This window comes from Ottowia sp., assembly GCF_016703145.1.
Lineage (GTDB): Bacteria > Pseudomonadota > Gammaproteobacteria > Burkholderiales > Burkholderiaceae_C > Ottowia.
Map to the genome: position 1 here is coordinate 1,124,250 of NZ_JADJCO010000005.1, position 57,097 is coordinate 1,181,346.

The 57,097-nt window shown below is 69.0% G+C and carries 46 protein-coding genes, 3 pseudogenes and 1 CRISPR repeat array (2 of these 50 only partly in view); of the genes and pseudogenes, 32 read left to right on the forward strand and 17 right to left on the reverse strand.

Annotated elements, in window-relative coordinates; translation table 11 throughout:
• Nucleotides 1-542, reverse strand: partial view of a pitrilysin family protein gene (locus IPG65_RS18350; RefSeq protein WP_293192594.1) — the beginning only. The gene continues 808 nt to the left of window position 1, outside the view; the window shows 542 of its 1,350 coding nt (coding positions 1-542); the start codon lies at nt 540-542; its stop codon lies off the left edge, out of view.
• Between the two features lie 13 nt (nt 543-555).
• The gene (locus tag IPG65_RS18355; RefSeq protein WP_293192596.1) at nt 556-1,965 is read right to left on the reverse strand and encodes a pitrilysin family protein; all 1,410 of its coding nucleotides are present in this window, start codon (nt 1,963-1,965) and stop codon (nt 556-558) included.
• Between the two features lie 177 nt (nt 1,966-2,142).
• Between IPG65_RS18355 and selD the strand changes: the two genes are divergently transcribed.
• The 22 genes and pseudogenes from selD to IPG65_RS18465 all read left to right on the forward strand — a co-directional run bounded on the left by selD (nt 2,143) and on the right by IPG65_RS18465 (nt 28,638).
• Nucleotides 2,143-3,222, forward strand: coding sequence for a selenide, water dikinase SelD (gene selD, locus IPG65_RS18360; protein WP_293192598.1), 1,080 nt, complete (start codon nt 2,143-2,145; stop codon nt 3,220-3,222).
• A gap of 57 nt (nt 3,223-3,279) precedes the next feature.
• The gene (locus IPG65_RS18365) at nt 3,280-6,750 is read left to right on the forward strand and encodes a CRISPR-associated endonuclease Cas3'' (RefSeq protein ID WP_293192600.1); all 3,471 of its coding nucleotides are present in this window, start codon (nt 3,280-3,282) and stop codon (nt 6,748-6,750) included.
• A 9-nt stretch (nt 6,751-6,759) separates the two neighbouring features.
• On the forward strand, nt 6,760-7,416 hold the full coding sequence (cas5c, locus tag IPG65_RS18370; RefSeq protein WP_293192602.1) for a type I-C CRISPR-associated protein Cas5c: 657 nt from the start codon (nt 6,760-6,762) through the stop codon (nt 7,414-7,416).
• Nucleotides 7,413-9,206 carry a type I-C CRISPR-associated protein Cas8c/Csd1 gene (gene cas8c / locus IPG65_RS18375; RefSeq protein ID WP_293192604.1) on the forward strand — a complete coding sequence of 598 codons (1,794 nt, stop codon included), beginning with the start codon at nt 7,413-7,415 and terminating at the stop codon, nt 9,204-9,206. The genes cas5c and cas8c overlap by 4 nt, the downstream gene beginning before the upstream one ends.
• Complete coding sequence (cas7c, locus tag IPG65_RS18380) at nt 9,203-10,189, forward strand: type I-C CRISPR-associated protein Cas7/Csd2 (RefSeq protein WP_293192606.1); 987 nt, start codon at nt 9,203-9,205, stop codon at nt 10,187-10,189. Before cas8c ends, cas7c begins: the two co-directional genes overlap by 4 nt.
• 22 nt (nt 10,190-10,211) lie before the next feature.
• On the forward strand, nt 10,212-10,508 hold the full coding sequence (locus IPG65_RS18385) for a hypothetical protein (protein WP_293192608.1): 297 nt from the start codon (nt 10,212-10,214) through the stop codon (nt 10,506-10,508).
• Nucleotides 10,505-10,771 (forward strand): hypothetical protein, encoded by a 267-nt coding sequence (locus tag IPG65_RS18390; RefSeq protein ID WP_293192610.1) that lies wholly within the window; start codon nt 10,505-10,507, stop codon nt 10,769-10,771. Before IPG65_RS18385 ends, IPG65_RS18390 begins: the two co-directional genes overlap by 4 nt.
• Nucleotides 10,772-10,775: 4 nt before the next feature.
• The gene (gene cas4, locus IPG65_RS18395) at nt 10,776-11,414 is read left to right on the forward strand and encodes a CRISPR-associated protein Cas4 (protein ID WP_293192611.1); all 639 of its coding nucleotides are present in this window, start codon (nt 10,776-10,778) and stop codon (nt 11,412-11,414) included.
• Between the two features lie 28 nt (nt 11,415-11,442).
• The gene (gene cas1c / locus IPG65_RS18400; RefSeq protein ID WP_293192613.1) at nt 11,443-12,471 is read left to right on the forward strand and encodes a type I-C CRISPR-associated endonuclease Cas1c; all 1,029 of its coding nucleotides are present in this window, start codon (nt 11,443-11,445) and stop codon (nt 12,469-12,471) included.
• Nucleotides 12,472-12,481: 10 nt separating this feature from the next.
• Nucleotides 12,482-12,772 carry a CRISPR-associated endonuclease Cas2 gene (cas2, locus tag IPG65_RS18405; RefSeq protein WP_293192615.1) on the forward strand — a complete coding sequence of 97 codons (291 nt, stop codon included), beginning with the start codon at nt 12,482-12,484 and terminating at the stop codon, nt 12,770-12,772.
• 241 nt (nt 12,773-13,013) lie between these two features.
• A CRISPR array of direct repeats spans nt 13,014-17,980; the repeat unit is 37 nt; unit sequence GCACCGCTCGCCAGCGATGGCGGGCGTGGATTGAAAC.
• A gap of 165 nt (nt 17,981-18,145) precedes the next feature.
• Nucleotides 18,146-19,299 (forward strand): annotated as a pseudogene (ftsY, locus tag IPG65_RS18410) (signal recognition particle-docking protein FtsY).
• Between the two features lie 73 nt (nt 19,300-19,372).
• Complete coding sequence (locus IPG65_RS18415; protein ID WP_293192617.1) at nt 19,373-20,464, forward strand: FAD-dependent oxidoreductase; 1,092 nt, start codon at nt 19,373-19,375, stop codon at nt 20,462-20,464.
• 179 nt (nt 20,465-20,643) lie between these two features.
• Complete coding sequence (locus IPG65_RS18420) at nt 20,644-21,855, forward strand: ABC transporter substrate-binding protein (protein WP_293192619.1); 1,212 nt, start codon at nt 20,644-20,646, stop codon at nt 21,853-21,855.
• Nucleotides 21,856-22,003: 148 nt separating this feature from the next.
• Nucleotides 22,004-22,867, forward strand: coding sequence for a branched-chain amino acid ABC transporter permease (locus IPG65_RS18425; RefSeq protein WP_293192621.1), 864 nt, complete (start codon nt 22,004-22,006; stop codon nt 22,865-22,867).
• Nucleotides 22,864-23,870, forward strand: a pseudogene (locus IPG65_RS18430) (branched-chain amino acid ABC transporter permease). Before IPG65_RS18425 ends, IPG65_RS18430 begins: the two are co-directional and overlap by 4 nt.
• The gene (locus tag IPG65_RS18435; protein ID WP_293192623.1) at nt 23,863-24,621 is read left to right on the forward strand and encodes an ABC transporter ATP-binding protein; all 759 of its coding nucleotides are present in this window, start codon (nt 23,863-23,865) and stop codon (nt 24,619-24,621) included. The pseudogene IPG65_RS18430 and the gene IPG65_RS18435 overlap by 8 nt, the downstream one beginning before the upstream one ends.
• A gap of 1 nt (nt 24,622) precedes the next feature.
• Nucleotides 24,623-25,435, forward strand: a complete 813-nt coding sequence (locus IPG65_RS18440) for an ABC transporter ATP-binding protein (protein ID WP_293192625.1) — start codon at nt 24,623-24,625, stop codon at nt 25,433-25,435.
• Nucleotides 25,436-25,677: 242 nt separating this feature from the next.
• Nucleotides 25,678-25,977 carry a DUF1010 domain-containing protein gene (locus IPG65_RS18445; RefSeq protein WP_293192627.1) on the forward strand — a complete coding sequence of 100 codons (300 nt, stop codon included), beginning with the start codon at nt 25,678-25,680 and terminating at the stop codon, nt 25,975-25,977.
• 19 nt (nt 25,978-25,996) lie between these two features.
• The gene (locus IPG65_RS18450) at nt 25,997-26,296 is read left to right on the forward strand and encodes a DUF1010 domain-containing protein (RefSeq protein WP_293193070.1); all 300 of its coding nucleotides are present in this window, start codon (nt 25,997-25,999) and stop codon (nt 26,294-26,296) included.
• 19 nt (nt 26,297-26,315) lie between these two features.
• Complete coding sequence (locus IPG65_RS18455) at nt 26,316-26,615, forward strand: DUF1010 domain-containing protein (RefSeq protein ID WP_293192629.1); 300 nt, start codon at nt 26,316-26,318, stop codon at nt 26,613-26,615.
• A gap of 26 nt (nt 26,616-26,641) precedes the next feature.
• Complete coding sequence (locus IPG65_RS18460) at nt 26,642-27,163, forward strand: GNAT family N-acetyltransferase (protein WP_293192631.1); 522 nt, start codon at nt 26,642-26,644, stop codon at nt 27,161-27,163.
• A gap of 512 nt (nt 27,164-27,675) precedes the next feature.
• Nucleotides 27,676-28,638 (forward strand): tripartite tricarboxylate transporter substrate binding protein, encoded by a 963-nt coding sequence (locus IPG65_RS18465; RefSeq protein ID WP_293192633.1) that lies wholly within the window; start codon nt 27,676-27,678, stop codon nt 28,636-28,638.
• A gap of 140 nt (nt 28,639-28,778) precedes the next feature.
• On the opposite strand, the gene IPG65_RS18470 is transcribed toward IPG65_RS18465, so the two are convergent.
• Nucleotides 28,779-29,222, reverse strand: coding sequence for a universal stress protein (locus IPG65_RS18470; RefSeq protein ID WP_293192635.1), 444 nt, complete (start codon nt 29,220-29,222; stop codon nt 28,779-28,781).
• Between the two features lie 68 nt (nt 29,223-29,290).
• Nucleotides 29,291-30,022: a 2OG-Fe dioxygenase family protein gene (locus IPG65_RS18475; protein ID WP_293192637.1), complete on the reverse strand. Its 732-nt coding sequence runs from the start codon at nt 30,020-30,022 to the stop codon at nt 29,291-29,293.
• Nucleotides 30,023-30,145: 123 nt separating this feature from the next.
• Here IPG65_RS18475 and IPG65_RS18480 point away from each other — a divergent pair, with 123 nt between their 5' ends.
• A complete protein-coding gene (locus IPG65_RS18480; RefSeq protein WP_293192639.1) occupies nt 30,146-30,778 on the forward strand; it encodes a hypothetical protein in 633 nt (210 codons plus the stop codon).
• Between the two features lie 27 nt (nt 30,779-30,805).
• Complete coding sequence (locus tag IPG65_RS18485; RefSeq protein ID WP_293192641.1) at nt 30,806-31,498, forward strand: DUF502 domain-containing protein; 693 nt, start codon at nt 30,806-30,808, stop codon at nt 31,496-31,498.
• 81 nt (nt 31,499-31,579) lie between these two features.
• On the opposite strand, the gene IPG65_RS18490 is transcribed toward IPG65_RS18485, so the two are convergent.
• The 5 genes from IPG65_RS18490 to IPG65_RS18510 are packed head-to-tail and all read right to left on the reverse strand — an operon-like array spanning nt 31,580 to nt 36,698.
• Nucleotides 31,580-33,265: a long-chain fatty acid--CoA ligase gene (locus tag IPG65_RS18490; RefSeq protein ID WP_293192644.1), complete on the reverse strand. Its 1,686-nt coding sequence runs from the start codon at nt 33,263-33,265 to the stop codon at nt 31,580-31,582.
• The gene (locus IPG65_RS18495; RefSeq protein WP_293192647.1) at nt 33,262-33,816 is read right to left on the reverse strand and encodes an OsmC family protein; all 555 of its coding nucleotides are present in this window, start codon (nt 33,814-33,816) and stop codon (nt 33,262-33,264) included. Before IPG65_RS18495 ends, IPG65_RS18490 begins: the two co-directional genes overlap by 4 nt.
• Nucleotides 33,817-33,849: 33 nt before the next feature.
• The gene (locus tag IPG65_RS18500; RefSeq protein WP_293192649.1) at nt 33,850-34,635 is read right to left on the reverse strand and encodes an SDR family NAD(P)-dependent oxidoreductase; all 786 of its coding nucleotides are present in this window, start codon (nt 34,633-34,635) and stop codon (nt 33,850-33,852) included.
• A 13-nt stretch (nt 34,636-34,648) separates the two neighbouring features.
• Nucleotides 34,649-35,674, reverse strand: a complete 1,026-nt coding sequence (locus IPG65_RS18505; protein WP_293192651.1) for a cyclase family protein — start codon at nt 35,672-35,674, stop codon at nt 34,649-34,651.
• A 46-nt stretch (nt 35,675-35,720) separates the two neighbouring features.
• On the reverse strand, nt 35,721-36,698 hold the full coding sequence (locus IPG65_RS18510) for a tripartite tricarboxylate transporter substrate binding protein (RefSeq protein ID WP_293192653.1): 978 nt from the start codon (nt 36,696-36,698) through the stop codon (nt 35,721-35,723).
• A 125-nt stretch (nt 36,699-36,823) separates the two neighbouring features.
• Here IPG65_RS18510 and IPG65_RS18515 point away from each other — a divergent pair, with 125 nt between their 5' ends.
• A complete protein-coding gene (locus IPG65_RS18515; protein WP_293192656.1) occupies nt 36,824-37,747 on the forward strand; it encodes a LysR family transcriptional regulator in 924 nt (307 codons plus the stop codon).
• A gap of 262 nt (nt 37,748-38,009) precedes the next feature.
• On the opposite strand, the gene IPG65_RS18520 is transcribed toward IPG65_RS18515, so the two are convergent.
• The 3 genes from IPG65_RS18520 to IPG65_RS18530 form a co-directional block, all read right to left on the reverse strand.
• Complete coding sequence (locus tag IPG65_RS18520) at nt 38,010-39,704, reverse strand: long-chain fatty acid--CoA ligase (RefSeq protein WP_293192658.1); 1,695 nt, start codon at nt 39,702-39,704, stop codon at nt 38,010-38,012.
• A gap of 167 nt (nt 39,705-39,871) precedes the next feature.
• On the reverse strand, nt 39,872-40,210 hold the full coding sequence (locus IPG65_RS18525; RefSeq protein WP_293192660.1) for a P-II family nitrogen regulator: 339 nt from the start codon (nt 40,208-40,210) through the stop codon (nt 39,872-39,874).
• A gap of 21 nt (nt 40,211-40,231) precedes the next feature.
• Nucleotides 40,232-41,896, reverse strand: coding sequence for an NAD+ synthase (locus IPG65_RS18530; protein ID WP_293192662.1), 1,665 nt, complete (start codon nt 41,894-41,896; stop codon nt 40,232-40,234).
• Nucleotides 41,897-42,334: 438 nt separating this feature from the next.
• Between IPG65_RS18530 and IPG65_RS18535 the strand changes: the two genes are divergently transcribed.
• Together IPG65_RS18535 and IPG65_RS18540 are read left to right on the forward strand one after the other, a co-directional pair.
• Nucleotides 42,335-43,309 carry a fibronectin type III domain-containing protein gene (locus IPG65_RS18535; RefSeq protein ID WP_293192665.1) on the forward strand — a complete coding sequence of 325 codons (975 nt, stop codon included), beginning with the start codon at nt 42,335-42,337 and terminating at the stop codon, nt 43,307-43,309.
• A gap of 106 nt (nt 43,310-43,415) precedes the next feature.
• Nucleotides 43,416-44,615, forward strand: coding sequence for a GNAT family N-acetyltransferase (locus IPG65_RS18540; protein WP_293192668.1), 1,200 nt, complete (start codon nt 43,416-43,418; stop codon nt 44,613-44,615).
• A 113-nt stretch (nt 44,616-44,728) separates the two neighbouring features.
• On the opposite strand, the gene IPG65_RS18545 is transcribed toward IPG65_RS18540, so the two are convergent.
• The 4 genes from IPG65_RS18545 to IPG65_RS18560 form a co-directional block, all read right to left on the reverse strand.
• Nucleotides 44,729-46,135 carry a GTPase/DUF3482 domain-containing protein gene (locus tag IPG65_RS18545; protein WP_293192671.1) on the reverse strand — a complete coding sequence of 469 codons (1,407 nt, stop codon included), beginning with the start codon at nt 46,133-46,135 and terminating at the stop codon, nt 44,729-44,731.
• Nucleotides 46,128-47,594 carry a DUF2868 domain-containing protein gene (locus tag IPG65_RS18550; protein ID WP_293192674.1) on the reverse strand — a complete coding sequence of 489 codons (1,467 nt, stop codon included), beginning with the start codon at nt 47,592-47,594 and terminating at the stop codon, nt 46,128-46,130. Before IPG65_RS18550 ends, IPG65_RS18545 begins: the two co-directional genes overlap by 8 nt.
• A 591-nt stretch (nt 47,595-48,185) precedes the next feature.
• Entirely contained in the window at nt 48,186-48,773 is a 588-nt protein-coding gene (locus IPG65_RS18555) for a molybdopterin-dependent oxidoreductase (RefSeq protein WP_293192677.1), read from the reverse strand.
• A 49-nt stretch (nt 48,774-48,822) separates the two neighbouring features.
• On the reverse strand, nt 48,823-49,716 hold the full coding sequence (locus tag IPG65_RS18560; protein ID WP_293192680.1) for a LysR family transcriptional regulator: 894 nt from the start codon (nt 49,714-49,716) through the stop codon (nt 48,823-48,825).
• Nucleotides 49,717-49,815: 99 nt separating this feature from the next.
• Between IPG65_RS18560 and IPG65_RS18565 the strand changes: the two genes are divergently transcribed.
• The gene (locus IPG65_RS18565; RefSeq protein ID WP_293192682.1) at nt 49,816-51,012 is read left to right on the forward strand and encodes an acyl-CoA dehydrogenase; all 1,197 of its coding nucleotides are present in this window, start codon (nt 49,816-49,818) and stop codon (nt 51,010-51,012) included.
• 7 nt (nt 51,013-51,019) lie between these two features.
• On the opposite strand, the gene IPG65_RS18570 is transcribed toward IPG65_RS18565, so the two are convergent.
• Complete coding sequence (locus IPG65_RS18570) at nt 51,020-51,487, reverse strand: EVE domain-containing protein (protein WP_293192685.1); 468 nt, start codon at nt 51,485-51,487, stop codon at nt 51,020-51,022.
• A gap of 19 nt (nt 51,488-51,506) precedes the next feature.
• Here IPG65_RS18570 and IPG65_RS18575 point away from each other — a divergent pair.
• From IPG65_RS18575 to IPG65_RS18590, 4 genes and pseudogenes are all read left to right on the forward strand, one after another.
• Nucleotides 51,507-52,563 (forward strand): annotated as a pseudogene (locus IPG65_RS18575) (serine/threonine protein kinase).
• A gap of 75 nt (nt 52,564-52,638) precedes the next feature.
• Complete coding sequence (locus tag IPG65_RS18580) at nt 52,639-53,283, forward strand: TetR/AcrR family transcriptional regulator (RefSeq protein ID WP_293192689.1); 645 nt, start codon at nt 52,639-52,641, stop codon at nt 53,281-53,283.
• Between the two features lie 178 nt (nt 53,284-53,461).
• Nucleotides 53,462-54,586 carry an efflux RND transporter periplasmic adaptor subunit gene (locus tag IPG65_RS18585; protein WP_293192692.1) on the forward strand — a complete coding sequence of 375 codons (1,125 nt, stop codon included), beginning with the start codon at nt 53,462-53,464 and terminating at the stop codon, nt 54,584-54,586.
• A 107-nt stretch (nt 54,587-54,693) separates the two neighbouring features.
• Nucleotides 54,694-57,097, forward strand: the 5' portion of a protein-coding gene (locus tag IPG65_RS18590; protein ID WP_293192695.1) for an efflux RND transporter permease subunit. Its footprint extends 776 nt past the window's final position; only the first 2,404 of its 3,180 coding nucleotides appear in the window; the start codon lies at nt 54,694-54,696; the stop codon falls past the right edge of the window.

A 57,097-nucleotide genomic window follows, 5' to 3' on the forward strand; every position in this document is an offset into this window, starting at 1 on the left:
TGGGCGAAAGCCAGCGCGGCCAGGGTGGCGGGGCGGGTGCGCGATTCGCGGATGGCGGCGGACAGGCGCTCGCGCTCGCGGCGCCACACCGCGTCGGGCCAGGACGGCTCGCCCAGCTGGCGCGCGGCCAGCGCCACGACCCGGGGCAGCAGCGCCGGGTCGGTGAGCGTGCGCAGCGAGAAGCTCATGCGGTCGGCCCCGGCGCGGGCGCCGAAGGCCGCGCCCAGGTCGGCCCAGGCGTCGCCGAGCTGGTTTTCGTCCAGCGCGTCCTGGCCGCCGCGCGCGGCCACGCCCTTGCCGGCCATCAGGGCCGTGGCGGCGGCCAGCCCGGCCTGCGGCGCCGGGTCGCGCCGGCTGCCGGCGTCGAAGTCGATCTGCACGTCCAGCATCGGGATGGCCGGGCTTTCGACCAGATAGACCTGCGCGCCGCCGGGCTGCGTCCAGTGCTGGATGGGGATGGCGGCGTGCGCCGGTTTCAAGCCAAAAACGGCCGTGGCCAGTGCCAGTGAAGCGCCGGTTGCTATGGTTTTGATGATTTTCATGGGGCGGTCGGATTCAGCGGATCTCACCGGCCGGTGCCGGGCGGGCGGGCTGTCCGGGCGGCAGGGGCTGCGGCACCAGGATGGCGGCGGTGAGCTGGTCATCACCGAAGTACGTGCGCGCGACGGCCTGCACCTGCGCCGCGCTGATCTGGCGCAGCCGCGCGATCAGGCGCTCGCTGGTGTCCGGCGGCAGGCCCTGGATCCACAGGTGGCCCAGCTCCTGCGCCTGGCCCATGACCGAATCGCGCTTGTAGATCTCGCTGGCGACCCACTGGGTCTTGACGCGGTTCAGCTCGGCCTCGCTCACGCCCTCGCGTGCCACGCGCGCCACCTGGGCGCGCAGCGCGGCCTCGACCTCGGCGGCGGTCTTGCCGGCGGCGGGCACGCCACTCAGGGTGAAGATCTGCGGCCCGCGCCCGAACAGGCCGTTGTCGGCGCTGACCGAGTCGGCCACGCGGTGGGGCCCGCGCGTCAGCGCCCGGTCCAGGCGCGCGCCGCTGTAGCCGTCCAGCACGGCGGCCAGCACCGTCAGGGCCAGGGCGTCGTCGTTGCTGGGCGAGGGCTCCAGCCCGTCCATGCGCGGCACCTTGAAGGCCAGCGACACCAGCGCCTGCTCGGCGGGGGCCTTGACATCGATGCGGCGCGTGCCCGCCTGCGCCGGCTCGGGGCGCGGCTTGCGCGCGGGCACCGGGCGGGCGGCGATGGCGCCGTAGGTCTTCCGCGCCAGGGCCAGCACGGCCTGCGGATCGACGTCGCCGGCCACCACCACGGCGGCGTTGGCGGGCACGTACCAGCGCTGGAAGAAGGCGCGCGCGTCGTCGGCGGTGAGCGCGTCCAGGTCGCCCATCCAGCCGATCACCGGACGGCGGTAGGGCGCGGCGGCGAAGGTGGCGGCCATCTGCTGCTCGGCCATCAGCGCGCGCGGGTTGTCGTCGACGCGCAGGCGCCGCTCTTCCTTGACCACCGCCAGCTCCTTGGCGAACTCCTCGTCGCTGTAGCGGTTGTGGGCGAAGCGGTCGGCCTCCAGCGCCATCACGTCGGCCAGCCTGGCGGCGGGCACCTGCTGGTAGTAGCCGGTGTAGTCCCGGCTGGTGAAGGCGTTCTCGCGCCCGCCCAGCGCGGCCACGCGGCGCGAGAACTCGCCCGGCGCCAGCGTGTCGGTGCCCTTGAACATCAGGTGCTCCAGCAGGTGGGCCACGCCGCTGGTGCCGTCCACCTCGTCCATGGCGCCCACGCGCACCCAGAGCATGTGCACGGCGGTGGGCGCGCGCCGGTCGGGCTTGACGATGAGGGTGAGGCCGTTGTCCAGCGTGAACTGGCTGACCGGCGGGGCGGCCGGCGGCGTCTGCGCCGGGGCGAAGGCGGCGCCGAGCGCCAGGACACCGGCCGCGCCGGCCCGCCGGAGGAGGGAAATGAAAGGCATGGGCTGCATGAGTCGTGTGGGCGGGCAAACGTTCCCGCCGGCCGAGTGTGCCCCAGCGGCGGCGGCCGGACGAGATCTCATGAGAATAATGCCACCAGCCCGCTCCATATATGAGTCTTCAGCTATTTTTTGAATAGCGAACGACAGCACATCAGGCCCATCGGCGACAATCCGCTCATGATTTCGACGCCCTCTCTCACCCCTTTCGTGGCCGGCGCAGAGCCGCGCCTGACCGCGCTCTCGCACGGCGGCGGCTGCGGCTGCAAGATCGCGCCCGGCGTGCTCTCCAGCATCCTGCGCGGCACCGGCGCCATGCCGCTGCCGCCCGAGCTGCTGGTGGGCATCGAGACGGCGGACGACGCCGCCGTCTACCGCCTGAACGACACGCAGGCGCTGGTGGCCACCACCGACTTCTTCATGCCCATCGTGGACGACGCGTTCGACTTCGGCCGCATCGCCGCCACCAACGCCCTCTCCGACGTGTACGCCATGGGCGGCACGCCCATCATGGCGCTGGCCCTCGTCGGCATGCCGATCAACGTGCTGTCGGTCGAGACCATCGGCCGCATCCTCGAAGGCGGCGCCAGCGTGTGCCGCGCGGCGGGCATCCCCATCGCGGGCGGGCACACCATCGACTCGGTCGAGCCCATCTACGGCCTGGTCGCCCTCGGCCTGGTGCACCCGGACCGCGTCAAGAAGAACAGCGGCGCGCGCGTGGGCGACGTGCTGGTGCTGGGCAAGCCCATCGGCGTGGGCGTGCTGTCGGCGGCGCTCAAGAAGGAGCAGCTCGCGCCCGAGGGCTACGCCGAGATGATCGCCAGCACCACGCGCCTGAACACCCCCGGCCCCGACCTGGCCGCGCTGCCCGGCGTGCACGCCCTGACCGACGTCACCGGCTTCGCCCTGGCCGGCCACGCGCTGGAGCTGGCGCGCGGCGCCGGCGTCACCGTGCGCATCGACTGGCCCGCCGTGCCCGTGCTGCCCGGCGTGCGCGAGCTGGCCGCGCAGGGCATCGTCACCGGCGCCAGCGGCTGCAACTGGGCCGCCTACGGCGGCGACGTGCAGTTGCCCGAGGGCTTCGCCGACGCCGACCGCGCCCTGCTGAGCGACCCGCAGACCAGCGGCGGCCTGCTGGTGGCCTGCGCGCCCGAGGCGCTGAACGACGTGCTGGCCGCATTCCAGCGGCACGGCTTCGGGCAGGCGGCGGTCGTTGGCGAGGTGGCGCCGCGCGGCCAGGCGCCGCTGGTCATACGCTGAACCATGAAATTCCAACATACGGCAATCGAATTTCGTGGTATCTGATACCATGACGGCATGCTCATCGAACGCCCCCGCCTGGCCGGCCAGCTTGCCGGTCTGCTGGCGTCGTTCCGTGCGGTCGAGTTGGTCGGCCCCCGGCAGGTAGGCAAGACCACGCTGGCACGGCGGTTCATCGACGTCGGCAGCCCCCACTACTTCGATCTCGAGGACCCCGTCTCGCGCCAGCGGCTGGCCGACCCGATGAGCACCCTGGCCGACATGCAGGGCCTGATCGTCATCGACGAGATCCAGCACCTGCCCACGCTGCCCGAGACCCTGCGCGTGCTCATGGACCGGCCCGAGCGCATGCACCAGAGCGGCCAGTACCTGCTGCTGGGCAGCGCGTCGCCGCGCGTGATGCACAAGAGCGAATCCCTGCTGGGCCGCGCGGCCACGCTGGAAGTGACCGGCTTCGACATCAGCGAAGTGGGCGCCGGCGCGCCGGCCATGCAGCAGCTGTGGCTGCGCGGCGGGTACCCGGCCGCCTTCCTCGCGCCGAACGACCTGGTCAGCACCCAGTGGCGCAACGACGCCATCCTGCGCCACGTGAGCGGCGACCTTCCCCTGCTCGGCATGAACGCGCCCGCGCCACTCATGACGCGCTTCTGGCAGATGCTGGCGCACTACCACGGACAGATCTGGAACGCGGCCGAGCCCGCGCGCTCGCTGGGCATCTCCGAGCCCACGGTGCGCCGCTACCTGGATTACCTGACGCAGACCTTCATGGTGCGCCAGTTGCAGCCCTGGCACGAGAACGTCGGCAAGCGCCAGGTCAAGGCGCCCAAGATCTACCTCGCCGACAGCGGCCTGCTGCATGCGCTGCTGGGGATCCGCCACCTGCCGCAACTGCTGGCGCACCCCTTGAGCGGCGCCAGTTGGGAAGGCTTTGCGCTGGAACAGGTGCTGCGCATCGCCCAGCCCGACCAGGCGTTCTTCTGGGCCACCCATCAGGGCGCGGAACTGGACCTGCTGCTGTTCAAGGACGGCCGGCGCGTGGGCGTGGAGTTCAAGCGCAGCGATGCGCCCAAGCTCACGCCCAGCATGCGCATCGCGCTGGAAGATCTGCGGCTCGATGCGCTGTACGTGGTCTATCCGGGCCCGCACCGCTACGCGCTGGCGCCGCGCGTCGAGGCCGTGCCGCTGACCGCGCTGTTGGCGCAAGCTGATTCCAATGGTTTGAAACCAGGTGTCGCCGTGTACGCCAACAACACAAAAACGCAAGTGAGGGAAGACTCGATGCCAACACCTTGGGCCCATTCCGGCGGGCATCTGCTGGCCGATCATTTGCGAGCCGTCGCCCGTGCTGCCGCTGCCTTCGCGGCCGCCCTGGACAGCGGGAGCACCGCCGGCCCCTGGGCGCATGCCGCTGGCCTGTGGCACGACCTGGGCAAATACCGGCCCGGTTTTCAGCGCTATGTGCGGCTGGCCGACAACCCCGATGCGCACATCGAAGGCAAGTTGGCGGGACGCGAGAAAACCCATTCAGCCGCTGGGGCTCTGTGGGCCATCCAGCGGTTCAATAAGCCCAATCAACCCTACGGCCACATCCTGGCCTACCTCATCGCGGGTCACCATGCCGGACTGGACGATTGGAATGGCGGGCTGAACGAACGGCTGCAAGGCGAAGACGCTCAACAGGAGCTTGCGGACGCCCTGGCGGCCCAGCCCCCATCCGAGCTGCTGGTGCATGACGATCTGGCGACGCACATTCCCGGCGGCGCGGCGGGTTTTGCGCTGTGGGTGCGCCTGCTGTTCTCCTGCCTGGTGGATGCCGATTTTCTGGACACCGAAGCGCACTTTGACGCGGGCAAGCCTGCCCGCCGCGAAGGCTTTCCCACGCTGGCGCAGATGCGGCGGGCTTTCGATGCGCACATGGCCGCGCTGCCCGTGGCCAGCACGCCCGTCAATGCCTTGCGCGCCGACATCTTGCGCCAGTGCCGGGCCAAGGCGGAGCTGCCGCCGGGCTTTTTCTCGCTCACCGTGCCCACGGGCGGCGGCAAAACCCTCTCCAGCCTGGCGTTCGCTCTGGAACATGCGCGGGCGCATGGCAAGCGCCGCGTGATTTACGCCATTCCCTACACCAGCATCATCGAGCAGACGGCGGATGTGTTTCGCCAGGTGTTCGAGGTCCTGGGGGACGAGGTGCTGATCGAACATCACAGCCAGGCCGATGCCGCCGAGAAAGACGAAACCGCGCGCAGCCGCCTGGCCTGCGAGAACTGGGATGCGCCGCTGGTCGTCACCACCAACGTGCAGTTGTTCGAGTCGCTCTTCGCCGCCAAGACCTCGCGCTGCCGCAAGCTGCACAACATTGCGGGCAGCGTCATCGTGCTGGACGAAGCGCAGCAACTGCCGCCCGCCTTCCTGCAGCCCATCCTGGACGTGCTCAACCTGCTGGTGGCGCACTACGGCGTCACGGTGGTGCTTTGCACCGCCACTCAGCCTGCGCTGAACAGCACCCGCTACTTCGATGCCAGCAAGAACCTGCGCGGACTGGAAAACGTGCGCGAGATCATCGACGACCCCGATGCGTTGTTCGAGGCCCTGAAGCGCGTGCAGGTCGAGCTGCCGACCGACTGGACTGCCCCCACCGCATGGGCCGACGTCGCGGCGCAGCTCAGCGTTGAAGACTGTGTCCTCGCCATCGTCAACACCCGCAAGGCCGCGCGCGAACTGCACCGCCTGATGCCCGAAGGCACCCTGCACCTGTCGGCCCTGATGTGCGGCGCGCACCGCAAGGACGTCATTGCGCAAATCAAGGAGCGCCTGAAGGCCAGGCGCGAGGGGTGTGACCCTCGGCCGCTGCGCGTCGTCAGCACGCAACTGGTGGAGGCCGGGGTGGACATCGACTTCCCCGTGGTCTACCGCGCCCTGGCCGGGCTCGACTCCATTGCCCAGGCCGCAGGCCGCTGCAACCGTGAAGGACGCTTGGAAGGCAAAGGGCGCGTGGTGGTGTTCGTGCCGCCGGAGAAACCACCCGTGGGCCATTTGCGCAAGGGCGCCGATGCCTGCATTGCCACGCTGCACGGACAAGCGCACGACCCGCTGGCGCGTGGCCTGTTTGAGCGCTACTTCAAGGAGTTTTACCACTCCGTCGATCTGGACAGCCACGGCATCGTGGATCTGCTCAAGGTGGAGCCGCGCACGTTGGCGGTGAAGTTCCGCTCTGCCGCCGAGGCGTTCCGGCTGATCGACGACGAAGACAAGGCCACGGTGGTGGTGCGCTATGCACCGCAGCACGATGAAATCGACAAGCTGCTGGGCATCCTCGCGGCAGAAGGCCCGCAGCGCTGGCTGATGCGCAAGCTGCAGCGCTACACGGTCAGCATCCCGAAACGGGAGGCTGACAAGATGCTGGCGCAAGGCAGCGTGACCCTGCCCATGCCAGGCTTGTATGCCATGGTAAATACTGATAATTTATACAGTAATATTCTGAGGCTGGTGGACGACGACAACCTCTTCAACCCCAGCGGCTTTGCCTTGTGAAGGAGCCCCATGTCCCCTCGCTTTTGCCTTGAAGTCGCAGGCCCTTTCGCCTGCTTCACCCGCCCGGAGATGAAGGTGGAGCGCGTCTCCTACGACGTGATGACGCCCTCCGCCGCCCGCGCCGTGTTCGAGTCCATTCTGTGGAAGCCCGCCATCCGCTGGCGCGTGCAGCGCATCGAGGTGCTCAAGCCCATCCGTTTCATCAACCTGCGGCGCAACGAAGTCAGCGCCGTGGTGTCCACGCGCAACGTGCAGCAGGCCATGGCGGCGGGCAGCGGCACGCTGGGCCTGTACATCGAAGACGAGCGCCAGCAGCGCGCGGGCTACTTTTTGCGCGACGTGGCCTATCGCATCCATGCCGACCTGTCGCTGGCGCTGGGCTGCACCGAGCCCTTGATGAAGTACACCGAAATGTTCACCCGCCGTGCCAGCAAGGGCCAGTGCGTGAACCAGCCCTACCTGGGCTGCCGCGAGTTCGCGGCGGACTTCCGGCTGGTTACGGCCGATTCGCTGCCTGCCACGCCCATCCCCGACACGCGCGAACTGGGCTGGATGCTGCACGACCTGGACTTCACCCGCCCCGCCGACCCGCAGCCGCGCTTCTTCAACGCCCGGATGGAGCGCGGCGTGGTGCAGGTTCCTGCGTTTGAGGAGGCACGCGGATGATTTTGCAATCACTTCGGGACTACTACGCTCGAGCACAGCTTTCGCCGCCAGGCTGGGAGTTGAAGGCGATTCCTTTTTTTGTTGTCCTGCAACCTGATGGCTGCGTGGTTAGCGTTGTTTCTCGTGTTGACAAAGACAACCCTCGCGGCAGCCCAGTTTTGGTGCCTCAGTCAGAAATTCGCTCTGGAAAGAATGCTTGGGCTCAACCAAATTTACTTTGGGATCACTACGGATTTGTTTTGGGGGAGCCAAAGCGCAAACCTAACGGGGAAATGGATCCATCGGACACCTATGAAAAGGCCGAGAGGCAACGGGGTGCCTTTGTTGAGCGCATTGAGTCTTTGCGGCTGAAATACCCCGAGTCGCGAGGGTTGATCGCAGTATCAAATTTTTATGCACGTGGTGAATACAAAAAAATTTTTGCACGACCCGATGCAGTCGAAATAGCGAAGATCCCTGGTGCCAACCTGACGTTCAGACTTTTTGATGAGATTGAACCTGTATTGCATGAAGCCTGGATACAGAAGCTGATATCAAGCGATGCGCCTTCCTCTGAAGATATTGATACGAACGATGTTGCAAAGTCCGCAATTTGCTTAGCCACAGGAGATCATACAGAAATCGCTCGATTGCACCCCAAAATCTATCGGGTGTGTTCAAAACCAACAGCACTTGCTGCGGCCAATTCGAAAGAGGCTCCTGCCTACTCTTCGTACGGTAAAGATCAGGGCTTTATTTTTCCCATTGGAAAATCGGCCGCCTTCGCCTACGCCACCGCCCTGAACTACCTGCTGCGCAAGGACTCGCCCCAGCGTATGCAGGTGGGCGACGCCTCCACCGTGTTCTGGGCCGAACGGCAAGACCCGTTCGAGAGCATCTTTGGCGATATCTTCCAGGACAACCCCGACGCCAGCACCGCCGCCGTGCGCGCGTTGCTCGACGCCGTGCACAGCGGCCACTGGGGGCCGTCGGACGAAACCCTGCGCTACCACGTGCTGGGCCTCGCGCCCAACGCGGCGCGCATCAGCATCCGCTTCTACCACTGCGTCACCCTGCGCGAACTGGGCCAGCGCATCGCGCAGCACTTTGAGGATTTGTCGCTGGCGCGCGGGCCGAACGACCCGCAGTACCCCAGCTTGAAACGCCTGCTGCAAGCAGTTTGTCTGACCACTAAAACGCAGCCCTTTGGTGATATTGATCGTCTTCCGCCTGCCCTGGGCGGCGCGGTGGTGGACGCCATCCTGGCCGGGCCGGATGTCCCTTACCCCAGCCTCTGGCTCAACGCCGCCGTGGGCCGTTGCCGGGCCGAGCGGGCCGTCAACTATCTGCGCGCCGCGGCCATCAAGGCGTGCCTCAACCGCCAGATCCGTTTTCGCCACGGCACAGAAAAGGAGTTTCTGCCCATGCTCGACCTCAGCAACACGCACCCGGCCTACCGGCTGGGGCGGCTCTTCGCGGTGCTGGAAAAAATCCAGGAAGAAGCCAGCGGCGGCGGCCTCAATGCCACCATCCGCGACCGCTACTACGGCGCGGCCTCCAGCACGCCGGTGGCGGTGTTCACCACCGTGCTGCGCTTGAAGAACGCGCACTTGAAGAAGCTGGCACCGGGGCGCGTAGCCTGGTTTGAAAAATTACTGGGCGAGGTGCTTGGCCCGTTGAGCGATTTTCCCAAACACCTGCCCTTGCCCGACCAAGGCCGCTTTGCGCTGGGCTACTACCACCAGCGCCAGGACTTTTTCACCCGCAAACCCCAAGACACCCCGGATACCCCCGAAGGAGAACCCGCATGAGCCTTGCCCACCGCTACGACTTTGTCCTGATTTTCGACGTGAAGGACGGCAACCCCAACGGTGACCCCGATGCAGGCAACATGCCGCGCCTCGATGCCGAATCCGGCCACGGGTTGGTGACCGATGTATCCCTCAAGCGCAAGGTGCGCAACTTCGTCGGCCTGGTCAAGGAGCAGGAAGAGCGCGCGCCCGTCGATGGCGAAAAGCGCTTTGAAATCTATGTGCGTGAAAAGGCCATCCTGAACCACCAGAACCAGCGTGCCTATTCAGCGCTCAATCTGGCTGTGGCGCCCGAGGAGCAAGCGCAAGCAGCTACAGAAAACGAAGCAACCGACGCAAAGAAAAAGAAGCCCGCCAAAGACAAGCGCAAGGGCAGTGCCGACGAGGTGGCGCTGGCGCGGCAATGGATGTGCCAGAACTTCTTCGACGTGCGCACCTTTGGCGCGGTAATGTCCACGGGGGTGAACTGCGGCCAGGTGCGCGGCCCGGTGCAGCTGACCTTTGCGCGTTCGGTCGAACCCATCGTGGCGCTGGAGCATTCCATCACCCGCATGGCGGTTGCAACAGAGGCCGAGGCCGAGAAGCAGCAGGGCGATAACCGCACCATGGGCCGCAAGCACACCGTGCCCTATGGCGTGTACGTGGCCCATGGCTTCGTCTCCTCCTTCCTGGCGAGGCAGACCGGCTTCGGCGCGGACGACCTGGAACTGCTGTGGCAGGCGCTGGGCCAGATGTTCGAGCACGACCGCTCCGCCGCCCGGGGCGAAATGGCTACGCGCGGGCTGTACGTCTTCCAGCACGACAGCGAGCTGGGCAACGCCCCGGCCCATGCCCTGTTCGAGCGCCTGGCGATCACGCCGAAAGAAGCTGGCGCGGTGGCGCGCAGCTTTGACGCCTACAGCGTGGGCTTTGACAGTCGGGGGCTGGACATCGGCGAGACAGTGCAGGCTGCTCCAGGAGTCAAGCTCACGCGCAAGTTCTGAACGTGGGCGCGCGGAGGCCATCGTGCAAACCTTCCCCACCGACTTTGAAGGCCAGTCCATCCGCCGCCTGTACGACGAGGCCACCGATACCTGGTGGTTCTCCGTCGTCGACGTGGTGCAGGTGCTGACACAGCAGCCGGACGACCTCACGGCGCGCAAGTACTGGAATCAGCTCAAGCGCCGCCTGGCAGCGGAAGGCAGTCAACTGGTGAAAGGCTGTCACCAGTTGAAGATGCGCGCCGCTGATGACAAGCAGCGCCTGACCGACTGCGCCACTACCCCAAGGGGCTGGCGAGCCACAACCTGCGTGACCACATGAGCGAGGCCGAACTCATCTTCACCGCGCTGGCCGAACTTTCCACCCGCCAGATTGCCGAGCGCCAGCGCGCCACCGGCATGGCCGAGAACAAGGGCGCCGCGCGAGCCGGTGGTCGCATCGCCCGCCAGGCGCGCCGGCCACTCGAGAGCCAGACCGGCAGGCCCGTGGTCACGTCGGCCAACTACCTGCCGCCTGGTGCGCCGCCGCCACCCGCCAAGCTGGCCGTGCCCGCCGTCAAACCCCGCCGCGCCAGGAAGCCCTGATCGCATGGATGCCTCCGAACCCATCGCTTTGTCCGCTCTGCAACACTGGCAATACTGCCCGCGCCAGTGCGGCCTGATCCATCTGGAGCAGGTATTCGACGACAACGTCCACACCCTGCGCGGCCAGGCTGTCCATGCCCGCACCGACCGACCCGGCGTGGAAACCGCCAAAGGCGTGCGCGTGGAGCGTGCCCTGCCGCTGTGGCACGACGCGCTGGGGCTGATCGGCAAGTCCGACGTGGTGGAGTTCCTTCCCGACGGCACGCCCTACCCTGTGGAATACAAACACGGTAGCCGCCACAAGGCTAATGACATCGCCGCCTGCGACGATCTGCAACTGGCCGCGCAAGCCTTGTGCCTGGAAGCCATGACGGGCCGGACCGTGCCCGAAGGGGCGCTGTACTACGCCAGCTCCAAGCGCCGCCGCGTCCTGCCCATCACCGCCGCGCTGCGCGCTCAGGTCGCAGACGCCGCCCAGGCAGTCCGCCAGATGCTCTCCAGCGGCCAACTGCCGCCGCCCCTGTGGGGCGAACAGGCCAGCCGGCGCTGCAAGGCGTGCTCATTGCAAGAACGCTGCCAGCCCCAAGCCACGCACGCCGCATTGGCCGTGGCCAGAAAAACCCTGTTCGACCCGGACGCATGAGGCCCGGCAAGACTCTGGACTGCACGCCATGCAACTGCTCAACACCCTCTATGTCACCCTGCCCGATGCCTGGCTGCGCCTGGACAACGACACCCTGCGCGTGGAAGTGGAGCGTGAAACCCGCTTGCGTGTGCCGCTGCACCACCTCGGTGCCGTGGTCTGTTTTGGCCATACGAGCCTGTCGGCCCCGCTCATGCACCGGCTGGCTGACGAGGGCATCGCTCTGGTGCTGCTGGATGACAACGGGCGCTTCAAGGCGCGGCTGGAAGGCACCGAGAGCGGCAATGTGCTGCTGCGGCAGGCACAGTTCCAGCGCCTTTCCGACACTGCCTTCACCCTGGACATGGCGCGCGCCTGCGTCGCTGGGAAAATCAAGAATGCACGCCAGGTTCTGCAACGTGGCGCTCGCGAAGCCAAGTCGCAAGACGAAGCCACCCGCCTGGTGCGCCTGGCGGCTGATCTGGCCGCCAGCCTGCGTGCGTTGCCGCAAAGCGAGACCCTGGACCAGGTGCGCGGCCTGGAAGGCGAGGCTGCGCGTCAATACTTCAGCGGCCTGAACCTGCTGCTGCGGCCAGACCAGCGCGAGGCATTTGCGCTGGACGGACGCACCCGCCGACCACCGCGTGACCGCATCAACGCCCTGCTGTCCTTCCTCTATGCCATGTGGATGAATGATTGCCGCAGCGCGTTGGAGGCTGCGGGGCTCGATCCCCAAGCCGGCTTTTTACACGCCCTGCGCCCCGGCCGCGCGGCCCTGGCGCTGGACCTGATGGAAGAGTTCCGCCCCTGGGCCGACCGCCTGGCACTGACGCTCATCAACCGTGGGCAACTCCAGGCCCGTGATTTCGTGTTGCGCGAAGGCGGTGGCGTGGCGCTACAGCCCGATGCGCGCAAGGCCGTGGTCGTCGCTTTCCAGGAACGCAAAAAGGACGAAATCACCCACCCCCTGCTGGCACAACCCGTGCCCTTGGGCCTGGTCCCCTTGGTGCAGGCTCGCCTGCTGGCGCGTGCCGTTCGTGAGGACGGCGCACCCTATATACCCTTCGTCGCCCGGTAGAAGGTCAAACATGCTGGTGCTTGTCTGCTACGACGTGAATACCGAAACCTCTGCCGGACGCCGCCGTCTGCGCCGTGTGGCGAAGGTCTGCGAGAGCACTGGGCAACGGGTGCAGAAGTCGGTTTTCGAATGCCAATTGGACGTGGCGCAGTTCGAAACCTTGGAGGGACGCCTGCTGGCGGAAATCGATCCTTCGCAAGACTGCCTGCGGCTGTATCGCATACCTGGCGCTCGCGGCTTTCAGGTGGCCGAGCATGGTCAGTTCAAGGCGCTGGATTTCGACGGACCGCTGGTGTTGTAGCAAGCCGGATTGGGGGCTTGGCGCACCCCGCGCCACTGCTCTCCGTGCGTGATAAGCTGATCTGCGCGAACCTCAAGTGATGCCTTGTCATCCGTCGGGTTCGCGCACTTGGTAAGTGCTGGTTGTGCTTGATGTTTCAGGAATTCCTTCGCATAGCAAACTCTTGGCTGGACAGGCCGCTGTGAACGTTCGCGCGAACACTGAAGATTTTGCAATCATCACTACAACTTGCGTATCAAGCGCACCGCTCGCCAGCGATGGCGGGCGTGGATTGAAACAACGATGTGCTGTCGCACCATCCGCTAACGGTGGGCACCGCTCGCCAGCGATGGCGGGCGTGGATTGAAACACGATCACCATCGGCACCAAGCCGGTGACGGCGGCGCACCGCTCGCCAGCGATGGCGGGCGTGGATTGAAACATACCATCACCAGTCGTGCGGGACGAGCCTCGCCGCACCGCTCGCCAGCGATGGCGGGCGTGGATTGAAACCAGACCAGGTAGGCCGCCTGCAGCAGCACGAAGAGCACCGCTCGCCAGCGATGGCGGGCGTGGATTGAAACTACGCCGACCTGTTCCTGATGTTGTACGCCCGGGGGCACCGCTCGCCAGCGATGGCGGGCGTGGATTGAAAACAAGGGGGCCAAGCCGACAAAATCCGGCCGCAAGCACCGCTCGCCAGCGATGGCGGGCGTGGATTGAAACACCCCGCCCGAGGGCGGCGCCCTGGACAGCGCCAGCACCGCTCGCCAGCGATGGCGGGCGTGGATTGAAACTGCGTTACTGCCAGTCTGCCCTCAGTCCAATCCGGCACCGCTCGCCAGCGATGGCGGGCGTGGATTGAAACACGATCACCATCGGCACCAAGCCGGTGACGGCGGGCACCGCTCGCCAGCGATGGCGGGCGTGGATTGAAACGGCCTGCACGTGCGCGACTGGCGCTACGCGGTGCGCACCGCTCGCCAGCGATGGCGGGCGTGGATTGAAACATCGCGCTGCGCCGCCGGATTTCTTGGTCATGCAGCGCACCGCTCGCCAGCGATGGCGGGCGTGGATTGAAACAGCCCAACGGTTGTCCACGTCGCGGCACTGATGGCGCACCGCTCGCCAGCGATGGCGGGCGTGGATTGAAACGAATCCACTGGGGCGTGTGATGCTGAGCGCAGGCGGCACCGCTCGCCAGCGATGGCGGGCGTGGATTGAAACCAGGCTTACATCGTCACCGTCTCGCTCACGACGGTGCACCGCTCGCCAGCGATGGCGGGCGTGGATTGAAACCTTGGTTTGCCTGCCGGCGCTGCCAGCTTCGATAGCACCGCTCGCCAGCGATGGCGGGCGTGGATTGAAACAAGAACGGCCTGATGCAGACCGTCGCCTTCAGCGGCACCGCTCGCCAGCGATGGCGGGCGTGGATTGAAACTCGCTCAGGGCGTTGACGGCGGCCGGAGTTTCATCGCACCGCTCGCCAGCGATGGCGGGCGTGGATTGAAACTCGCGCACGCGGCAGTCGTCGCGCGAATAGATGCCGCACCGCTCGCCAGCGATGGCGGGCGTGGATTGAAACGTCAACATCGAAAACGGCTGGGCCGGCGCCGTCAAGGCACCGCTCGCCAGCGATGGCGGGCGTGGATTGAAACTACATGAGCTGGATCGCATGGACCTCGATGGCGAGGCACCGCTCGCCAGCGATGGCGGGCGTGGATTGAAACTCGCTGGAGAAATGGCTCTCCGCCACCGGCAAGAAGCACCGCTCGCCAGCGATGGCGGGCGTGGATTGAAACACGGTGGCCGCCGCGGCCGCCGCAGCGCTCGCCGCACCGCTCGCCAGCGATGGCGGGCGTGGATTGAAACGCCCCCGTCCCGGTGACCTTCACCGGCCCCGATGGCGCACCGCTCGCCAGCGATGGCGGGCGTGGATTGAAACGCGCTGATACGCGCCATCGATGATGAGCTGTGTAGCACCGCTCGCCAGCGATGGCGGGCGTGGATTGAAACTGCGCAGGCTTCGGCTGCACTGCCCGCGTGTCGCCGCACCGCTCGCCAGCGATGGCGGGCGTGGATTGAAACTGGGCGAGCAAGAGCGCATGCTCAAGCGCGGTGCCGGGCACCGCTCGCCAGCGATGGCGGGCGTGGATTGAAACTTGGCGTCCTCGTGCGCGAGGACCATCTGGCCGATGCACCGCTCGCCAGCGATGGCGGGCGTGGATTGAAACGACCGCGGCCTGCAGGCCGCCCGCGCGTTGGCCGGCACCGCTCGCCAGCGATGGCGGGCGTGGATTGAAACTGTTCGATCTCGCGCAACGAGGCCTGCAGCTCGTTGCACCGCTCGCCAGCGATGGCGGGCGTGGATTGAAACTACATGAGCCGGGCGCATGGACTTCGATGGCGAGGCACCGCTCGCCAGCGATGGCGGGCGTGGATTGAAACTTCAACAAGGTGCCGACCACCACCAAGGACCAGGAGGCACCGCTCGCCAGCGATGGCGGGCGTGGATTGAAACCCTAATTCGCGGACTCGATCTGCGCGCACCCAGAGCACCGCTCGCCAGCGATGGCGGGCGTGGATTGAAACTTCAACAAGGTGCCGACCACCACCAAGGACCAGGAGGCACCGCTCGCCAGCGATGGCGGGCGTGGATTGAAACAGCCTCGGCGCGCTCTTCGAATTCGCGCCGGCCGGCACCGCTCGCCAGCGATGGCGGGCGTGGATTGAAACTGGGTCATCTGCGAATAGAAGGCCGCGCGGGCGGGCACCGCTCGCCAGCGATGGCGGGCGTGGATTGAAACTACATGAGCTGGATCGCATGGACCTCGATGGCGAGCACCGCTCGCCAGCGATGGCGGGCGTGGATTGAAACTTGAAGGTGCCGCTGGAAGCGCCTTCGGCCGACGCACCGCTCGCCAGCGATGGCGGGCGTGGATTGAAACGCCAAGCTCGCCCCCTGATGACTCCCGCCCCTCGCACCGCTCGCCAGCGATGGCGGGCGTGGATTGAAACAAGTTGACCGACGCGATGAAGGCCCAGGCCGAAGGCACCGCTCGCCAGCGATGGCGGGCGTGGATTGAAACGCGGCGCAAGCTGGTACGGCAACGGGGACTGGAGCGCACCGCTCGCCAGCGATGGCGGGCGTGGATTGAAACAGCGCGTCGCTGCTGCTCGCACCTGACCACCCCGGCACCGCTCGCCAGCGATGGCGGGCGTGGATTGAAACACCCGCGCGCAGTGCGACGAGATGCTGTACCGCGGCACCGCTCGCCAGCGATGGCGGGCGTGGATTGAAACAACGCGCGGGCGGTGGCGGCGGCTACGCGGCCACGCACCGCTCGCCAGCGATGGCGGGCGTGGATTGAAACGACTACTTGAGGGTGCGCGTGACGCTGCGCGGCGCACCGCTCGCCAGCGATGGCGGGCGTGGATTGAAACACGGCGGCGGGCGACGGCTACACGCAGAACGCGGGCACCGCTCGCCAGCGATGGCGGGCGTGGATTGAAACAAGCGGCGCCATGAGGTACGGCGCGCCGCCGATCGCACCGCTCGCCAGCGATGGCGGGCGTGGATTGAAACGCCCCCGTCCCGGTGACCTTCACCGGCCCCGATGGGCACCGCTCGCCAGCGATGGCGGGCGTGGATTGAAACAAGCTGGGCGCTCGCCCCAAGACTTTCGCCCCCGCACCGCTCGCCAGCGATGGCGGGCGTGGATTGAAACGAGGACATCCGCGTGATGGCGGCGGCGGCGCTGGCGCACCGCTCGCCAGCGATGGCGGGCGTGGATTGAAACGCCAAGCTCGCCCCCTGATGACTCCCGCCCCTCGCGCACCGCTCGCCAGCGATGGCGGGCGTGGATTGAAACAGGTCAACGCGGGCGGTGGCGGCGCTGGGGCATAGCACCGCTCGCCAGCGATGGCGGGCGTGGATTGAAACTTGATATCCGCGCCATCATGACCGGCGGCGTGGGGGGCACCGCTCGCCAGCGATGGCGGGCGTGGATTGAAACTGTACCGTGTCTCCTGGAACGAGTCCAGGGCGCCGCACCGCTCGCCAGCGATGGCGGGCGTGGATTGAAACTGCGCCAGCGCGGCATGGGCGTCGAGGGCGGTGGCACCGCTCGCCAGCGATGGCGGGCGTGGATTGAAACACCCAGTCGGGGACGAGCTGGGTGCAGAAGGCGGCGCACCGCTCGCCAGCGATGGCGGGCGTGGATTGAAACGAGCACGAGGGCCTGACCGCCGGCCAGGCCATGGCGCACCGCTCGCCAGCGATGGCGGGCGTGGATTGAAACAAGGCGCAGATCGACGATGAGGAATTCGACCGCGGCACCGCTCGCCAGCGATGGCGGGCGTGGATTGAAACACGGTGGCCGCCGCGGCCGCCGCAGCGCTCGCCGGCACCGCTCGCCAGCGATGGCGGGCGTGGATTGAAACTGGCCGGCGGCGCGGCGGCCCTGGCCGTCGCCGCGCACCGCTCGCCAGCGATGGCGGGCGTGGATTGAAACCACGTCGCCATCGTGGAAGGCCGCCCCGTGGCCTGGCACCGCTCGCCAGCGATGGCGGGCGTGGATTGAAACGCGTTGCTCGACACCAAGAGCCTGGCCGCCGGCGCACCGCTCGCCAGCGATGGCGGGCGTGGATTAAAACGTACTCCAGCACACCGGCACGCTGGGCCGCATCGTGGCACCGCTCGCCAGCGATGGCGGGCGTGGATTGAAACACGGCGGTGGCCGTGGTCAACGGCGTGCGCCGCCGCACCGCTCGCCAGCGATGGCGGGCGTGGATTGAAACGCCATCGGGGCCGGTGAAAGTCACCGGGACGGGGGGCACCGCTCGCCAGCGATGGCGGGCGTGGATTGAAACCGTCTGTGCCCGTGGGCTGACCTGCTGGTCGCCAGCACCGCTCGCCAGCGATGGCGGGCGTGGATTGAAACGACCTCTACCGATCGACGCAGGCCGTCGGCGACGCGCACCGCTCGCCAGCGATGGCGGGCGTGGATTGAAACGGCATGCTCGATGCCGTGACCCTGGGCCGCTCGCGCACCGCTCGCCAGCGATGGCGGGCGTGGATTGAAACAGGCGGTCGGCATGCCACCAGTGTCCGTATGGCGGGCACCGCTCGCCAGTGATGGCGGGCGCGGATTGAAACCACGCTTGATGCGCAGGTCACCTATCTCTCGCTCGCACCGCTCTCCAGTGATGACGGGCGCGGAGTGAAACAGCCGGGCGATGGCTTGCACTTTCGGCGCGCCGGTGACCTTGGCCAGCGCGTTCAGCTCGGTAGCCACCATGCGCCCGCGCTCCTCGTTGTGAATGGCCACAGCCGTTAGTCCCATCGCAGCTTCGTCGTGTAGCCATGCGACCGGAGCCCTAGAATGCCGGCCCATGTTCAGCTTCTTTCGCCGCAAAAAAGCGGCCGAGCCGGCGGCGCCTGATGCCGCGGCCGCAAATCCCGTCGCCACCGAATCGACCGACGCTGCGGCGCGCGATCTCGTCGTGCCGCACGAGATGCCGGTGCTCCCGCCCAGCGCGCTGCCGCCGGAAATGCCGGTTACTCCTGAATCCATAGCTGTCAGCGCAGAACCGGCGCCGGCTGAAGCCCCATTCGACTCTGAAACACCCCCCGAAGCCCCCGCCCCCCGCAGCGGCTGGCTCGACCGCCTGAAAACCGGCCTGAAGAAGACCGGCAGCAGCATCACCACCGTCTTCACCGGCACCAAGATCGACGAGGCGCTGTACGAGGACCTGGAAACCGCCCTGCTCATGGCCGACGCCGGCGTGCCCGCCACCGAGTTCCTGCTGGAGGACCTGAAGCGCCGCGTGAAGGACGCCAAGGCCACCGACCCGGCGCAGGTCAAGGCACTGCTGCAGGACGCCATCGCCGACATGCTGGCGCCGCTGGAAAAGGGCCTGGTGGTGGGCGTCTACCACCCCACCGTCATCATGGTGGCCGGCGTCAACGGCGCCGGCAAGACCACCTCCATCGGCAAGCTCACCAAGCACCTGGCCGACGCCGGCGCCAGACCGTGCTGCTGGCCGCGGCCGACACCTTCCGCGCCGCCGCGCGCGAGCAGCTGGCGGTGTGGGCCGACCGCAACCGCGTCGAGATCATCAGCCAGCAGGACGCCGACCCGTCCGCCGTCAGCTTCGACGCCGTGGCCGCCGGCCGCGCGCGCCGCATGGACGTGGTGCTGGTCGACACCGCCGGCCGCCTGCCCACGCAGAAGCACCTGATGGAGGAGCTGACCAAGATCCGCCGCGTGGTCACCAAGGCCGACATCACCGCCCCGCACGAAGTGCTGCTGGTCATCGACGGCAACACGGGGCAGAACGCGCTGGCACAGGTCAAGGCCTTCGACGAGGCCATCGGACTCACCGGCCTGGTGGTGACCAAGCTCGACGGCACCGCCAAGGGCGGCGTGCTGTGCGCCATCGCGCGCGAGAAGCCCGTGCCCGTCTACTTCGTCGGCGTGGGCGAGAAGCTGGAGGACCTGCAGACCTTCAGCGCGCGCGAGTTCGCCCAGGCGCTGGTGGGATGAGCACGACTGCAACCGATTGCAACGCCAGCCCGGCGCCTGATGGCCCGGCCCCCATGCCTATAAACTGCCGACCATGACCGTGAACCTCTCCCGCAAACACTTGGTACTGATGGGTGCGGGGCGCGCCCACCTGCAGGTGCTCAAGGGCCTGGCCCGGCACGGCAGCGGCGACATGAACGTCACCTTGGTGGCGCCCACCCCCTACTACATCGAAGGCGCCATGCTGCCCGGCTACGTGGCCGGCGACTACGCGCTGGAGGACATCCGCGTGCCGCTCGACCCGCTGGTCGAGGCCAGCGGCGTGGCCTTCGCGCCGGCGCACGTGCTCGGGCTCGACCCGGCGGCGCGGCGCGTGCAGTTGTCCAGCGGCGACGCCCTGCCCTACGACGTGCTGTCGATCGACGTCGAGCCCGTGGCTGACCGCGACCACATCGAGGCCGCCATCCCCGGCGCGCGCCGCAACGCGCTGTTCACCCGCCCGCTCGAAGCCTTCGTACAACTCTGGCCGCAGTTGCAGGGCCTGGCGCGCGAGCGCCCGCTGCAGGTGGCCGTGCTCGCCGACGGTTTGGCCGGCGTGGAGCTGGCCATGGCCTGCGCCCACGCCCTGACCGCGCCGCACGGCAGCCGCGTCACCCTCGTCACCGGGGCCGAGCCGCTGCTGGCCGGGCAGCCGCCGACGCTGCAGCGGCGCGTGCTGGCGCGGCTGAAGAGCTTGAACATCACCGTGCTGCAGGACCGCTGCACCGCCATCGACGGGCGCACCGTGCACCTGGCCGGCGGCGCCACCCTGGTGTGCGACGCGCCGCTGCTGGCCGCCGGCGCGGGCACGCCGGCCTGGCTGCTGCAGTCCGGCCTGCAGACCGACGAGGCGGGCGCGCTGGTGCTCAACGAGCGGCTGCAGAGCGACAGCCACCGCCAGGTCTTCGTCGTGCCCGACGGCGCGCCGGCCGAGGTGGGGCCGGTGCTGGAGGCCAACCTGCGCACCGCGCTGGGCGGCGGCTCGTTCAAGAAGGCGCCGCTGGACGCCTCGCGCCTGCGCGTGGTCGGCTGCGGCGACGGCCACGCCATCGCCGTCTGGGGCTCGCTGGGTCTCGAGGGGCGCGAGGTCGGGCAATGGAAGGACCGGCGCGACCGCCGGCAGCTGGCGGCGCTGTTCGCGCCGTGACCGCGCGGCCGGCGTGCCGCCATGGAGTGCAGAATCCAGCCCTAGCCCGAATGGATACTGTGTGAGCAGCTATCAATTTTGACAAATTTTCCGGTTTCGGGGAAAGCCGGGAGCCGCCCGGGGGCGGATATGCAACACAATGCGTCCTCGCCGGACCGACACACCCAAGGAGCCCCGACATGAATTCACAGCCCCTCGCCCGCGGCCCGAGCCGCCGCCTGATGCTCTCGCGCGGCGCCGCCGCCGTGGGCGCCGGCACGGCCAGCCTGCTGCTGCCACGGATCGCGCGCGCGCAGTCCGGCAAGGTCCGGGTCGGCTTCATGCTGCCCTACACCGGCACCTACGCCCAGCTCGGCGTGGCGATCGAGAACGGCGTGCGCATGGCCATCGCCGAGAAGGGCGGCAAGCTGGGCGGCCGCGAGATCGAGTGGTTCAAGGTGGACGACGAGTCCGAGCCGTCCAAGGGCGTGGAGAATGCCAGCAAGCTGGTGCAGCGCGACAAGGTGGACGTGCTGATCGGCACCGTGCATTCGGGCGTGCAGATGGGCATCCAGAAGGTGGCGCGCGACTCGGGCGTGCTCAGCCTGATCCCCAACGCCGGCGTGCACGCGGCCACGCGCGCGCTGTGCGCGCCCAACGTGTTCCGCACCTCGTTCACCAACTCGCAGCCCACGCTGGCGCTGGGCAAGCCGATGATGGACAAGGGCCTCAAGCGCGCCGTCTGGCTGACGTGGAAGTACGCCGCCGGCGACGAGGCGTTCGAGGGCTTCCGCGACAGCTACACCCAGGCCGGCGGCACCATCGTCAAGGCGCTGGGCCTGCCCTTCCCCAACGTGGAGTTCCAGGCGCTGCTGACCGAGATCGCCTCGCTCAGGCCCGACGCCGTGGTCTGCTTCTTCGCCGGCGCGGGCGCGGCCAAGTTCATCAAGGACTACGCCGCCGCGGGCCTGAAGGACAAGATCCCGCTGTGGGGCTCGGGCTTCCTGACCGAGGGCGTGCTGGACGCCGCCGGCCCGGCCGCCGAGGGCATCATGACCACCATGCACTACGCCGATGCGCTGGACACGCCGCGCAACAAGCAGTTCCGCACCGCCTACGCGCAGCAGTTCAAGATGCAGCCGGACGTGTACGCGGTGCAGGGCTACGACACGGGCCAGCTGCTGCTGGCCGGCGCCAACGCCGTGAAGGGCGACCTGGCCAGCAAGGCGGCGCTGCACAAGGCCCTGGAAACCGCCGTCATCGACAGCCCGCGCGGCAAGTGGACCATGAGCCGCGCCCACAACCCGGTGCAGGACATGTACCTGCGCGTGGTCGAGAAGGGCGACAACAAGGTGCTGGGCGTGGCCGCCAAGGCGCTGGCCGATTCCGGCGCTGGCTGCAGATTGACCTGACCCCCCGAGTCGCTTCGCGCCTTCCCCCTGGGGGGACGACGCCGATGGCCGGGCCAAGCCCGGCCATGGCGTCCGCTGGCATGGCCTGCTCCGCGGCCGTCCGGCTCTCTCGGTTGGACCACCCCATCTTCGCCTTCGATCTCATCGCGTGGACCTCGCCAACGTCTTGATCCAGTTGCTCAACAGCGTGCAGTACGGCCTGCTGCTGTTCATGCTGGCCGCCGGCCTGACGCTGATCTTCGGCATCATGGGCGTGGTCAACCTGGCGCACGGCAGCTTTTACATGTTGGGCGCGTACCTGGCGTACGCGCTGTCGTCGCGGCTGGGCAGCTTCGCCTGGGCCATCGTCGTGGGCACCGCGCTGTCGGTGGTGTTCGGGCTGGCGCTGGAGCGCCTGCTGTTTCGCCGCTTCTACCAGCGCGACCACCTGGACCAGGTGCTGCTGACCTTCGGGCTGATCTACGTCTTCGAGGAAGGACGCTCGCTGCTGTGGGGCGACGACGTGCACGGCGTGGCCATCCCGCCGCTGCTGGACGGCTCGCTGCCGCTGACCGACACCCTGTCCTACCCGGTCTACCGCCTGTTCATGATGGGCGTGTGCGTGGCGCTGGCCGTCGGCCTGTACCTGCTGATCGGCCGCACGCGCCTGGGCATGAAAATCCGCGCCGGCGCCTTCAACCGCGAGATGGCCGAGTCGCTGGGCGTCAACATCCGGCTGATCCACGCCGTGGTGTTCGCCATCGGCGTGGCGCTGGCCACCCTGGCCGGCATGATCGCCGCGCCCGTCTCCAGCGTGTACCCCAACATGGGCGCGCCGGTGCTCATCATGTGCTTCGTGGTGGTGGTGATCGGCGGCATCGGCTCGGTGCGCGGGGCGCTGATCGCGGCGCTGCTGGTCGGCCTGGTGGACACCTTCGGCAAGGTGCTGCTGCCGCAGGTGGCGGGGATGCTGGTGTACGTGCTGATGGCGGCCGTGCTGCTGTGGAAGCCCGAGGGGCTCTTCAAATCATGAGCGCCCCTGCAACCCACCTCGAAGCCCTGCCGCGCAGCCTGCAGGCGCTGCTGGCGCTGGGCCTGATCGCGTTGGCGCTGTTCCCGCTGGTGGGCAGCGACTTCCACCAGCAGATGGTCACGCGCATGATGATCCTGGCCATCTTCGCCATGAGCCTGGACCTGCTGCAGGGCGTGACCGGCCTGGTGTCGCTGGGCCACGCGGCCTTCTTCGGCATCGCGGGCTACGCGCTGGCCTTCCTGACGCCGGCCGACGCGCCGGCCAGCCTGTGGTGGACGCTGCCCGCCGCGCTGCTGGCCTCGGGGCGGCGGCGCTGGTCATCGGCTTCCTGGTGGTGCGCACCAAGGGCATCTACTTCATCATGGTCACGTTGGCCTTCGCGCAGATGGTCTTCTACCTGTTCTTCGACAACCGGGCGCTGGGCGGCTCGGACGGCCTGTACATCAACTTCCGGCCCGACGCGGGGCTGTTCGACCTGGAGGACAAGCGGGTCTTCTACTACTTCACCCTGGCCTGCCTGGCGGGGGTGTACGCCTTCCTGCGCCGCGTGCTGTGGAGTCCCTTCGGCCGCGCGCTGGCCGGCATCCGCGTCAACGAGCACCGCATGCGCGCCATCGGCTTCGGCAGCTTCGGCCACAAGCTGGCGGCCTTCACCCTGGCCGGCACGCTGGCCGGCCTGGCCGGCTACCTGTGGGGGGCGCAGACGGGCTTCGTCAACCCGGAACTGATGGGCTTCCACATGAGCGCGCACGCCATCATGATGGTGATCCTGGGCGGCATGGGCAACTTCGCCGGCGCCATCGTCGGCGCCTTCGCGTTCGAGTTCATGCTGGAGCTGTTCAAGGACCTGCCGGCCTTCGGGGGCTTCGACGCCGGCAAGCACTGGCAGCTGTGGATGGGCCTGTTCATCGTGGCGGTGATCTGCTTTGCCCCGCGCGGCCTGCTGGGCCTGCTGCAGCGGCTGGCGAGCCGCCCGGGCCCGCGGGAGGGGCGCGATGGCTGACGTGCTGCTCAGCGCCCGCGGCCTGACCAAGACGTTCGGCGGCCTGGCCGCCGTCAACGGCGTGTCGATCGACCTGTGGCGGGACCGCATCCACGCCGTGATCGGCCCCAACGGCGCCGGCAAGTCCACGCTGGCCAACCTGCTGTCCGGCGACCTGCCGCCCACGGCAGGCACCATCACACTGGGTACGCACGACATCACCCGCGCCTCGCCCGAGCAAATCTCGCGCCGGGGCCTTGGGCGCAGCTACCAGAAGACCAACATCTTCCCGTCCTTCACGGTGTGGGAGAACGTGCGCCTGGCGGCCCAATCGCGCGCCACGCTGCCCTGGAACCCGCTGCGCTGGCTGCGGCGCGCCGCGCGGGACGCCGCCGTCAACGAGCGCGCCGAGGCCGCGCTGGAGCTGGCCGGCCTGGCTGGCCGCCGCCACGCCGTCGCCGGCGCCGCCAGCCACGGCGAGCAGCGCCAGTTGGAGATCGCCATGACCCTGGCCACCGACCCGCGGGTGCTGCTGCTCGACGAGCCGCTGGCCGGCATGGGCGCGGCCGAGGCCGAGCGCATGGTCGCGCTGCTGCTGCGCCTCAAGCCGCGCCACGCCATGATGCTGGTGGAGCACGACATCGACGCCATCTTCGCCCTGGCCGACCACCTGACGGTGATGGTCAACGGCGCCGTCATCGCCAGCGGCGAGCCCGCCGCCATCCGCGCCGACGCGGCCGTGCAGGCGGCATACCTGGGGGAGAATGCCTGACATGGCCACCGCCGCGAACGCCAACCTCCCGGACGACCCCAACGACCCACTAGCACCGCACCCGCGCTCCGAGGACGCGGCGCCGCAGCCCGGCGGCGCCAGCGGCGACCTGCTGATCCACGCCATCGACCTGCACACCTACTACGGCGCCAGCCACATCCTGCGCGGCGTCAACTTCGCCGTGCGGCGCGGCGAGACCATCGGCTTGATGGGCCGCAACGGCATGGGCAAGAGCACGCTGCTGAAGTCCATCATGGGCCTGGTCAAGCCGCGCGCCGGCGCCGTGCTGGTGATGGGCCGGCCCATGACCGGCCGGCCCGCCCACGAGATCGCGCGGCTCGGCGTGGCCTACGTGCCCGAGGGACGCGGCATCTTCGGCAACCTGAGCGTGGCCGAGAACCTGTTGATGACGGCCCTCCCCGGCACACGCGGCCAGCGCGACTGGACCTTCGAGCGCGTGCTGGAGACCTTCCCGCGCCTGAAGGAGCGCCTGCGCCACGGCGGCCAGCAGCTGTCGGGCGGCGAACAGCAGATGCTCACCATCGGCCGCGCGCTGATGACCAACCCCGACGTGCTGATCCTCGACGAGGCCACCGAGGGCCTGGCGCCGCTGATCGCGCGCGAGATCTGGCGCATCTGCGGCCTGATCCGCCAAAGCGGCATCAGCAGCGTGATCGTGGACAAGAACTGGAAGCACGTCACCCAGGTCACCGACCGCAACGTGATCCTGGTCAAGGGCGAGGTGGTGTTCGAGGGCAGCTCGGCCCAGCTGATCGGCCAGCCCGAGCTGCTGGCGCGGCACCTGGGCGTGTGATTCGGCCTGGGTTCATCGGGATGAACCTTCTCTTGCTGATGCCGTTTGCGCCGCTGACCGGTCCACAGGGGTCTCCGCCGTAGGAATCCGAGGGACTTGGCATCCGGGAAACTTTAGGTTTGCCTAAACGGCGCTTCGCTGGGGATTTGCCTTGGGGCACACCGTGCTACATTGTTTTATCCGACGGGCCACCGCAAGATGGTTGTCGTCTATTTCTAGTTAGTCCCTTCATATTCCGCTTTATGCAGGCCACTATTTATTCCAGCGTTTCGCCTTTCTCAAAGGTTTCTCCTTTGGGGTTTTGGCATTACACCGGGCTTCGCCTGCATTCGCTGCGCCAGTTTCAAGGCTTTTTGGCCTCTAGCGCTTGTGCAGCAAGCGCCACCAGCTATCATTCTTGCAGCGCTGCGCCGCTTCCGTGGCGTGGCGCTTTTGCATGGGCCGCGCCCGTCTTCAAGTCAGGGCGCTCCCTTCCGGCCTTCGGGTCTAACATTGCGGTCAAGCCGACCCGCCTACGGCGGTCGGCTTACCTTGGCCGTTAGTCCCTTCATATTCCGCTTTATGCAGGCCGCTATTAATTCCAGCGTTTCGCCTTTCTCAAAGGTTTCTCCTTGGGGGTTTTGGCGCTGCGCCGGACTTCGCCTGCATTCATTGCGCCAGTTTCAAGCCTTTTTGGTCTCTAGCGCTTGTGCAGCAAGCGCCACCAGCTATCATTTTTGCAGCGCTGCGCCGCTTCCGTGGCGTGGCGCTTTTTTGTGGGTCGCGCCCGTCTTCAAGTCAGGGCGCTCCCTTCTGGCCTTCGGGTCTAACATTGCGGTCAAGCCGACCCGCCTACGGCGGTCGGCTTACCTTTGCCGTTAGTCCCTTCATATTCCGCTTTATGCAGGCCGCTATTAATTCCAGCGTTTCTCCTTTCTCAAAGGTTTCTCCTTGGGGGTTTTGGCGCTGCGCCGGACTTCGCCTGCATTCATTGCGCCAGTTTCAAGCCTTTTTGGTCTCTAGCGCTTGTGCAGCAAGCGCCACCAGCTATCATTTTTGCAGCGCTGCGCCGCTTCCGTGGCGTGGCGCTTTTTCGTGGGTCGCGCCCGTCTTCAAGGCTGGGCGCTCCCTTTTGGCCTTCGGGTCTAACATTGCGGTCAAGCCGACCCGCCTACGGCGGTCGGCTTACCTTGGCCGTTAGGCCGCAAAACCAACCAAGGTGCCAGCATGCTCTTCCGAAGAACAGCCGAGACCGAAGACCTGGTGGCACTCACTGCTCTGATTCGTGCCGCCTACGCGCCGCATGCGTTGAAGGGGCTCCGCTATTGGGCAACCCACCAGTCCGTCGAGGACACAGCCAGGCGCCTTTCCCGAGGCGTCGGCTTCGTTGGCGAGGTAGATGGAGAACTGATCGCCACTATCACGCTCAGCAAACCCGACCCCGAGTCCAAGGTTCCGCTCCTGCGCGACGAGTACACGTGGTCGTTCGGTCAGTTTGCCGTCGCGCCAGGACATAAGGGCAAGGGCTACGGAAGGCGCATCCACGATGCCGCATTGCAACATGCCGTTCTCGAGGGTTGCCAAGTCATGGCGCTCCACACAGCCGAGCCTGCTACTGAACTGATCGAGATGTACCGGTCCTGGGGCTATGCTCAGGTCGGCACCTGTGACTGGCGGCCACACACGAACTTCTTAAGCGTCCTCATGACGAAGCCCCTCGCCCCTCAGGCAACCAGCAATGCGGCCTAACCCATCATTCGAGCTGACCCGCTACGGCAGGCCGGTTTGGCCAGGCCGCAGCGGTCAGCTCAAGTCAAACTACAAGGGCTTCCCCACGTTTGCAAGCAATACCTCTCCCTGGATTGATCGCGCAGCGATTAATCCAGGCATTGAATCTAGGGTCAGATCAAAATTTCCCCGATAAGGCCGCAGAGGAGAGCCCCCGATGTACCACGCGATCGTTCGCCGAAAGATCACTTCGGCATTCGCCGGTTTGAGTGCGGGCCGCATTGAAGCTATTACCGACGAGCTTTCACCTGGCGCGGAACATTATTTTGTGGGGACGCATGCGCTCTCTGGTACGCGCCGAACGCCAGAGGCGATTCGCGCCTGGCGGGAAAATGGGGTCAGAGGGAAAATGGGGTCAGATGAAAATTTCTCCAATAGCTACAACACCGGCAACGGCGCCAGGGCGCACCGCCCTGGGACGCTAACATCAGCGCCTGCCTTCCATTCGACCACCTTCGCGGAGACCCGCCACCATGCTGCGCCCTCTCGCCTGCCTGCTCGCCATCGGCCTGATCGCCCACGCGGCGCAGGCCCAGACTTATCCGGACAAGCCGATCCGCATGATCATCCCCTTCCCGCCCGGTGGCGGCACCGACATCCTGGGCCGCCTGGTGGCGCAGAAGCTGACCGAGGCCCACCAGTGGACCGTGGTGCCGGAGAACAAGGCCGGCGCCGGCGGCACGCTGGGCATCACCGAGGCGGCCCGGGCCAAGGCCGACGGCTACGACATGGTGATGGGCCAGAAGGACAACCTGGTCGTCGGCCCCTGGCTCTACCGCAACCTGCCCTGGGAGCCGACGCGCGACTTCGTGGCCGTGGCCCATGTGGCCTACACGCCGGTGGTCATAGCCACCAGCGTCAACTCCAGGTTCAAGACCCTGGCCGACGTGGTGGCCGCCGCCAAGGCCGCGCCCGGCACCGTGACCTACGGCTCACCCGGCAACGGCACCACCATCCACCTGGCGGGCGACCAGTTCGAGAAGGCCGCGGGCGTGAAGCTGCGCCACGTGCCCTACAAGGGCTCCAACCCGGCGCTGATGGACGCGCTGGCCGGCAACGTGGACTTGCTGGTGTCCTCCGTGCCCTCGGCCATGGGCCAGATCAAGTCGGGCAAGCTGCGTCCGCTGGCCGTCACCTCGGCCAGGCGCAGCACCTCGCTGCCGGACGTGCCGACGGTGGCCGAGTCCGGCTACGCCGGCTTCGACGTGAGCACCTGGTACGGCCTGTTCATGCCCGCCGGCGCGCCCCGACCGGCGGTGGAGGCGATGAACGGCGCGGTCAACAAGCTGCTGGCCACGCCCGAGATGCGCAAGGCCATCCACGACCAGGGCGCCGAGCCCCAGGCGCTCGGCGCCGACGCCTTCGGCAAGCTGCTGGCCGAGGACTACCGCAAGTGGGAGAAGATCGTGCGCGACGCGGGCGTGAAGATCGAATAGGTGCCGTCGCACGCGGCTTGAACAACGCCCGCCGACGCGGGCGTTTTCATTCGCGCGCCAGCGGCGGAGCTCGTTTGCTATTATTAAATGAGCTGAAGGGGCTTTCTGAACGCGGTCTGCAACCCATTTTCATTCAAAAATCAGTCGTCGCCCCGGACCACCAGCGTGGTGACCTTGGTGTGCGACAGCACGCTCTGCGCCACGCTGCCCAGCACCAGGCGCTCCAGCCCGCGGCGGCCGTGCGAGCCGATCACCACCAGGTCGGCGCTGGCGGCGTCGGCCGCCTCCAGGATGCCGCGCCAGACGGTATGCGATTCGACCACGCGGGTGTCGGAGGACAAGCCGGCCGCCTTCAGGCGCCCGGCCACCATGTCGGCGACGGCCGCGGCCTCGGCCCGGGCGGCGTTCAGGTACTGGTCCTGCCCGTAGGCGAATTCGGTGCCCACGCCGGTGAAGGGATAGGGATCGATCACGTAGACCACCGTCAGCGCGCAGTCGAAGGCCTGGGCCAGGCCGATGGCTTTGTCGAGCGCGGTCATCGAGGTGACCGAGCCGTCCACGGGGGCCAGGATGTGCTTGAACATGGGGCGCTCCTTTCTTGCGTGCGTGAGGCCATTGTGGCTTCACACGGTGCGCCAGGGGTTGATGCTCGTCAAGCAGCGGGCGCCAGAAACCCGTTCGCGCGCAGTGTGATCACCAGGGTGTCGCGGTGGCCGTGCCCGCCGGCCGCCAGCGGCTGGATGGGGGTGGATTCGTGGATGACGCGCTGGTCGTCGAGCAGCAGCACCGACCACGGCTGCTCCAGGGTGAAGCGCTGGCCGCGCGGGCCGTCCAGCTCGAACACGCGGGTTTCGCCGCCCTTGATGCCGTGGCGCGCGACCAGGAACACGGCCACCAGGTCGACGCCGTCGCGGTGCGCGCCCTCGGGCGTGGGGCGCCCGATGCCGTCTTCGGTGTCGATGCGGAACTGGTGCGCCTCGGCGTACCAGGGCCGGGCGCCGCGCAGGTCGTCGGCCACGCGCGCCAGCCACGCCAGCAGCGCGCGCCAGGCGGGCAGCGCCAGGGTGGCGGCGGCCATGGGCTCGAACCAGCGCTGCATGCCCCCGTGCAGCGCGTTGTAGTCCAGCGGCTGCCAGTGCGGGCGGGCGGGCGCGTCGCGCACCTGGGCGCCGTCGATGACGAAGGAGGCGTGGCGCCGCCGGCGGTAGCGCCCGCCGTCCTTCAGGTAGCGGTCGGGCGCCAGCCGGTCCCAGTCGGGCGCCAGCCCCTCCAGCCCGTCGGCGCCGGCCAGCGCGCGCACCGTGGCCGCGTCCAGCACGGCGAAGCCCTGCTCGCGCAGCAGGCCGGTGAATTGGCCGGGGCCGGCCAGCGGGGGAGAGAACACGTCGCGCACCACGAAGAAAACGGAGCGCCGAGCATAGCCGCGCGCCCCACTCGACCGGCCCGGCCGCGCCGAATACCCCTGCCGGCGCGGGCCGCGCCGGAGGCCGACAATGCGCGCTTGCGCATGTCCTCCTGGTCCCTCGTCGTCGTCCTGGCCGCATTGGGCGCCGCCCTGGCCTTGCGGCCGTGGCGGCTGCTGGCCGGCGGCGCGCTGCTGTCGCCGCTGCTGGCGTCGCTGGTCGTCACGCCCTGGCTGTGGGCGCTGCCCTGGCTGCACCGGATGCCGGTGCAACTGCAGTTGTCGGGCGCCTGCCTCATCACGCTGGCGCTGGGCTGGCCGCTGGCGGTGCCGGTGCTTTGCGCGGTGGCGCTGATCGCGGGGCTGATCGCGCCGGTCGGCTTCGCCCAGCAGGTGGACATGGCCGTGTGGCTGGGCATCGTGCCGGCCACGGGGGCGCTGCTGCTGGGTCTGGCGCTGCGGCGCTGGGTGTGGAAGAACCTGTTCGTCTACATCCTGGGCCGCGCCTTCCTGGGCACGGCGCTGTGCATGTTCGCCGCCGGCGCGCTGGCGCAGTGGGCGGGCCGCCCGCTGGCCGCCGCGGTGGAGCCGGAGCTGGCCCTGGTGGCGCGCTGGCTGATGGCCTGGGGCGACGCCTTCCTCACCGGCATGATGGCCGCCATCTGCGTGGCTTTCCGGCCGCACTGGCTGGCGACCTGGTCCGACCGGCTCTACCTGCGCCCGCCGGGCGCGCCGTGAGCGCGCCGGGCTCTATAGTCCTCGACCATGGCTCAACGCATCCAACCCCTCCGCCCACTGCTGACCGGCGTGCTGGCGCTGCTGCCGCTGGCGGCCACCATCCTGCTGCTGGCGTGGAGCTGGGGGCTGGCGGCCGAGTGGCTGGGGCCGGGCAGCGCGATCGGCAGGCTGCTCACCCGCATCGGCCTGGGCGTGGCGGCGGATTCGCCTCTGCCCGGCTACCTGCTGGGGCTGGCGGTGATCCTGGCGCTGGTCTACCTGTTCGGCCTGCTGGTGGAGACCGGGCTGCAGCGCGGCCTGGACCGCGTCGTCAAGGCGCTGGTGCGGCGCATTCCGGTGGTGCGCACGGTGTACGACGTGGCGCACCGGCTGGTCGGGCTGGTCGGCAAGCCCAGCGAAGAGGGCCTGCAGTCGATGAGCCCGGTGTGGCTGTACTTCGGCGGCCCGCCGGCCGCGGGCGCGCCGGCCACCACCACGGTGGTGCTGGGCCTGCTGACCACGCACGAGCCGGTGGCGATGAACGGGCAGCCCTTCCACGGGGTGCTGATCCCGACCTCGCCCGTGCCGGTGGGCGGCGGGCTGGTGTTCGTGCCGGCCGGCTGGGTGGTGCCGGCGGAGATCGGCATCGAGGGCGTGACCAGCATCTACGTGTCGATGGGCGTCACCGCCGGCCAGTACCTGGGCCGGACGGCGCCGCCGCCGGCCCCGCCCGCCGCCTGAGGGCCGGATTTCAAGCCTTTCAGGCCATCATCCCGCGTGGAATATACGTCGGATGCTATTCTTTGAATAGCATCATGAGCCCTATACCTCCGCCTCCTGCAAGGTGCGCCACATCACCTTGCCCGAACCGCTCTTGGGCAGGCTGTCCACGAACTGCACCACGCGCGGCACCTTGTACACCGCCATGTTCTCGCGGCACCAGCCGATGATGTCCTCGGCCGTGGTGTCCTGGTGCGTGGGCCGCAGCACCACCACCGCCTTGACGGACTCGCCCCGGTAGGCATCCTTGGTGGCGATGATGCAGGCCTCCTGGATGGCCGGGTGGTGGTACAGCAGCGCCTCCACCTCCGCCGGCCAGACCTTGAAGCCGCTGGCGTTGATCATGCGCTTGAGACGGTCGGTCATGAAGAAGTATCCCTCCTCGTCCACGCGCCCCATGTCGCCCGACCGGAAGAAGCGCTCGCCCCCGATCTCGACGAAGGCGGACGCCGTCGCCTCGGGCCGCTTCCAGTAGCCGTCGAACACCTGAGGGCCGCGGATGACGATTTCGCCCGGCTCGCCCACCGGCAATTCGCGCAGCGTCTCGGGATCGACCACGCGCGCATCGCAACTCACGAAGGGAATGCCCAGGCATTGCTGCTTGGCATGATCGGGCGGATTGAAATGCGAAGGGCCGGACGTCTCGGTCAGGCCATAGCCCTCCTGAAAGACGAGGCCGAACTCCTCCAGCAGCCGCTGCGCCACCGCCTGCGGCATGGCCGCGCCGCCGCCGCCGATCGTGTCCAGGCTGGACAGGTCGTAGCGCTCGAGGTTCGGGCTGGCCAGCAGGTCGATGACCATGGTGGGGATGTTGATCCAGGCGGTGGCCTGCCACCTGGAAATCAGATACCCGGCGACGTCGCGGTCCCAGCGCGGCATGACCACCATGGCAGCGCCCGCGGCCAGCGCCCCATGCATCACGACCACGAGGCCAGTGATGTGGAACATAGGCACCACGGCCAGCAGCACCGACTCCGAATGGGTGCCCATCCAGAGGTTGCTGGCCATGGCGTTGTGCATCAGGCTGCCATGGCGGTGGATGCAGCCCTTGGGCAGCCCGGTCGTGCCGCTGGTGTAGGGCAGCAAGGCCATGTCGTCGCGCCCGACCTCGTGCGCGGGCGGCGGCGCGTTGCGCGCCAGCAGCTCGGCCCAGGCATGCACCTGTCCGCCGGCCAGGCGCGGCAGCGGCTGCGCCGCCAGAAGCCAGTCGCGCCAGGCCGGCGCCATGGCCGGGGTGTGCGCGGCGCCCGGGTCGAGCGCGTCGGTGAACTGGGTGACGATCAGGTGCGCCAGCCGCCCGGCCTCGGGCATCGCGTCGCTGGCCTGGGCCAGTTCGGGGGCAAGGTCGGCCGTGGTGATCGCCACCCTGGCGTCGCCGTCGCCGATGTAGTGCCTGAGCTCCCCGGCCCGGTTCATCGGGTTGACCGGCACCACCACCGCGTTGGCGCGCAGGATGGCGTAGTGGGCGACGACCAGTTGCGGCGTGTTCTGCATGTCGAGCAGCACGCGGTCGCCGCGCCGCACACCCAGCGCATGCAGCGCGCCGGCCAGGGCCTCCACCTGGCCGGCAAGCTCGGCGTAGGTCAGCACCCGGTCGAAGTAGATCAACGCCGGCTTGTCGGGCCAGCGCCGCGCCGCGACCGCCAGGTTGTCCCAAAGGGACGTCGCGGGCACGCCGAGCGACCGAGGCACCCGGGCGGGCCAGAACTTGAAATGTGACTGTTTCATGGGCTCGAGGATACGTCGCACTCGATCCAGTCGCTGCCGTGCCGGAGCCGGTGCAGCGGCGGCTCGCGCAGCATGGCTTCCGCGAAGCAGCCGCGCGCCGCGGTCCTGACCAACAGCTTCTGCGCCTCGATGGACGCCTGCGTGTCCAGCTCAATGTCGATCTGCATGCGGCCAGGCAGCGCCACGTAGGGCTCCAGCCCATTGCGCCGCGCGGTCCAATCGACCGCGGCCGTGGTCCGCAGCCCCCGCACCTCGACACCGCAGTCGCGCGCGAAGGTGCGCATCTGCGTCATGAAGCAGGTCAGGATGCCCGTGGCGAAGATCGCCAGCGGCTTGGGGGCCGTCTCTTCGCCGCCATGAAAGGCGGCTTCATCGCTCGCCAGATCCCACTCGCGCAGGAGCCGGGGGCGCACCATGCCGGCCTTCACCTCGTTGCGCCGCTTGCCGACGGCCACGGCCGCCAGCTCGAAGCGCACGGGGATGGTTCCCGTCAAGGTCGTTCCCCGCGCGGTGCCGTCGTAGGCCCGCGCCGTTTGCTCGTTGATCGCCATGCCTGTTCTCCTTGATCGCGGCGCCGGGCTTAGTTAGTACATGACGATGCCGGCCGTGACGTTGACGTCCTGCCCGGTCATGTGCCGTGACAGGTCCGACGCCAGAAAGAGCGCCAGGTGCGCCACGTCCTCGGCCTGCACCAGCGCCCTCAGGGGCGAAAAACCCTGGAACGCCTGCTTGACCTCTTCCACGGTGATGCCGCGCTGGCTGGCCTGGCCGGCCATGATCTCCTCCAGCCGCTCGCCATCCACCGCGCCAGGGCAGATGCAGTTGACGCGGATGTTCTGCGGGCCCAGTTCCTCCGCCGCCGTGCGCGTCAGGCCGATGACGCCCATCTTGGCGGCGGCATAGCCCACGCGGTAGGTCAGCGGGCGCTTGCCGGTGATCGATCCGATGTTGACCACCGAGCCGCCGCCGTGCTTCTTCATGACGGGAACGACGGCGCGCAGGCACAGGAAGGAACTGGTCAGGTTGCCGGCCAGCGTGTCGTTCCACTCCGACAATTCGGTGTCCTCGATCGCCTTGGTCGGCCCGGCGATGCCGACGTTGTTGATGAGCACGTCGATGCGTCCATGGCGCTCCAGCGTCTTGCCCACCAGGCCGGCGACCTCCTCGGGCTGGGTGACGTCCGCCACGACGCCCATGACCTCGCGGCCCTCTCGCGCGAGTTCCGCCTCCAGCGCGCGCAGCGGCTCGGGCCTGCGGGCGCAGAACGCCACCTTGGCCCCGCTGCGCGCGAACTGCCGCACGAGCTCCTGCCCGATACCGCGGCTGGTACCCGTGACGAGCACGACTTTGCCATCCAGGTTGATGCTCATCGCTGGCTCCCGCTCACTTGATGGCCTGCGGATTCACGGGCGAGCCCACCGCGCCGGTGATGGGCAGGGTCGGGGCCACGAACAGAAATTCATACACGCCATCAGCGGCGCAGTCCTTGGCCAGTTCCTCCAGATAGAAGATCTCGCCCATGGTGATGCCCATCATCGGAATGACCATCTGATGCCACGGCTGGAAGGTCATGGTGGTCTCGTTGGGAATGACCTCGCATCCCCACGTGTCGGTGGCAATGGCGGCCACTTCCCTGGCGTGCAGCCATTCCGCGGTCTCGAAGCGCATGCCAGGCGCGGCGCCGCCGGCGTAGCTTCCCCAGTCGGCCTCGGCCAGGCACTGCTCCATGAAGCCCGTGCGGCAGATCAGGAAGTCGCCACGGCGAACCTCCACGCCCTGGGCCTTGGCGCAGCCCGCGAGGTCGGCATTGGAGATGCCGTAGCCGGGTTCCAGGTAGTCCGCGCCTCGGTATCGGGCGATGTCGAGCAGCACGCCGCGGCCGACCATGCTGTTCCTGGTCTTTTCGATGCCATTCTTGGCCGCGCCCAGCGAGTCGACCAGCCTGGCGTCGTAGCCGTTCCACATCTTGTCGCCGAAGAACACATGGCCCAGGCCATCCCACTGCGTACCGCACTGCAGCGGCATGGTCACGATGTCATCGGCGTAGCCGCCGCCGGGAAGCCCCTGCTGGCCGGTGACGGCATCGGTGCCGGTGGCCGTCATGGTGTGGATGGGATTGAAGCGCATGCCCCAGCTGCTGCTGCTCTGAGGCCCGTTCTGATCGAACGGCAGCGCCAGCGAGAAGGCCTTGCCGCGCCTGACCAGGGCCGACGCCTTGGCAACGTCCTCCGGGGTCACGAAGTTGAGCGTGCCGATCTCATCGTCCGGGCCCCAGCGGTTCCAGTTGCTGACCTTGCGCGCTGTCTCCTCCAGCACCTTCGCGTCCACGTAAGTTTCCAGCGGGGTGCGCGGGTGCATCCTCAGCGGCGCGCGTCCGTCGATCTTTTGCATTTTCTGGCGTGCTGCCATGGTGGTTGTCTCCTGATGGGTTGGATGGAATGGTTGAGCGCTGGCGCTAAGGGTTCACGCGGATGCCGTTGTCACGAATGATCCGGCCGTAGAGTTCGTGGTCCCGCCGAAGCCGCTGGTCCAGGTCGGCGCCGCTGCCGCCGATGGGCAGATAGCCCCAGCCGGCGATCCGGGCCTGCACGTCCGGCATGCGGATGATCTTGGTGATCTCCGACGAGAGACGCTGCACGATCACATCCGGCGTGGCCGCCGGCGCGAAGATGCCCTGGAAGGCATAGGAAACGAAGCCCGGCAGCACCTCGCCGAGGGCCGGGACGTCCGGCATCAAGGGCGACCGCTTCTCGCTGGTGATGCCCAGGGCCCGCACCTTGCCGGCTTTCACCAGGGGATCCGCCGTGAGAATGGGATCGAGATAGACATCGACGAGCCCCGAAAGCAGGTCCGTCGTCATTTGCATGCCGGCATACGGCACGTGGGTCATGCGGATGCCGGCCAGACTGGACAACCATTCCGTCGCCACGTGCGAATGGCTTCCAGCGCCCGCGCTGGCGTATTTCAGACTCCCGGGCGCCTGGCGAGCCGCGTCGAGCATGGCCGCCAGGCTGGCCGTATAAGGCTTGGTAGTGGTCGCCGTCAGGACGAAGGGGACGTCCAGCACCAGGGAGACGCCCCGGAAATCCTTCAAGGGGTCGTACTTGGCGATGCGGTAGATGTGGGGATTCATCGCCATCACGCCCGTGACGGACATGAACAGCGTGTAGCCGTCGGCCGGGCTGCGGGCGACCGCCTCGCCGCCGATCATGCCCGACGCCCCGGGCTTGTTCTCCACGATCACGGGCTGTCCCAGCGAATGCTGCAGCTTGTCCGCCAGCACGCGAGCCACCACGTCCGGCGATGCCCCTGCCGGATACGGGACCACGATCTTGATCGGGTGGCTGGGGTAGGCCGGAGCCTGGGCCGCCACCGGTTGAACCGCCGCGAGAGCCGCCCATGCGAGCGCGCCGGCGAAAAGTCGTCGATTCATGCCTTGTCTCCTTGTTTGGTGTGATCCATGAATGCCGGCCACTGTACGCACGCGGACCCATTCAATCAAAGACAGTATTTACATGGACCCATACAATTCAGGCATGCCCAGAGGAGTGTCAGGCCATGGATATCCGGCAGTTGAGAACCTTCGTCCAGGTGGCCGAGATGCGCAGCATCACGCGCGCGGCCGCCGCGCTGCACACGGCTCAACCGGCCCTGAGCCGGCAACTGAGGCTGTTGGAAGAAGAGCTCGGCGAGACGCTCTTCGAGCGCGGCGAGCGAGGCGTCACGCTCACCGCAGCGGGCGAGCAGTTGCTGCATCGGGCCACCAGCCTGGTCCGCGATTTCGACTCGCTCAAGACCGACCTCGCCCGGCGCTCCAGGGCGCTTTCCGGGCACGTGCGCTTCGGGGTACCGAAATCGCTCATGGAAAGCTATGTCGCTCCCGCCGTGGCGGAATTCCATGAAACCTATCCCGCGATCTCCATGGCGCTGATCGAAGGCACGACCCTGGAGCTGCGCGAGCAAGTGCGCATGGGCGCCTTGGACCTGGCCATCGTTTCCGACCTCGACCGGTCGCCCAGCGCCCGGATGCAGTCCCTTTTCCGCGAACCGCTGGTGCTGGCAGCGCACGCCGCCAGCAAGCTGCGCATGAGCCGCCCGGTCAGCCTTCGCACTGTCGCCGAACAGGTGCTCGTCACGGCGAGCCGTCCCAACGTCATCCGCCTCACCCTGGAGGATGCCCTCCATCGCGAGGGCTTGGCGCCGCGATGGGGCTTCGAAACCAATTCACACGTGGCTGCCCGGATCCTGGCAAGTTCTGGAAAAGTGCACGCCGCCCTGACCTACTCGGCCATCGCGGTGGAACTCAAGGCGGGGCACATCGCGGCCGCCCCTATTCAAGGCGCGGCCATCACCTGGAACATCATCGTCACGCCCTTGAGGGAACTGCCTCGGCAGGCCGCCGTCCTGCGCAGCTTCATGATCGACGCCGCAGCGGCATGGGTGAAAAAACAGCGCTGGCCGAGTGGATTGCTGGCGGACTGACACGCAGCGCCCCACGTCACCGGGCCGCTGCCGCCTTCCAATCGGCATAGGGGGCAGCCCTGATGGACTGCACCCCTGCCACACCACCCGGCATGCGGGTCGCTTTGCTCACCGTGACCAGCTCGCAGCGGGACTTGCACCCGCAGGTGTGCGACCATGCTGGGCGCACACGACAAAAAGCCCGGCATGGCCGGGCCTGTGAGATGGCCAGGCACGCGCGAAGCACGTGCCTGGGGCAGTCTGGCAAGAGAGCCTGCGCCGCTCAGGCGGCCGCCTTCTCCTCCGCCTCCTGCAAGGTGCGCCACATCACCTTGCCCGAACCGCTCTTGGGCAGGCTGTCCACGAACTGCACCACGCGCGGCACCTTGTACACCGCCATGTTCTCGCGGCACCAGCCGATGATGTCCTCGGCCGTGGTGTCCTGGTGCGTGGGCCGCAGCACCACCACCGCCTTGACGGACTCGCCCCGGTAGGCATCCTTGGTGGCGATGATGCAGGCTTCCTGGATGGCCGGGTGCTTGTACATCAGCAGTTCCACCTCCGCCGGCCAGACCTTGAAGCCGCTGGCGTTGATCATGCGCTTGAGACGGTCGGTCATGAAGAAGTAGCCGTCCTCATCCACCCGGGCCAGGTCACCGGTGCGCAGGAAGCGCCTGCCCTCGAACTCGATGAAGGTGTCGGCCGTGGCGTCGGGCCGCTTCCAGTAGCCCTGGAACACCTGCGGGCCGTGCACGATGATCTCGCCCGCCTCGCCCACGGGCTGCTCCTTGAGCGTGTCCGGATCGACCACGCGCGCATCGGTGCTGATGAACGGGATGCCCAGGCACTGCTGCTTGGGGTGGTCCATGGGGTTGGAGTGCGATGGCGCCGAGGTCTCGGTCATGCCGTAGCCCTCGATGTAGCGCAGGCCGTACTGCTCCAGCAGGCGCTGCGCCACGGCCTGCGGCATGGCCGCGCCGCCGCCGCCGATGTAGCTCAGGCTGCTCATGTCGAAGCTGGCGAAATTGGGGCTGGCCAGCAGATCGACCACCATGGTGGGGATGTTGGTCCAGGAGGTGACCTTGCGGCCCGAGATGAGGCGCCCGGCCATCTCGCGGTCCCAGCGCGGCATGATGACCATCGTGCCCGACGCGGCGACCGTGCAGTGCAGCACGCTGACGATGCCGGTGATGTGGAACAGCGGCACCACCACCAGCCCCACGACCTCGGACGTGGCCTGCCCCCAGTACATGCCGGCCACGGCGTTGTGCATCAGGCTGGAGTGCAGGTGGATGCAGCCCTTGGGCAGGCCCGTGGTGCCGCTGGTGTAGGGCAGCAGGGCCATGTCGCCGGCGCCCACGGTGTGCTCGGGCGCCGGGTGGCCGGCAGACAGCGCGTCCGTCCAGGCCGTGACCTGGCCGCCCGCCAGCGCGGGCAGCGGGTGGCGCGTGGCCAGCCAGTCGCGCCAGGCTTCCACCGGCGCCTCGGGGCCGGCGGCGTTCGCGTCGAAGGCGTCGGAGAACTGGGTGACGATCAGGTGCGCCAGCCGCTCCTCGGGAGGCAGGGCGTCGCTGGCGGCGGCGATCTCGGCCGCCAGGTCGCCCGTGGTGATGGCGACCTTGGCGTCGGAGTCGCTGATGTAGTGCTTGATCTCCTCGGCCCGGTTCATGGGGTTGACCGGCACCACCACGGCGTTGGCGCGCAGGATGGCGAAGTGCGCCACCACCAGTTGCGCGCTGTTCTGCATGTCCAGGATCACCCGGTCGCCGCGCTGCACGCCCATGGCATGCAGGGTGCCGGCCAGGGCATCGACCTGGGCCGCCAGTTCGCGGTAGGTGGTCTCGCGCCCCAGGAAGACGATGGCCACCTTGTCGGGGTAGCGCTCGGCGCTGACCCGGAGGTTGTGCCACAGCGAGGTGGCGGGCACGGCGAGGTCGTGCGGCAGGGTCTTGGGCCAGAACTTGAAATGCGTGCGCATGGGGGCTTGTCTCCTTGTCCAGGGTTGGTTTTGCTCTTGATCCTAAATCCGCTGGTAGCGCCTGCCACCACGTTTGTCGCATGGGAGACAATGCATGGCTTCCGCCGATCGCCCAGCAGAAAGGCCCGCGAGACGACCGTCTCGCGGGCCTGGGGCCGGAGTGGCACTCAGACCGCCGCGTCGTCCTCCTCGCCCGTGCGGATGCGCACCACGCGGTCCACGGCGGTGACGAAGATCTTGCCGTCGCCGATCTTGCCGGTGCGGGCGGCCTTGACGATGGCGTCGACGCAGCGATCGACGTCGCCGTCGGGCACCACCACCTCGATCTTCACCTTGGGCAGGAAGTCCACCACGTACTCGGCGCCGCGGTACAGTTCGGTGTGGCCCTTCTGGCGGCCAAAGCCCTTGACCTCGGTCACCGTCAGGCCGGTCACGCCGACGTCGGCCAGGTTCTCCCGCACCTCCTCCAGCTTGAAGGGTTTGATGATGGCGGTGATCTGTTTCATGCAATGCTCTCCTGGAAGGGCTCACGCCCTGAACTTGTTGGTTATAGGATAACGCCAGTCCTTGCCGAAGCCGCGATGGGTAACCCGCGTGCCCTCGGCCGACTGGCGGCGCTTGTACTCGTTGATCTTGATCAGGCGCGTGACCAACTCCACATCCTCGGGCCGGAAGCCCTCGGCCACCAGCTCGGCCACGCCCAGGTCGTTCTCCATGTAGCGCTCGATGAGGGCGTCCAGCACCTCGTAGGGCGGCAGGCTGTCCTGGTCGGTCTGGTCCGCGCGCAGCTCGGCGCTGGGCGGGCGGGTGATGATGCGCTCGGGAATGGGGTTGGCGCCGGTGCCGCGGGGGTCGTGCGCGTTGCGCCAGCGCGCCAGGCGAAACACCGCCGTCTTGACCACGTCCTTGATCGGCGCGAAGCCCCCGCACATGTCGCCGTACAGCGTGCAGTAGCCCACCGCGTACTCGCTCTTGTTGCCGGTGGTGAGGATCAGATGGCCATGCTTGTTGGACAGGGCCATCAGCATCACGCCGCGGATGCGGGCCTGGATGTTCTCCTCGGTCGTGTCCTCGGGCTTGCCGCCGAACAGGGGCTGCAGCGAGGCCTTGAAGGCCTCGAACTCGGGCAGGATGGAAATCTCGTCGTAGCGCACGCCCAGGCGGCGCGCCATCTCGCGCGCGTCCTCCAGGCTGATGCCGGCGGTGTACGGGCTGGGCATCATCACGGCGTGCACCTGGTCCTTGCCCAGCGCGTCCACGGCCAGGGCCATGACCACGGCCGAATCGATGCCGCCCGACAAGCCCAGCGCCACGCTCTTGAAGCCGTTCTTGCGCACGTAGTCGCCCAGGCCCATCACCAGGGCGTCCCACAGGTCGGCGTCGTTGTCGCGCGCCGGGGCCGTGTCCGCTCTTAATTCGATAGCTTCTCCCGCACGCTGCGCGCCGACGTAGAACAGTTTTTCCTCGAAACTGGGGGCGCGCCCGGCCAACCTGGCGTCCGGCCCCACGGCGAACGAGCGGCCCTCGAACACCACCTCGTCCTGCCCGCCCACCAGGTGCGCGTACACCAGCGGCAGGCCGCAGGCCTTGACGCGCTCGATCATCATGGCCTCGCGCTCGTAGCCCTTGCCGATGTGGAAGGGCGAGGCGTTGATGACGGCCAGCAGTTCGGCCCCCGCCTCCTTGTCCAGTTGGGCCGGCTCGTCGAACCAGGCGTCCTCGCAGATCAGCAGGCCGACGTTCACGCCGCCGGCCTCGAACACGCAGGTGCCCTGCCCCGGCACGAAGTAGCGCCGCTCGTCGAACACCTGGTAGTTGGGCAGCAGGCGCTTGGCGTAGGTCTCGATCACGCGGCCCTCGCGGATCACGCTGGCGGCATTGTTGCGCTGCGGGACGGTGACGCTCTTGCCGCGCTGGTCGCGCCCGATGGGGTGGCCGACGACGATGGCCATGTCCTTCAACCCCGCCGTCTCGCGCGCCACCGTCTTCACCGCCTCGTCGCAGGCGGCGATGAACGAGGGGCGCAGGAACAGGTCCTCGGCGATGTAGGCGCAGATCGACAGCTCGGGCGTCAGCAGCAGCCGCGCGCCCTCGGCATAGGCGGTGCGCGCCGCGTCGATGATCTTGCGGGCATTGCCGGCCATGTCGCCCACCACGAAGTTGAGCTGCGCGACGCAAATCTTGAGGGTCATGTGCGGTACCTGCGAACCAAGCGAGCGGCGATGTTACCCGCGCAGGCCGGCACGGCGCGGGCGGTATCCAACGGCCTCAAAGCATGCTTTACAATTTTTTGCGATGCCTTTGGTCAGATGCGACCTGAGCACCACTCCACCCAACCACCGGAAGACAGACACAATGCAGCCCCCCCCCCCGCAATTGACCGCCTGAAGCAAGCCCTGCGCCAAGGGCGCCGCCACCTCGCGGCGCTGGCCCTGCTGCTGTCGGCGGCCGCCCTGCCCAGCGGCGTGCAGGCGGCGGTCATTACGTTTGATGATCTTGCGTGCCTCCCCGACATTGCGATCCCTAACGGCTACGCCGGGTTGAACTGGAGCAATTTCTACTGCGGAGACGGCACTGACCCCACCTACATCCCTTCGGGATACTTCAATGGCATAGTCTCTGGCAAGAATGTGGCGTACAACGCATCCGCGAACCCGGCAACGTTCACCATCACCGCCCCTGGCGGCGCCAAGTTCAACCTGAACAGCGTCTATCTGACGGCGGCCTGGAACGACAACCTGAACGTACAGATCGTCGCCTCGCGCAACGGCACCACGTTAACCCCCTTGGACTACACCGTGCAGGCCACGGGGCCGACCCAGGTCACGCCGGCGCTGGTCAACATCGACCAGGTGGTGTTTTCCAGTTCCGGTGGCACTACACACCCGGGATACACCGACGGCGGCCCCTTGTTCGTGATGGACAACCTCGACATCAGCTTCGGCCCCATCGTCACCACCAACCCCGCCACGGCTATCACCGCCACCGGCGCCACGCTGAACGGCAGCATTAACGACGCTGGCCTCGACACCATCGCCAGCTTTGAATGGGGCACCAGCACCGCCTACGGCAGCACCGCCGCCGCCACGCCGGCGGCCATCGCCGCCGGCAGCGGCGACACGGCGGTCAGCGCCGTGCTGTCGGCCTTGGCCTGCAACACCACCTACCACTACCGGGCAAGCGCCAGCAACGCCAATGGCACCACGCCGGGCGACGACCAGAGCTTCACCACCAGCGCCTGCCTGCCGGGCGCGCCCACCATCGGCGCCGCCACGGCGGGCGTGGGCCGCGCCACGGTGGCCTTCACCCCGCCGGCCAACGACGGCGGCGCGGCCATCACCAGCTACGCCGTCACCTGCGAACCGGGCGGCATCACCGCCAGCGGCAGCGCCAGCCCCATCACCGTGACGGGCCTAAGCTCCGGCCAGGCCTACACGTGCAGCGTGACGGCCACCAACAGCGCGGGCACCGGCCCGGCCTCGGCAGCCGTGAGCGTGACTCCTCTACTGCCCGCCCCCGTTCCAACGCTGTCGCAATGGGGCCTGCTGCTGCTGGGCGGCTTGCTGGGCGCCACGGCGCTGCGCCGGCGCGCGGCGCGGGGCTGATCCAAACCTCTGCGGCGCGGGGTGGCGAACGGGCCAGGATAATTCCGGCCCAGCCCCGCCCCCGCCTTGGCGGGCGGGCCACCCTTTTCACGTGCCCCTGCCCCGCTTGCCCTTTCGCACCCAAGTCACCGACGAGCCGGCCGCCATCGACGCCGCCGCCTGGAACGCCCTGCTGGCGCGGCAGGACGCGCCCACGCCCTTCATGCGGCACGAATACCTGGCCGCGCTGCACGCCAGCGGCAGCGCGGTGCCGGAAACCGGCTGGACGCCGCGCTTCCTGCTGCTGTGGGACGGCGACGCGCTGGCCGCCGCCTGTCCGCTGTACGTCAAGCCGCATTCCTATGGCGAATACGTGTTCGACTTCGCCTGGGCCAACGCCCATGCCGAGCACGGCCTGGCCTACTACCCCAAGGCCGTGGTCGCCGCGCCCTTCACGCCCGTGCCCGGCTCGCGCCTGCTGGCGCGCGACGCGGCCGCGCGCGAGGCGCTGGCGCGGGCCGCGGTCGAGTGGTGCGCCGGGCAGGGGCTGTCGTCGCTGCACGTGCTGTTCGGCGACGACGCGGACCACGCCGCCTGCGCCGGCGCCGGACTGATGGAACGCCGGCAGGTGCAATTCCACTGGACGAATCAGCACCCCAGGACCGGCGCTCGGTTCGCCAGCTTCGACGACTTCCTCGCTTCGCTGTCCCAGGACAAGCGCAAGAAGACCCGCCAGGAACGCCGCAAGGTGCGCGAGGCCGGCGTCGCCTTCCGCTGGGCGCGCGGCGCGGACATCGGCCCCGCCGACTGGGATTTTTTCTACCGCTGCTACGAACGCACCTACCTGGAGCACGGCAACGCGCCCTACCTGACGCGCGCGTTCTTCCACGCCATGGCGCGCCAGATGCCCGAGAGCTGGCTGCTCTTCGTCGCCGAGCGCGAGGGGCAGCCGATTGCTTCAAGTTTGATAGCTATAGGCGAAGTCCAGGCGCCGGCCAATGGCCAAAATAGCACTGAAACCGTCGCCTACGGCCGCTACTGGGGCGCGCTGCGGCGCGTGGACTGCCTGCACTTCGAGGCCTGCTACCACCAGCCCATCGAATGGTGCATTCAACAGGGCGTGGCGCGCTTCGAGGGCGGCGCTCAGGGCGAGCACAAGATGGCGCGCGCCCTGCTGCCGGTGATGACCCAGAGCGCCCACTGGCTGGCCCACCCGGCCTTCGCCGACGCGGTGGAGCGCTTTCTGGCGCGCGAGGGGCCGGGCGTCGAGGGCTATCTGGCGCACCTGCGGGAGCGCTCGCCTTTCCGGCGTGCGCCGCCGGGCTGACCTCCAGACGCTGGGCGAGTCCCCGTTCCTGTTGGACTTCAGCCGATCTGAAACAGAAGCCAAGAGACAGGTCAAGGTCGGATCAGCGCTTCAACCGCGGTGGCCGCGATGTGTCATCCGTCCCGGGTGAACCGCTCTTCCAATCGCCTTGCCAGGGCCGACTCCAGTTCCTGCCGGTCGGCATCCGACGCGCCGGCGCTCGTGCCCCGCTCCCACTCGGGATGACCCCGCGCCGGGGCCAACTCGCGCACGCAGGCGCGCAGGCCGTCGTCCAGCCCGCCCCCACCCGCCGCCGCGCCACGCACCCGCAGCCGGTCTTGCGCCGCGTGGCCGCGCTGGGCCAGGGCGCGCGCCAGGGTGGCCAGGTGGTCGGCCAGCAGCAGCAGCACCGGGTCTTCCACGGTCAGCTCCTGCACGCCGTGCAGGCGGTTCTCCAGCTTGCGCCACAGCGGCCGCCAACCGCCCGAGGCCGCGCCGCCCAGGGTGGCGCCCAGCGTGGTGGCGGCGCCCAGCGACAGGCCGGCCAGCGCCACGTCGGCCACGGCGCCGACGCCCGCGCCGATCACGGCGCCCAGGCCCAGGCGCTTGCCGGCGTCCTTCAGCACCTCGGGGTTGAACAGGTCGTCTTCCCAGCGGCCGGCCAGTTGCGGGATTTCGGCCAGTTCGGCGTCGTCCGGGCGGAAGGCGAACACGGCCAGCAGGTCATCGACGGCGCGGCGCGCATGGCGCCGCACGTCGTCCTGGAAGGCGCGCACGAAGGCCTTCTGTTTCAGCTCGTCGGCGAAGTCGTCGGCCGGCAGCGCGCGGCGCATGGCGGCCACGTCGATGAGGCCGGCGGCGACCACGCGGCACGCGGCCTGGCGGCGCTCGCGCTCCTGCAGCGCCAGGGCATCGACGATGCCGGCCAGCTGCTGGCGCCGCGCCGGCAGCAGGGTCGCCAGGTCGCCGTACAGGGCGCGTTCGGCGCCGTGGAAGGGCGCGACCACGTCGAACTCGACCCGCGCGTGCAGGTTGCTTTCCTCCAGCGCCCGGTGCCAGTCGCCGCGCCGGCTGGCCGCGTCGCGCACGAAGTTGAGCACGGGCATGACGGGGCGCGCGCACCAGGTCAGGGTCTCGATCTCGGCACGGTACTTCGGCAGCACCGGCTCGCGCGTGTCGATGACCAGCATGGCGGCGTCGGCCTGCTCCAGCAACGTGCGCAGCACCTTGGCCTCCTGCTCGAAGGCGGCGCGCGCCTCGGGGCCGCGCAGGAAGGCGCGCACGCGCTCGGGGCGCGAGTCGCCTTCCAGGGTGCCCAGGAAGTCCAGCAGCGCGACCGAATCCTCCAACCCCGGCGTGTCGATGAAGCGCACGGCGACCTGTCCGTCCAGCCGCAGGTCGATGGCCTCGGCGTGGCGCGTGGTGCCGGGGCGGTTGGACACCTGGCCGAAGTCCACCTGCCGCGTCAGCGTGCGCAGCAGCGAGGTCTTGCCGGCGTTGGTGTGGCCGACGATGGCGATGCGCAGGGCGGGTTCAGACATCCAACGATGCTACCCAGTCGTCGGCGGCCGCCACCGAGTCCAGCAAGGCGACGCCGGGCAGGTCCTCGGCCTGGAGCCAGTCGCGCCAGCGCCGCGCGGCGGCTTCGGGCACCGGCGCGCCCTCCCCGCTCTGCGCCGCGATCAGCAGCAGGGCGCTGCGCCCGGCCTGGAATGCCGCCTCGCGCAGGAAGCGCGCCGTGCCGCGGTCCGGGCTGGAGGGGGCGTGGCACACCAGCAGCAGCGACGCGGGCCGCGCCGCCATGAGCCGGCCCAGCGCCTGCTCGCGCTCGCGCGCGCCGCCGGCGATGCGCGGGGCCGGGCCGCTGGCGGCGGGCAGGCCGGGCGGCGGCCAGTCCAGCTCGGGCGGCAGCTCGAAGCCGATCACGGCCAGCGTGCCCGGCGCGCCGGGCGGCAGGGCCGGCGGCGCGGGGGCGCGGTCGGGCCGGTGCTCGGGGTCGATCACCTCGGGCGGCGGCTCCAGCGCGTCCAGCCGCTGCACGATGCGGTGCACATACGGGTCGGCCATGTCCACCTGCGACAGCCGCGCCAGGCCGGCGCGCCAGCGCCAGAAGCTCAGGGCCGCCAGCAGCGCGCGCGGCAGCACGCCGTACACGGCCACGCAGCCCATCAGCCACCAGGCCCATGCGCGCTGGACGGCGGCGTCCGCCCCGGCGGAGGCGCCCGCCTGGCCCACGCGCTGCACGGCCGACGCGTCCGGCACCGGGAAGCCCAGCGCCGCGGGCAGCCGGCCGGTGAGTTGAACAAAGCGCTGGAAGAAGTCCGCGCTGAGGATCGTGGTCTCCCACGACAGGCGGTAGGCGTGGAAGGCGAAGCCGAAGGCCAGCGCGCCCAGCGTCAGCGCCAGGGCGAGGGTCCAGATGGCGTGGCTGAGCGCGCCGGTCAGCCAGGGCCACAGCCGCTGGCGCTGCACCAGGCCGCTGAACGCGCGCAGCAGCGTCAGCGCGTGCGGCCCGCGGTCCAGCGGCAGGCGCGCCACCAGCCCCAGCGCCAGCCGGCCGAGCGACCAGCCGCCCGCCCCGCCGCCGCGCCCCGACAGCGACCAAGCCAGCCCCAGCAGCCACGCCAGCAGCGTCAGCGCATGCAGCCCCAGCAGCCCGACGAAGGCGGCCACGGCGTTGATGCCGCCATCGGGCGCCAGCACGCCCCGCGCCACGCCCAGGCCCGCCAGCGCCACGGCCACCGCCAGCCCCAGCACCACCCAGCCGCCCAGGTGGCGCCAGCGCGCCAGCCCGGCCGGTAGACCCAGGCGCTGGCCCAGCAGCCAGGCGCGCGCCAGCACCTGGGCGGCGCGCGTGGGCTGGGCGTGGAAGGCCTGCCGCAGCTCGGCCTGGTCGTCGAGCGGACCAGCGGCCTCGATGCGCCGCACCGCCTCGGCCACCACGGCGGCGGCCAGCGGCGTGCGCGGCGTCGAATCGTGAGGGTCGGCGTGCGGCGTCATGGCGGATGGGCGCGATTATCCCCGCGCCGCCGTGGCGGCGGTCGTGGCGCCGATCACTATTTATTTAATAGCATCAAGTCCTTAAGGGACGCTGGATATCGGGTCAATCGACTGGAATATCGGGCAGGCGGCCGCGCGGTCGCGGCGCCGGGACGCGCGCGCTGATTCGCTCGCCCGCGGGCCCTCCCCCCACGTCCGCCCCGGCGCGCGGTTCGCTCCGGCGCTGGCTTCGCTGCCGCTGCTGGCGGCGGAGACGGCCACGGGCCGGTTCTTCATGCCCAGCGCGCGGGGCTGGGCGCTGGTGCCGTTCGTGGGGCTGCTGCCCTCGTTCGTGGCACGGATCCTGTTCATCCACGCGGTGGCGCTGATCGGGCCGGGGCGGGCGGGGGGGCCTGAACCTGACGCCGGTGCTCGGCCCCCTGCTGGCGGTGCTGCTGCTGGGCGAGCCGCTGGCGCCGTACCACGCGCTGGCGCCTGCGATGGTGCTGGGTGGTATCTGGATCGCCGAGCATGGAGGGTGGAGGCCCCGGAACAGCCGCCACTCAGCACGATGGTTTCTTGCCCCTGTCCGCCGTTCGATCTTCCACTGGATCAGCCGCGCGCCACTTCGATGCCGTACAGCCCCCAGGGGCACAGCGCAAAGCGCTCCTTGAGCGGCTTGTCCTTGAACGCGGCCAGCGTGTCGGCCTCGTAGACCGCCCACTGCGGGCCGAGTCCGCCCAGCGCCAATGGGGCGCCGTCGATGTGGGTGGCCACGACCATGCGCCAGGCGCGCGCATCGGCCAGGCTGACCGGCGCGGCGTAGCCGTCCACCGCGCGCAGGGCCAGCCGCACGTCGCCCGCGCCGGGCGCGCCCGCGGCCTCCAGGACGGTGGTCAGCAACGGCCCGGACAGCGTGTGCGGCCGGCCGTCATATTCGAGCGTCGGGCGGATCGTCACCGCCGGCAGGCGGCGCAGCGCCTCGGCGTCGAACACGAAGGCCTTGTCGAACCGGACGCCGTGCTTGGCCATCAACTGATCCAGCGCCGGATCTACGGGGCCCCGGTTGGACCGGCTCACCAGGCCGCTCACCGTCAGCAGCCCCGGCGACGCGGCGGCCTTGCCGGCGGCCCAGGACGGATGGGCCGCGGGCAGCAGGCCGGCCAGCGCCGCCGACTTCAGGAAGTAGCGTTTCTTCATGCGGCGATTGTGCGGGATGCCCCCGCGCCCGTCCATCGCTCGGGCGCCGTCAGCCGCGCGCCACGTCGGCCACCGCGCGCAGGAACAGCGCCAGCGCCGGCTGGTCGGCCCCGGTCTTCCACAGGCAGTGCGTGTCGTAGCGCGGCGGCTCGCCCGCCAGCCCGGCCAGCGGCACGAAGGCCGCGCCGGCGATGCCCGCCTGCTTGAGCGCGGCCGGCACCAGCGCCACCGCCAGGCCCTGCGCCACCAGCGACACCACGCTCAGCCAGTGCTGCAACTCGTGCACCGGACCGGTCGCGGCGCCGGCCTCGCCGAACACCGCCAGGATGCGCTCGTGGTAATCCGGCGACACCGCGCGCGACACCACGGCCAGCGGCTGCCCCGCCAGGTGCGCCGGCGCCACCGCCCGCCGGCGCGCCAGCGCGTGCCCGGCCGGCAGGCAGGCCATGAAGGGCTGGCTCGACACCAGCAGCTGCGACAGCCCGGCCGGCACGCGCGTGGTGTGCACGAAGCCGGCATGAAGCCGGCCGTGCAGCAGGTCCACCAGCTGCTCGCTGGACCCCAGCTCGCGCAGGTTCAGCGCCAGTCGCGGGTGCTCGGCCTGGAAGGCCAGCAGCATGCGCGGCAGGCCCCGGTAGAGCATGGTGCCAGCAAAGCCGATGATCAAGCGGCCGGCCTGGCCGGCGGCCACGTCGCGCGCCTCGCGCAGCGCCTCGCCCGCCTTGTTGATCAGGGCGCGCGCCCGCGGCACCAGCGCCAGCCCCGCCGCCGTGAGCTGCACGCCGCGGCTGTTGCGCAAGAAGAGGGGCGCGCCGACCTCGGCCTCCAGTTGCTGGATCGCCACCGTCAGCGGCGGCTGGCTGATGGCCAGGCGCTGCGCGGCCCGGCCGAAGTGCAGCTCGTCGGCCAGCGCGAGAAAATAGCGCAGGTGGCGCAGTTCCATGGATAGTCAGATCGTATTGCCGGATTGCTATTTGATATTAGACAACTATTCATGCCCGACGCACAATCGCGTCACCCCATTCACCCCGAGGAGACCCGCATGAAAGGCCGATTCAACTGGCAGGACCCCTTCCTGCTGACCGAGCAACTGACCGCCGACGAGCGCGCCGTGGCCGATGCCGCCCACGCCTTCTGCCAGGACAAGCTGCAGCCCCGCGTGCTGATGGCCGCGCGCACCGAGACCTTCGACCGCGAGGTCATGAACGAGTTCGGCGCCATGGGCTTCCTGGGCAGCACGATCGAGGGTTACGGCTGCGCGGGCCTGAACTACGTCACCTACGGCCTGGTGGCGCGCGAGGTGGAGCGCGTCGACTCGGGCTACCGCAGCGCCATGAGCGTGCAGAGCTCGCTGGTGATGCACCCCATCAACGCCTACGGCTCCGAGGCCCAGAAGCAGAAATACCTGCCCAAGCTGGCCACCGGCGAATGGGTGGGCTGCTTCGGCCTGACCGAGCCCAACCACGGCTCCGACCCCGGCAGCATGGTCACGCGCGCCAAGCGGGTGGACGGCGGCTATCGTCTCACGGGCGCCAAGATGTGGATCACCAACGCGCCCATCGCCGACGTGTTCGTGGTCTGGGCCAAGGTGGTCGAGGCCGACGGCAAGCTGGGCGGCCAGGAAACCATCCACGGCTTCGTGCTGGAGAAAGGCATGCAGGGCCTCGGCGCGCCCAAGATCGAGGGCAAGATGAGCTTGCGCGCCAGCATCACCGGCGAGATCGTGATGGACGAGGTGTTCGTGCCCGAGGACAACCTGCTGCCGGGCGTGCGCGGCCTGAAAGGCCCGTTCGGCTGCCTGAACCGCGCCCGCTACGGCATCGCCTGGGGCGCCCTGGGCGCGGCCGAGGACTGCTGGACGCGCGCGCGCCAGTACACGCTGGACCGCGTGCAGTTCGGCCGCCCGCTGGCGCAGACCCAGCTCATCCAGAAGAAGCTGGCCGACATGCAGACCGAGATCGCGCTGGGCCTGCAGGGTTGCCTGCGCGTGGGCCGGCTGATGGACGAGGACAAGGCCGCGCCCGAGATGGTGAGCCTGATCAAGCGCAACAGTTGCGGCAAGGCGCTGGACATCGCCCGCATGGCGCGCGACATGCACGGCGGCAACGGCATCCACGACGAATTCCACGTCATCCGCCACATGATCAACCTGGAAACCGTGAACACCTACGAGGGCACGCACGACGTGCACGCCCTCATCCTGGGCCGCGCGCAGACGGGGCTGCAGGCGTTCTTCTGACCCGGCGCTACGCCAGCAGCGCCTCGATCGCCCGCCACTCGGCGGGCGTCACCGGGGTGATCGACAGCCGATTGCCCCGCTGCAGCACACGCATGCCGGCCAATGCCGGCACGCCGCGCAGCTCGGCCAGGCCCAGCAGGCGCGTCTTGCGCAGCGCCTGCACGTCCACCAGCAGCCAGCGCGGGGACTCGGGCTTCGACGCCGGGTCGTGATAAGGCGACGCGGGGTCGAACTGCGTCGGATCGGCCCGGCTGCCCGAGGCCACGCGCGCGATGCCCACGATGCCCGGCTCGGCGCAGCTGGAGTGGTAGAACAGCACGCCGTTGCCCACGCGCATGGCGTCGCGCATGAAGTTGCGCGCCTGGTAGTTGCGCACGCCGGTCCAGGGCACGGTGCGGCCGGGCGCGGCCAGGGCGTCGTCGATCGAGCATTCGTCGGGCTCGGACTTCATCAGCCAGTGCTGCGTGGAGGGCATGGCGCGCATTGTGCCGACAATGCCGCCCATGCCCCATCTCCCCCATCCCTTCGCCGCCCTCACCCCCGACTTCGTGCTCGACGCCCTGGCCAGCGCCGGCCTGGAAGGCGACGGGCGGCTGATGGCGCTCAATTCGTACGAGAACCGCGTCTACCTCGCTCACCTGGAGCCCGGCACGCCGCTGGCCGACGCGCACCCGGCGGTGGTGCTCAAGTTCTACCGCCCAAACCGATGGAGCGCGGCGCAGATCGAGGAGGAACACGCCTTCGCCCTCGAACTGGCCGCCGCCGAGGTGCCGGTCGTCGCGCCGCTGGCCATCGCGGGACGAACGCTGCACGCCCACGGCGACTTCCTCTTCAGCATCAGCCCGCGGCGCGGCGGCCGCGCGCCCGAGCTGGGCGACGACGAGGCGCTGGAATGGATCGGCCGCTTCCTCGCCCGCCTGCACGCGGTGGGCGCGCGCACCCTTCGCGCACCGGCCGGCGGTGGACGTGGCCGGCTACGGCACCGAGCCGCGCGACTGGCTGCTGGCGCACGGCGCGCTGCCGCTGGAGGTGGAGCGCGAATGGGCCGAAGCCAGTCAGGAAGCTATCGATAGCATAGCTGACAGCGCTTTATTGGCGCCGACTCCTGGCACTTTCGACCCCGAAATCCGCCCCGTCGCCACGCTGCGCCTGCACGCCGACTGCCACCTGGGCAACATCCTGTGGACACCCACCGACCGGCCCGGCGGCGGCCCGCACTTCGTCGACCTGGACGACTGCCGCGGCGGCCCGGCCGTGCAGGACCTGTGGATGCTGCTGGCGGGCGAGCGCGCGGAAAGCCAGCGCCAGCTGGGCGCCCTGCTGGACGGCTATGAGCAGGTGCGCCCCTTCGACCGGCGCGAGCTGGCGCTGATCGAGCCGCTGCGCACCCTGCGCCTGATCCACTACAGCGCGTGGCTGGCGCGGCGCTGGGACGACCCGGCCTTTCCCGCCGCCTTCGCAGGCTTCGGCACGCCCGACTACTGGCGCGGCCAGATCCAGATGCTGCGCGAGCAAACCGAGGCCATGCAGGCGCCGCCGCTGGTCGCGTGAGGGCGGCTGCCCTTGCCCTGCCGGCTTGACGCATCCAAGGAGAGTTTCTATTATTACTAACCAGTCAGTCATTAAATGAGTTCCACACCCTCCCCCGTTCCCGACGCGCCCCGGCGCACGCGCCGCAAGGAGGCGCGGCCGGGCGAGCTGCTCGACGCCGCGCTGGCGCTGTTCGTCGAGAAGGGCTTCGCCGCCACGCGGGTGGAGGAAGTCGCGGCACGCGCCGGGGTCTCCAAGGGCACGCTGTTCCTGTACTTCCCCAGCAAGGAGGAACTGTTCAAGGCCGTGGTGCACGAGAACGCCGGCCGCCACGTGGCCGACGCCTTCCGCGAAATGGCCGGGTTCACCGGCTCCAGCGCCGAGCTGCTGCGCGAGTTCGTGCGCCGCTGGTGGACGCAGTACGGCGGCACGCCCGCCGCCGGCCTGACCAAGCTGATGGTGAGCGAGGCCGCCAACTTTCCCGAGCTGGCGCAGTACTACCAGGACGAGGTGGTCGGCCCCAGCCACGAGCTGCTGCGCCGCGTGGTGCAGCGCGGCATCGACAGCGGCGAGTTCCGTCCGGTGGACGTGCCGCCGCTGGTGCACCTGATCATCGCGCCGCTGGTGCAGATGGTGACCTGGCGCTATTCGCTGGCGCCCTGCTGCCCCAGCGCGCAGCAAATCGACCCCGTGGCGCTGCTGGAGCTGCACGCCGAGATGATGGTGCGCGGCCTGAAATGAGCCCACCCCCGTTGCTCCACTCGCTGCGCGATGTTTCGGCACCCCCTCTTCAGGGGGCGCACCCACTGGCCGGGGAGACCCTGGCCAGGAGTGCACTGGCATGGCCTGCTCCGCGGCCTCCTGGTTCTTGGGGTGGGATGGCTGCCGGTGGCACGCAGCGCGATGGATTGAAAGCGACATGACCCGCCCGCTGAAGACCGCGCTGACGCTGCTGGTGCTGACCACCGCCCTGCTGCTGGCTTGGTACGGCTGGAGCGCCCGCCAAACCGCCCGGCAGGCGCGGACGGCGCCGGCCCCGGTGCCGGTGATCGAGTTGGGCGCGCTGGACATCGCCCGCGCGCGGGTGCGCGAGCTGAGCGCCGGCCTGCCGATCTCGGGCACGCTCAAGGCGGTCAACTTCGCCGTGGTCAAGGCGCGCGTGCCGGGCGAGCTGCAGGGCCTGGCGGTGCGCGAGGGCGACACGGTGCGGGCCGGCCAGGTCATCGCCCGCGTCGAGCCCACCGAGTACGCCGAGCGCCTGCGCCAGGCCCAGCGGCAGGTGGACGCCGCCCAGGCGCAGGCCGACATCGCCCGGCGCCAGCACGACAACAACCGCGCGCTGGTGGAGCAGGGCTTCATTTCCCGCACCGCGCTGGACACCTCGGCCGCCAACCTGGACGCCGCCCGCGCCAACGTGCGCGCCGCCCAGGCCGGCGCCGAGGTGGCGCGCAAGGCGGTGGCCGACACGGTGCTGAAGGCGCCCATTGGAGGCCAGATCGCGCAGCGGCTGGCTCAGCCGGGCGAGCGCGTGGCGCCCGAGGCGCGCATCGTCGAGATCGTGGATTTGAGCCGGCTGGAGCTGGAAGCCGCCCTGAGCCCCGCCGATTCGGTGGCCGTGCGCGTGGGCCAGCAGGCCACGCTGGCCGTCGAGGGCGCGCCCGAGCCGGTGGCGGCCACGGTGGCGCGCATCAACCCCAGCGCGCAGGCGGGCAGCCGCGGCGTGCTGGTGTACCTGGCCATCGAGCCGCGCGCGGGCCTGCGCCAAGGCCTGTTCGCGCAGGGGCAACTGGCCACCGCGCGCCAGCAGGCGCTGACGGTGCCGCTGTCGGCCGTGCGCACCGACAAGCCGGTGCCCTACGTGCAGGTGGTGGAGAACGGCCGCGTCGCGCACCGCCCGGTCGAGCCCGGCGCGCGCGGCACGGCCGAGGGCGAGACGGTGGTCGCCGTCGCCGGCGTGCCCGAGGGCGCCCTGGTGCTGCGCGCCGCCGCCGGCGCGCTGCGCGAGGGCACGCGGGTGCGGCTGTCGGCGGGCACGGCGCCATGAACACCTCTTTTGCTTCTGAATTGATAGCTTCTGGCGCAGCATCCACGCTGGCTTTAGGCGCTTTTCTTTCAAAAAACCGGCCACCGCGCCGGTGACGCCCCGCCGCCATGTGGTTCACCAGAGTCAGCCTGCACAACCCGGTGTTCGCCACCATGGTGATGCTGGCCTTCGTGGTGCTGGGCCTGTTCTCGCTGCAGCGGCTGCAGGTGGACCAGTTTCCCGACATCGACTTCCCGGTGGTGGTGGTGACGGCCGAATACCCCGGCGCCTCGCCCGCCATCGTGGAGGCCGAGGTCACCAAGAAGCTGGAGGAGGCGGTCAATTCCATCGCCGGCATCAACGCTCTGTACTCGCGCAGCTACGAGGGGCTGTCGGTCGTCATCATCGAGTTCCAGCTCCACATCGAGGGCCGCAAGGCCGCCGACGACGTGCGCGAGAAGATCGGCCAGGTGCGCCCGCTGCTGCGCGAGGAGGTCAAGGAGCCGCGCGTGCTGCGCTTCGACCCGGCCAGCCGCTCGATCTGGTCGGTGGCCGTGCTGCCCGAGGCCGCGCCCGGCCGCCCTGCCCCTTCCGCCGTCGAATTGACCAACTGGGCCGACCAGGTGCTGAAGAAGCGCCTGGAAAACGTGCGCGGCGTCGGCGCCGTCAACCTGGTGGGCGGCGCCAAGCGCGAGATCCACATCTACCTGCGGCCGCGGGCGCTGGAGGCGCTGGGCGTGACGCCCGAGCAGGTGATGGCCGCCGTGCGCGGCGACAACCAGGACCAGCCGCTGGGCGCCGTGCGCACCCGCGCGCAGGAGCTGGTGGTGCAGCTCGATGGCCGCGTCGAACGGCCCGAGGACTTCGGCCGCATCATCGTCGCACGGCGCGGCGGCTCGCCCATCTTCCTGGACCAGGTGGCCACCGTGCACGACGGCGCGCAGGAGCTGGAGTCGCTGGCGCTCTACAACGGCCAGCGCACGCTGCTGGTGACGGTGCAGAAGGCGCAGGACGAGAACACCATCCAAGTGGTGGACGGGCTGCTGCGGGCCGTCGATGCGCTGGGCAAGGAGCTGCCGCCCGGCGTGCGGCTGGCGCCGATCAACGACGCCTCGCGCCCCATCCGCGTGGCGGTCAGCAACGTGCGCCAGACCCTGGTCGAGGGCGCGCTGCTGACGGTGCTGATCGTGTTCCTGTTCCTCAATTCGTGGCGCTCCACCGTCATCACCGGGCTGACGCTGCCGATCTCGATCATCGGCACCTTCTTCTTCATGCAGCTGTTCGGCTTCACCATCAACATGATCACGCTGATGGCGCTCTCCCTGTGCGTGGGCCTGCTGATCGACGACGCCATCGTGGTGCGCGAGAACATCGTGCGCCACGCGCAAATGGGCAAGGGCGCGTTCGACGCCGCCATGGAAGGCACGCGCGAGATCGGCCTGGCGGTGCTGGCCACCACGCTGTCGATCGTGGCGGTGTTCCTGCCCATCGGCTTCATGCAGGGCATCATCGGCAAGTTCTTCCACGAGTTCGGCATCACCATCGTGGCGGCGGTGCTGATCTCGATGTTCGTCAGCTTCACGCTCGACCCGATGCTGTCCTCGGTCTGGCGCGACCCCAGCATCCACGCGCCCGGCCACACGCCCCCCCGGCGCACGCTCTACGACCGCACGCTGGGCCGCGTCACCGGCTGGTTCGACCGCGCCGCCGAGCGGCTGGCGGGCGGCTACCAGCGCATCCTGGCCTGGGCGCTGGGCCACCGGCTGGCGACGCTGCTGATCGCCGGCGCGATCTTCGCGCTCAGCGTGGTCATGGTGCCGATGCTGGGCACCGAGTTCGTGCCCAAGGCGGATTTCTCGGAGACCAGCGTCGCCTTCCACACGCCGCAGGGCTCGTCGCTGGAGGCCACCGAGGCCAAGGCGCGCGCGGTCGAGGAGGTCATCCGCGGCTTTCCCGAAGTGCGCTACACGCTCGCCACCCTCAACACCGGCGCCGCGCAGGGCAAGACCAACGCCAGCATCTACGTGCGCCTGACCGACCGCCACCAGCGCCGGCGCAGCGCCGAGGAGATGTCGGCCGTGCTGCGCGAGCGCCTGCGCCAGGTGCCCGGCATCACGGTGACGCAGGCCGGCCTGCTGGAGCCGGTGGGCGGGCAGAAGCAGATCGAGTTCTCGCTGCAGGGCCCCGACCAGGCCGAGCTGGAGCGCCTGGCGCGCCCGCTGATGGAGCGCCTGCGCGCCATCCCCGGCCTGGTGGACCTGGACTCCAGCAGCAAGCCCGACAAGCCCACGGTGGAGGTCACGGTCAAGCGCGAGGCCGCGTCCGAGCTGGGCCTGTCCACCGCGCAGATCGCCGCGCCGCTGCGCACGCTGGTGGCCGGCACCACGGTGGGCAACTGGCGCGCGCCCGATGACCAGACCTACGACGTGATCGTGCGGCTGGCGCCCGAGGCCCGCACCACGCCGCGGGATCTGGAGCGCCTGCCGCTGGCCGCCGGCCTGAACGCCGACGGCACGCCGCGCATCGTGCGGT

What these genes read in the sequence shown, in the direction of transcription:
- IPG65_RS18485 (WP_293192641.1), top strand. Translation starts at nt 30,806, where the DNA reads ATGGCTCAACGCATCCAACCCCTCCGCCCACTGCTGACCGGCGTGCTG.
- IPG65_RS18365 (WP_293192600.1), top strand. Translation starts at nt 3,280, where the DNA reads ATGCTCATCGAACGCCCCCGCCTGGCCGGCCAGCTTGCCGGTCTGCTG.
- IPG65_RS18390 (WP_293192610.1), top strand. Translation starts at nt 10,505, where the DNA reads ATGAGCGAGGCCGAACTCATCTTCACCGCGCTGGCCGAACTTTCCACC.
- IPG65_RS18490 (WP_293192644.1), bottom strand. Translation starts at nt 33,265, where the DNA reads ATGAAACAGTCACATTTCAAGTTCTGGCCCGCCCGGGTGCCTCGGTCG.
- IPG65_RS18495 (WP_293192647.1), bottom strand. Translation starts at nt 33,816, where the DNA reads ATGGCGATCAACGAGCAAACGGCGCGGGCCTACGACGGCACCGCGCGG.
- cas4 (WP_293192611.1), top strand. Translation starts at nt 10,776, where the DNA reads ATGGATGCCTCCGAACCCATCGCTTTGTCCGCTCTGCAACACTGGCAA.
- IPG65_RS18455 (WP_293192629.1), top strand. Translation starts at nt 26,316, where the DNA reads ATGCAGGCCGCTATTAATTCCAGCGTTTCTCCTTTCTCAAAGGTTTCT.
- IPG65_RS18570 (WP_293192685.1), bottom strand. Translation starts at nt 51,487, where the DNA reads ATGCCCTCCACGCAGCACTGGCTGATGAAGTCCGAGCCCGACGAATGC.
- IPG65_RS18460 (WP_293192631.1), top strand. Translation starts at nt 26,642, where the DNA reads ATGCTCTTCCGAAGAACAGCCGAGACCGAAGACCTGGTGGCACTCACT.
- IPG65_RS18480 (WP_293192639.1), top strand. Translation starts at nt 30,146, where the DNA reads ATGTCCTCCTGGTCCCTCGTCGTCGTCCTGGCCGCATTGGGCGCCGCC.
- IPG65_RS18530 (WP_293192662.1), bottom strand. Translation starts at nt 41,896, where the DNA reads ATGACCCTCAAGATTTGCGTCGCGCAGCTCAACTTCGTGGTGGGCGAC.
- IPG65_RS18445 (WP_293192627.1), top strand. Translation starts at nt 25,678, where the DNA reads ATGCAGGCCACTATTTATTCCAGCGTTTCGCCTTTCTCAAAGGTTTCT.
- IPG65_RS18465 (WP_293192633.1), top strand. Translation starts at nt 27,676, where the DNA reads ATGCTGCGCCCTCTCGCCTGCCTGCTCGCCATCGGCCTGATCGCCCAC.
- IPG65_RS18585 (WP_293192692.1), top strand. Translation starts at nt 53,462, where the DNA reads ATGACCCGCCCGCTGAAGACCGCGCTGACGCTGCTGGTGCTGACCACC.
- cas8c (WP_293192604.1), top strand. Translation starts at nt 7,413, where the DNA reads ATGATTTTGCAATCACTTCGGGACTACTACGCTCGAGCACAGCTTTCG.
- IPG65_RS18440 (WP_293192625.1), top strand. Translation starts at nt 24,623, where the DNA reads ATGGCCACCGCCGCGAACGCCAACCTCCCGGACGACCCCAACGACCCA.
- IPG65_RS18355 (WP_293192596.1), bottom strand. Translation starts at nt 1,965, where the DNA reads ATGCCTTTCATTTCCCTCCTCCGGCGGGCCGGCGCGGCCGGTGTCCTG.
- cas1c (WP_293192613.1), top strand. Translation starts at nt 11,443, where the DNA reads ATGCAACTGCTCAACACCCTCTATGTCACCCTGCCCGATGCCTGGCTG.
- IPG65_RS18560 (WP_293192680.1), bottom strand. Translation starts at nt 49,716, where the DNA reads ATGGAACTGCGCCACCTGCGCTATTTTCTCGCGCTGGCCGACGAGCTG.
- IPG65_RS18565 (WP_293192682.1), top strand. Translation starts at nt 49,816, where the DNA reads ATGAAAGGCCGATTCAACTGGCAGGACCCCTTCCTGCTGACCGAGCAA.
- IPG65_RS18510 (WP_293192653.1), bottom strand. Translation starts at nt 36,698, where the DNA reads ATGAATCGACGACTTTTCGCCGGCGCGCTCGCATGGGCGGCTCTCGCG.
- IPG65_RS18525 (WP_293192660.1), bottom strand. Translation starts at nt 40,210, where the DNA reads ATGAAACAGATCACCGCCATCATCAAACCCTTCAAGCTGGAGGAGGTG.
- IPG65_RS18550 (WP_293192674.1), bottom strand. Translation starts at nt 47,594, where the DNA reads ATGACGCCGCACGCCGACCCTCACGATTCGACGCCGCGCACGCCGCTG.
- IPG65_RS18580 (WP_293192689.1), top strand. Translation starts at nt 52,639, where the DNA reads ATGAGTTCCACACCCTCCCCCGTTCCCGACGCGCCCCGGCGCACGCGC.
- IPG65_RS18515 (WP_293192656.1), top strand. Translation starts at nt 36,824, where the DNA reads ATGGATATCCGGCAGTTGAGAACCTTCGTCCAGGTGGCCGAGATGCGC.
- IPG65_RS18545 (WP_293192671.1), bottom strand. Translation starts at nt 46,135, where the DNA reads ATGTCTGAACCCGCCCTGCGCATCGCCATCGTCGGCCACACCAACGCC.
- IPG65_RS18450 (WP_293193070.1), top strand. Translation starts at nt 25,997, where the DNA reads ATGCAGGCCGCTATTAATTCCAGCGTTTCGCCTTTCTCAAAGGTTTCT.
- IPG65_RS18520 (WP_293192658.1), bottom strand. Translation starts at nt 39,704, where the DNA reads ATGCGCACGCATTTCAAGTTCTGGCCCAAGACCCTGCCGCACGACCTC.
- IPG65_RS18470 (WP_293192635.1), bottom strand. Translation starts at nt 29,222, where the DNA reads ATGTTCAAGCACATCCTGGCCCCCGTGGACGGCTCGGTCACCTCGATG.
- cas2 (WP_293192615.1), top strand. Translation starts at nt 12,482, where the DNA reads ATGCTGGTGCTTGTCTGCTACGACGTGAATACCGAAACCTCTGCCGGA.
- selD (WP_293192598.1), top strand. Translation starts at nt 2,143, where the DNA reads ATGATTTCGACGCCCTCTCTCACCCCTTTCGTGGCCGGCGCAGAGCCG.
- IPG65_RS18435 (WP_293192623.1), top strand. Translation starts at nt 23,863, where the DNA reads ATGGCTGACGTGCTGCTCAGCGCCCGCGGCCTGACCAAGACGTTCGGC.
- IPG65_RS18505 (WP_293192651.1), bottom strand. Translation starts at nt 35,674, where the DNA reads ATGGCAGCACGCCAGAAAATGCAAAAGATCGACGGACGCGCGCCGCTG.
- IPG65_RS18500 (WP_293192649.1), bottom strand. Translation starts at nt 34,635, where the DNA reads ATGAGCATCAACCTGGATGGCAAAGTCGTGCTCGTCACGGGTACCAGC.
- cas7c (WP_293192606.1), top strand. Translation starts at nt 9,203, where the DNA reads ATGAGCCTTGCCCACCGCTACGACTTTGTCCTGATTTTCGACGTGAAG.
- IPG65_RS18555 (WP_293192677.1), bottom strand. Translation starts at nt 48,773, where the DNA reads ATGAAGAAACGCTACTTCCTGAAGTCGGCGGCGCTGGCCGGCCTGCTG.
- cas5c (WP_293192602.1), top strand. Translation starts at nt 6,760, where the DNA reads ATGTCCCCTCGCTTTTGCCTTGAAGTCGCAGGCCCTTTCGCCTGCTTC.
- IPG65_RS18420 (WP_293192619.1), top strand. Translation starts at nt 20,644, where the DNA reads ATGAATTCACAGCCCCTCGCCCGCGGCCCGAGCCGCCGCCTGATGCTC.
- IPG65_RS18415 (WP_293192617.1), top strand. Translation starts at nt 19,373, where the DNA reads ATGACCGTGAACCTCTCCCGCAAACACTTGGTACTGATGGGTGCGGGG.